Below are 55,706 nucleotides of genomic sequence, written 5' to 3'. Positions count from 1 at the left end.
TGGGCCAGTTTCGGCCTGGAGGCGATGATCAGCGTCTGCCTGATCATCATCATGATCGGCACCACCCGCGTCGCCGAGTGGGGCGTGATGGGCAACCGCACCCAGGTCCTGGTCGCCGAACTCTTCCTGCTCACCCTCACCATCGCGCTCAACACCTACCCGCACCTGAGCTCGGGCAACTGGTACGACGCCGCGGTCCACGCCGTGGCCCCGGTGATGATCGGCGTCGCCCTGATGATCCACAACGCCGCCAGCGCCCGCTACAGCACCGCCATCGCCCGCGCCTCCGCCGACATCCCCGCCGACGAGGAGGAAGACATGCTCGCCGCCGCCCCCTCCTTCCGCGAGAACTAGTCCGGCCACACGAAAAGGCCCGTCCGCTTCGGCACTGAGCCGAGAGGACGGGCCTTTCTCGCGTGCGGGTGCGCTACGCCGACTTCTCGCGGCGCTCGGTGCGCTGGGTCTTGCGGGGGACGATCGTCGGGAGGACGTTCTCGGTGACCGTGTCGGCGTTGACGACCACCTTGGCGACGTCGTCGCGGCCGGGGATGTCGTACATCACCGGGAGCAGGACTTCCTCCATGATGGCGCGCAGGCCGCGGGCGCCGGTGCCGCGCAGGATCGCCTGGTCCGCGACGGCCTCGAGGGCGTCGGTGGTGAACTCCAGGTCTACACCGTCCATCTCGAACAGCCGCACGTACTGCTTGACCAGGGCGTTCTTCGGCTCCGAGAGGATCTTGACCAGCGAGTCCTTGTCCAGGTTCGTCACCGAGGCGACGACGGGCAGGCGGCCGATGAACTCGGGGATCAGACCGAACTTGATCAGATCCTCGGGCATCACGTCGGCGAAGTGGTCGTCGGTGTCGACCTCGGCCTTGGAGCGGACCTCGGCGCCGAAACCGATCCCGCGGTGCCCGGTGCGGTCGGAGATGATCTTCTCCAGGCCCGCGAAGGCGCCCGCCACGATGAACAGCACGTTGGTGGTGTCGATCTGGATGAACTCCTGGTGCGGGTGCTTGCGACCACCCTGCGGCGGCACACTCGCCTGGGTGCCCTCCAGGATCTTCAGCAGCGCCTGCTGCACACCCTCGCCGGAGACGTCACGGGTGATCGAGGGGTTCTCGCTCTTGCGGGCGATCTTGTCGACCTCGTCGATGTAGATGATGCCGGTCTCGGCGCGCTTGACGTCGTAGTCGGCGGCCTGGATCAGCTTCAGCAGGATGTTCTCGACATCCTCACCGACGTAGCCCGCCTCGGTGAGCGCGGTGGCGTCGGCGATGGCGAACGGCACGTTCAGCATCTTCGCCAGCGTCTGCGCGAGGTAGGTCTTGCCGCAGCCGGTGGGGCCGAGCATCAGGATGTTCGACTTGGCCAGCTCGACGGTCTCGCCGCGCGCGTCGCGGCCCTTGTCGCCGGCCTGGATGCGCTTGTAGTGGTTGTACACCGCCACCGCGAGGGTGCGCTTGGCCGTGTCCTGGCCGATGACGTAGTTCTCCAGGAAGTCCCGGATCTCCGAGGGCTTGGGCAGCTCGTCGAGCTTCACCTCGCTCGACTCGGCCAGCTCTTCCTCGATGATCTCGTTGCAGAGGTCGATGCACTCGTCGCAGATATAGACCCCGGGGCCCGCAATGAGCTTCTTGACCTGCTTCTGGCTCTTTCCGCAGAACGAGCACTTGAGCAGATCGCCGCCGTCTCCGATGCGCGCCATCTCGTAGGTCCCTACTTCCTTGTCCGAGTGCGACCGTCGTCCCCGATTGGGCCGGAAAATACGTTTCGGTGCCGTCAATCAGAGCAATGGTCCCTGAGTCGACCGTACCTGCTGTGCGCGAGAGAGGTCGACAACTCGCGCATGTTTCTGTGAAGGGTTGTGCGGGTTCTCACCATTGTGAGGCCCACGGTGGAAAAAAGGTGGGCCCGCCGCCCAGATCAGGCGACGGGCCCGGGCGTGTCACTTCTGTCCGCTGAGCTTCCGGTAGTCGAAGACCTGATCGACGATGCCGTAGTCCTTGGCCTCCTCGGCCGTGAGGATCTTGTCGCGGTCGGTGTCCTTGCGGATCTGCTCCTCGGTCTTGCCGGTGTGGCGCGAGAGGGTGACCTCCATCAGGCGGCGCATCCGCTCGATCTCGGCGGCCGCGATCTCGAGGTCCGACACCTGGCCCTGCACACCGCCCGAGGACGGCTGGTGGATCAGCACGCGGGCGTTGGGCAGCGCGGCGCGCTTACCCGGCGCACCGGCGGCCAGCAGCACGGCCGCGGCCGAGGCGGCCTGGCCGAGGCAGACCGTCACCACGTCGGGGCGCACGTACTGCATGGTGTCGTAGATCGCCATCAGCGCGGTGAACGAGCCACCGGGCGAGTTGATGTACATGGTGATGTCGCGGTCGGGGTCCTGGGACTCCAGCACCAGCAGCTGCGCCATGATGTCGTTCGCCGAGACGTCGTCGACCTGGTTGCCCAGGAAGATGATCCGCTCCTCGAACAGCTTGTTGTACGGGTCCGAGGTCTTGACACCGAACGACGTCTGCTCGGTGAACTGCGGCAGGATGTAGCGCGACTGCGGATTCGCGGCGGCAGCGCCACCGAGGCCGCGCGGGTCGATCAGATTGGCCATCTTTGTCTCCAAGCTTGTCTCGAGTGGGTGGGGCGCGGTGGCGCTACTTCGCCTGGTTCGCGTGGGCGACCACGTGGTCGATGAAGCCGTACTCGAGGGCTTCCTTCGCCGTGAACCAGCGGTCGCGGTCCGCGTCCTCGGTGACCTGCTCGACGGACTTGCCGGTGTGCTGGGCCTGCAGCTCGTTGAGCTCACGCTTGGTGTGCGCGAACTGCTCGGCCATGATGGCGATGTCGGCCGCCGAACCACCGATGCCCGCCGACGGCTGGTGCATCATGATCCGGGTGTGCGGCAGCGCGAAACGCTTGCCCGGGGTGCCCGCGGTGAGCAGGAACTGCCCCATCGAGGCGGCCAGGCCCATGGCGACGGTCTTGATGTCGCACTCGGCGAACTGCATCGTGTCGTAGATCGCCATACCCGCGGTGACCGAGCCACCCGGGGAGTTGATGTAGAGCGAGATGTCCTTGGTGGGATCCTCGGCCGAGAGCAGCAGGATCTGCGCGCACAGCTTGTTGGCGATGTCATCGTCGACCTGGGTGCCGAGGAAGATGATGCGCTCGCGCAGCAGCCGCTCGTACACCGAATCACTGAGGTTGAGACCAGCAGTAGCGGCTGTCATGACCCCTGCCTGGTTGATTGTCACGGATACCTGCCTTCTCTTCTCACCGATTGCTTACGGCCTACGGTTCGTCGTCACAAACACTAACGAAGCAGGGCGGCACCGAACTCCCGGTACCGCCCTTCTTCGCTCACAGCGCAATCCAAGCACCCCATGCGGGGAACCGGTCACACCGGCATCTCAGAACTTATTCGGCGGCGGCCTCGACCTGTTCGGTCTCGGCGGAATCCGCGGGGTCACCGAACATTTCGGTGGTGTCGACCACGTTGCCGTCGGAGTCGGTGACCTTCACCTGACCGACGACACCGGCCAGCGCCTTGCCGCGGCGGACGTCGGCGAACACCGCGCCGAGCTGACCGGCCTGCTGCACCTGCTGGATGAACTGCTCCGGAGACATGCCGTAGCGCTGGGCCTGGAACAGGATCCGCTCGGTCAGCTCCTGCTGGCCGACCTGGGTGCCCTCGGCCTCCGCGATGGCGTCGAGCAGCAGCTGGGTCTTCACCGACTTCTCGGCGGCTTCCTGGGTGTCCTTGTCGAACTCCTCGCGGGAGGAGCCCTGCGCCTCGAGCGCCTCGGCCAGCTTGGCCTCGTCGTGGTCGAAGCCGTGCACGGCGTCGTGCAGCACCGCGTCGACCTCGGCCTTGACGACGGCCTCGGGCAGCGGGACCTCGACGGTCTCGAGCAGGGTGTCGAGCACCTTGTCGCGGATCTGGCCTGCCTGCTCGACCTTCTTGGAGCGCTCGACGCGGCCCTTCAGGTCTTCCTTCAGCTCGTCGATGGTGTCGAATTCACTGGCCAGCTGGGCGAACTCGTCGTCGGCCTCGGGCAGCTCGCGCTCCTTCACCGACTGCACGGTGACGGTGATGACAGCTTCCTTGCCCGCGTGCTCGCCCGCCACCAGGGTGGAGGTGAACTCGGCCGACTCGCCCGCCTTCAGGCCGGTGACGGCCTCGTCCAGGCCCTCGATCAGCTGACCCGAACCGACCTCGTGGGACAGGCCGGTGGTGGCCGCCTCGGGGACGTCCTCGCCGTCGACGGTGGCCGAGAGGTCGATCGACACGAAGTCGCCGTCCTGCACGGCGCGCTCGACACCGGTGAGGGTGCCGAAGCGCTGACGCAGCGAGGTGAGCTGCTGCTCGATGTCGGCGTCCTCGATGGTGAAGGAGTCGACGGTGACCTCGAGGCCCGAGTAGTCCGGCAGCGCGATCTCGGGGCGCACGTCGACCTCGGCGGTGAACGCCAGCTCGTCGCCGTCCTCGATCTTGGTGATCTCGATCTCGGGCTGGCCGATGACCTTCACCTCGGTGGCCTGCACGGCCTCGGCGTAGCGCGCGGGCAGCGCGTCGTTGACGACCTGCTCCAGCACGGCGCCGCGGCCGACGCGGGTCTCGATCAGCTTGGCCGGGGCCTTGCCGGGACGGAAGCCGGGGATGCGGACCTGCTGGGCCAGCGCCTTGTACGCCTTGTCGAAGTCGGGCTTCAGCTCCTCGAAGGGCACCTCGACGTTGATCCGGACCCGGGTCGGGCTCAGCTGCTCGACGGTGCTCTTCACGGACATGCTCCTTGGTTCGTAGTTCGTTGGTGTCCCCGCATGGGGCGACGCGCCCTTGGTCGGTGCGGCGCACGCATCCCGACCAGGGTAGTTGACCGGCTTTGCGGTCGTGTAATCGGCGGTTGTCCAGCCGGCGGGCTAGCCGCCGACCTGCACCGCGTCGGTGACGAAGACCAGCGTCTCGTTCGGCGCGACGCCGTTGCCCCCCGAGCCGTAGCCGAGCTCCGGCGGCACGATCAGCAGGCGCCGGGCGCCCTGCTGGACCCCGAGCAGGCCCTGGTCCCAGCCCTCGATGACCTGGCCGGCCCCGAGGGTGAGGCCGAACGGCTTGCCGCGCTTGAAGGAGCTGTCCAGGGTCTGCTTGTCCGACCAGGTCACCAGCGCGTAGTTCATGGTCAGCGGCTGGCCTGCCGCCGCGCCGGGACCGTTGCCCGGCACCAGGTCCTTGACGATCAGTGTCTTGGGCGGGTCGCACGAATCGGGGATGGTGATCTCCGGCGCGTCGCCGAAGCCGCCGTCGACCTTGATGTCGTCCGCGGTGCACTCGCGGCCCTTGCTCGCCGTCGGCGCGCCCGCGGCGGCACTGGTCGTCGACGACGACGTGCTCGCCGAGTCGGTGTCCGAGCCGCAGGCCGCTGTCGCGATCGCGGCGGCCGCGACGAGTCCGATGCCGAAAATCCTGCCGAGAGAATGCATGGCCCGCACAGTAATGGACTGCGCGCGGGGCGCGGAGTACCGGCACGGCGGTAGGCTCGGCGGTGCGTTTCCGCACCGGTGGCTCCGGATGTCGAACGGCGCCACGGGCATGTCCCGCGGCGCGCGGCGCCGCAGCTCACCGATGGCGAGGAGAGTTCCGCGATGACCAGCGATCTCGAACGCGATACCGCCGCCGACACCGTGGGCGGCGGTGAGGGCGAGACCATCGCGCCCGAGCCCTACGTCCTCACCGAGGCACCGGGCCCACTGACCCGTCCTGAGCTCGTCGCGGTCGACACGTGGTGGCGGGCGGCCAACTACCTGTCGGTCGGCCAGATCTATCTGCTGCGCAATCCGCTGCTGCGCGAACCGCTGCGCGCCGAGGACGTCAAGCCGCGGCTGCTCGGACATTTCGGCACCGTGCCCGGCCTGAATCTGGTGTGGGCGCACGCGAATCGGGTGATCCGGAACCGCGGCCTGCACGCCGTGTTCGTGGCGGGCCCCGGGCACGGTGGGCCGGGCCCGAACGCCTGCGCGTGGCTGGAGGGCGCCTACGCCGAGCTCTACCGCGACATCCCGCGCGACGAGGCGGGCATGCGCAGGCTGTTCCACCAGTTCTCCTTCCCCGGTGGCGTGCCAAGCCACTGCGCGCCGGAGACCCCCGGGTCCTTCCACGAGGGCGGCGAACTGGGCTACAGCCTGCTGCACGCCTACGGTGCCGCGCTCGACCATCCCGACCTGACCGTGTTCTGCGTGATCGGCGACGGCGAGGCCGAGACCGGGCCGCTGGCGGGCAGCTGGCACGCGAACATGTTCCTCAACGCGGGCCGCGACGGCGCCGTCGTGCCGATCCTGGCGCTCAACGAGTACAAGATCGCCAACCCGACCATCTTCGCCCGCATCCCCGAGGCCGAGCTCGTCGAGTTGCTGCGCGGATACGGATACCAGCCGATCGTGGTCTCCGGCTCCGATCCCGCGCAGGTGCATCAGGACATGGCCGCCGCGATGGACAGCTGTCTGGCGCAGATCGCCCGGTTCCAGCGCGCCGCCAGGGAAGACGGTGACACCTCCCGCCCCCGCTGGCCGATGATCGTCCTGCACACGCCCAAGGGCTGGACCTGTCCCCCGGTGGTGGACGGCGAACGGGTGGAGGGCACCTTCCGCGCGCACCAGGTGCCGCTGCCCGCGGCCCGCACCAACCCCGAACACCGGCGCGTGCTGGAACAGTGGCTGCGGTCGTATCGGCCCGACGAACTGTTCGACGAGACCGGCGCGCCGGTGCCCGAACTGCTCGCCCAGATCCCCGAGCGGCCGATGAGCCTCGATCCGGTGGCCAACGGCGGCCTGCTGGTCCGCGATCTCGACCTGCCCGACTGGCGCGAGTACGGCGTCGAGGTCGAACGGCCCGGCGCGGGAACGCACGAGGCGACCAGGGTGCTCGGCGGCTGGCTGCGTGATGTGACCGCGCGCAATCCCGGCAACTTCCTCACCTTCGCGCCCGACGAGCTGGTCAGCAATCGCCTGCAGGACATCCTCGAGGTGACCGGCCGCGACTGGCAGGCCGAGGTCGGGCGCTGGGATGTCGACCTGTCGACGAGTGGACGCGCGGTGGAGGTGCTCTCCGAGCACATGTGCCAGGGCCTGCTCGAGGGCTATCTGCTGACCGGCCGCCACGGCGTGTTCACCTGCTACGAGGCGTTCATCCACATCGTCGACGCCATGTTCAACCAGCACGCCAAGTGGCTCGACGCCAGCCTGGCGGTGCCGTGGCGACGCCGGATCCCCAGCCTGAACTACCTGCTCACCTCGCACGTATGGCGCCAGGACCACAACGGATTCACCCACCAGGACCCGGGTTTCCTCGACGTGGTGACGAACAAGAGCCCCGAGATCGTGCGCGTGTACCTGCCGCCGGACGCCAACACCCTGCTGTCCACCTACGACCACTGCCTGCGTTCGCTGCACTACGCGAATGTGGTGGTGGCGGGCAAACAGCCGGGGCCCGACTGGCTTTCGGTGTCCGAGGCCGCGCTGCACTGCGCTCGCGGCGTCGGGATCTGGGAATGGGCCTGTCATCACGACGAGCTCGGCAGCACGCCCGATGTGGTGCTGGCATGCGCGGGCGACATCCCCACCCTGGAGACGCTGGCCGCTGCGGCGATCCTGCGCGATCGGCTGCCCGAGCTGCGGGTGCGGGTGATCAATGTCGTGGATCTGATGCGGCTGCTGCCCGCCGAGGAACATCCGCACGGGCTCTCCGACGCGCATTTCGACACGCTGTTCACCACCGACGCCCCGGTGATCTTCGCCTTCCACGGCTATCCCTGGCTGGTCCATCGGCTCACCTACCGGCGCGCCAATCACGCCAACCTGCACGTGCGCGGATACAAGGAGAAGGGCACGACCACCACGCCCTTCGACATGGTCATGCTCAACGACCTGGACCGCTTCCACCTGGTGCTCGACGTGATCGACCGGGTGCCCGGCCTGCGCGCGCGGGCGGCGGGGCTGCGCCAGGAGATGGTCGACGCCCGGCTGACGGCGCGGCGCTGGACCAGGGAGCACGGCGAGGACATTCCCGTCGTCGCGGACTGGGTCTGGCCCGAGGCCGTGATCCCGGCGGTGACATAACGCGGTTGCGGCGCGGGCCGCGCCTGCACGACGATGGACCCGATGACCGAGCCCCGCCCCCTCGACGCGCTCCCCCGCGACCGCCGCGACCTCACCGGACCGTTCGACGTCATCGGCGATGTGCACGGCTGCGCCGGCGAGTTGATCACCCTGCTCGGCGAACTCGGCTATCACCTCGACCGGGACGAGCACGGCCGCGCCGTGGGCGCCACCCATCCGGCGGCCAGGACCGCGGTGTTCGTGGGCGATCTCGTCGACCGCGGGCCCGACACTCCCGGGGTGCTGCGCCTGGTGATGGGCATGGTCGCCGCGCGGACCGCCCTGTGCGTCACCGGGAATCACGACGACAAGCTGGTGCGCGCCCTCGACGGCCGCAACGTGCGGATCGCGCACGGTCTGGAACGCTCGCTGGCCCAGCTGGCCGAGGAGGACGCCGAATTCCGCGGCACCGTCCGGGCTTTCCTGCACGCGCTGCCGAGCCACTACCTGCTCGACGGCGGCAGGCTGGTGGTGGCGCACGCGGGGCTGCCGGAGAGCCTGCACGGCAGTACCTCCGGGCGGGCCAGATCGTTCGCGCTCTACGGCTCCCCCACCGGGGACTACGACGAGTACGGCTTCCCCATCCGCTACGACTGGGCCAGGGACTACCGCGGCGCCGCGACCGTCGCGTACGGGCACACCCCGGTCACCGAACTGACCTGGGTCAACAACACGCTGTGCCTGGACACCGGCGCGGTGTTCGGCGGCGCGCTCTCGGCGCTGCGCTATCCGGAGATGAGCACGCTGTCGGTCCCCGCCGAGCAGGTCTGGAGTGAGCGCGCCGGCATCACCCCGACCGGCTGACGGCGCCGGGATCGTCGCCGAATCGTCAACTCGACACTCCGCGCCCACCGGCCGCGACCTGCCCGAACGGGCTTACCATCGGCACCGGACGACCCGACTCGCCGTTGAGGAGAGGTTCATGCGCCGTACATTGCTCGCACTGTCCGTGCTCTGTCCCCTGGTCGGCGCCGGAGTGGCGGCCGCCGAACCGGTACCGCCCGGCTCCGGAACCCTGTCCATCCACACCTTCACCGGTCGCGAGCCGATGCCGGTCAACCGGGCCGATGTCGCGGTGACACCGTGCGGCGCGAATCAGGTGGTCGCCACCGTGGTCAGCGGCGCCGACGGCCGGGCCGACACGACGCTGCCCGCGGGCTGCTACGAGGCCGTGGTCGCCAAGGTGCCCGGTGGCTGCGCACTGGCCGACGAGGCGCCGGTGCGCGTGACGGTGGCGGTGGGCAAGGAGGCCGAGGCCGGATTCCGTTTCCGCTGCGCCTGATTCAGCGGCAACCGCGCAGCGCCGCGAGGTCGATCGCCTCGGCCATCGCGCGATAGCCCGCCGCGTTGGGGTGCAGGTTGTCCGGTCCCGCGTAGCGCGCGTCGAGCACCGAGGGGCGGGCGGGATCGCGCAGGGCCGCGTCGAAGTCGAGCACACTGTCGGACAGGCGCTGGCTCCGGATCCAGGCGTTGATCCGCTGCCGGACCGGTTCGGCGTAGGGCAGGGTGAGCATGCCGTCGGCCAGGGCGTTGTCGGCGGGCAGCAGTGTCCCCAGATGCACCGCCAGACCTTCCGCGTGCAGCCGATCGATGATGCGGACATACCCGGCGACGACCTCGTCGTAGCTCGCGCCGATCGGAATGCCGAGATCGTTGATGCCCTCGAGGACGAGCACATCGGTCACCCCCGCCTTGTCGATCACGTCCCGCTGCAGCCGGGCCTGCGCGGCGGGCCCGAACTGCGGGATGAATCCGTCCCGGGTGACCCGGTTTCCGGAGATGCCCGCGTTGAGCACGCTGAACGGCAGGCCCGCCGCGTCGATGCGGCGCTGCAGGAAGTCGGGGTAGCGCACATCGCGGTCGACCACTCCGGGGTCCTGGGGCGTGCCGAGCAGGTTGGCCGAGACGTAGCCGTCGGTGATCGAGTCGCCGAAGGCCACGACCGTCGCCACCTCGGGCCCGGCCTGCACGTCCAGTCCCGAGACCAGCGGCACGGCGGTGGTGCTCAGGCGCAACGCGGCGCCGCCGGGATCGGTGGTGCTGTCGCCGGCGAACGGGAGGCTGTAGTAACTGGTGGCGTTGCCGTTGAAGTGTTCGGTGGGCAGCACCGCCAGACCCGGCACGTGCACGCTCACCGCGAGCGGCGCGAACGCGTCGACCTCGAGTTCGATCGGGTCGCTGAGCACGTCACCGAATGCCGGGATGCTGACCGCGCGCGCACCGCCGAAGGTGACGGTGCGCAGCGCATCCGCCCGCACGGCCGCCCCCGCGGTCTGCGGCGCCACGGTGACATGTCCGATGTCCATCGAGACGGGCCTGGTCCGGTTGGTGAGATGGACCCGCGCGACGGAACCGCCCCGGTGCGGGGTGATCACAACGCGATAGGTCTGGTCCGACACCGACAGCTGCGGGATCAGCGCGGGGTCGGCGGCACTGAGCGAATCGGAGGGAGCGGCCATCCAGCTGCCCACCCAGGGCGAGGTGCCGCACTCCGCCGGTGCCCCCGCCGCGACCGGCGCGCCGCCGACGAGTGTTCCCGCCATGACCGCAGCCGCTCCGGCGATCGTCGTCCAGCTACCCACCGCGCACACTCCCTCACCCGACATCAGTACCGGCGGTAACAGTAAAAGTTGGCGGCACGAGGAGTGGCGAAACAACGAAATCGGCTCGCGCCAGAGGGTTTTCGGCGGACCGCCACCCCCGAACGGGCAGGCGCCGCCCAGCCCGCCGCGCGGGTGAACAGGTGATGATGGTCGGGGTGACAGGATTTGAACCTGCGACCCTCCGCTCCCAAAGCGGATGCGCTACCAAGCTGCGCTACACCCCGAGGCCTCGCAGGCTGCGACGCCGTCGAGGGAATTCGTGTTTGAGCGGGTGACGGGAATCGAACCCGCACCATCAGCTTGGAAGGCTGAGGTTCTACCATTGAACTACACCCGCAGGCATACGACATCGATGGGATCGCCACGATGTCGTGTGCGCCACGACTGTACCGAATCCCGCGCGCGAAACGCCAATCCGCCCCCGGGCGAGCCGGGCGACGCACCCCTCCCACGGTGACGACACCCGCGGGACGATGCCCGATTAGGGCCTAATGACTCTATGCACCGAATCCCGCCGGCGGACACGATGGTGGGCACGCGTCTCGGGGGAAACCGGCGCTCGCTCCACCGGGGGAATAAATAGGAGTTTTTTCCTTGAAAACCTGCCGCGGGGGCGGCGCGTAGGCCACCATGAGATGGCGCGTGACGGATCGAGCACCATCGTCACGATCAGCCCCCGTGCCAGGAGGAAACCGCATGGCGAACCAACGCCCCCCACCGCGAGACGGGCAACACGCTGCACGTTTCGGTGCTCCCAAAATTTTTTCGGGAAATGTGTAACGCCGGAGCTTCCGCAGCGATGTCATACCCGATCGCCATTCGCGAGAGGCCTGCAACGCGTTCTATATCGCGACTTTTAGGTCTCGGGTGGCTTGCTAGGATCCTTTTTGCCGGACGGGGGTATCTGGAAAGGGGGCGGTGAGCGTGTGCCGAACTCGGTGGACTCAACCGCGTAGCAGTGCGAACGATCGAGGTGGCAAGACCGTCGCCACCTTCCGCCGGTGATCTCGATGACTGTCCACATCGAGCCACCGGTCGCCGCGATGGCCCGCGCCTGGGCTCGCGCGGTGTGCGCCGAACCGGGTTCCTCCACGGCGCCGCACCAGCTGGAGCCGGTGCTCGTCGAGATCGTCGAGCGGCTGCTCCACCTGGCCAGGACCGAACCGTTCCCGGTGCCGCAGGCGCGCATGCTCGGCGCGCGGCTGGCCGAGGCGCCCTTCGAACGAACCAGGATGCTGGCGCACGCCACCCGCTGGCTGCTCGGCTTCCCCTCCGGCGTGCCGGGTTCGCTGGTCGCTACCCGCTGGCCGCTGGTGGCCAGCCAGGCCATCGACAGCTACGCGCAGGCGCTGCAGGAACGCGCGCTCGCGCAACAGGAACAGAACATCTCGGCGAAAGTGTCGCTGCGCGTTCAGGAGATCGCCGCGCTGCAGCACCGCTTGCGCCACGAGGCGACCCACGACGCGCTCACCGATCTGGCCAACCGCACGCTGCTGCAGGAACGAGTCAGGGCCTTCGCGGCCGACCCGACCCGCGGCGTCGGCGTCCTGGTGGTCGACCTGGATCGGTTCAAGCAGATCAACGATGGCTACGGACACGCGATCGGCGACGAGGTCCTGGTCGAACTGGCCAACCGGCTGCGCGAGGTGTGCCCGCCTGACACGGTGATCTGCCGGTACGGCGGCGACGAGTTCGTGGTCGCGGCCAATCCGCGCCGGGACACCCTCGGCGAGCTGGCCCACCGCGTGGTCGCCGCCCTGCGCGACCCGGTGTGGTCGAGCGCGGGGCCGGTCCCGGTGTCGGCCAGCGTGGGCACGGCGTTCTGCGCGCCGGGAAAGACGTGCGATTTCACCGACCTGCTGCGTCGCGCCGACCGCGCGATGTATTCGGCGAAATCCGCGGGCGGGCGGCGTTTCGCGCTCGCCGAATCGGGCGACCCGGAACTGGGAACCGCGGTCGCGGGCTGAGTCGGATCGCGAAGCCTGCACTTCGCGGTCCGGCTCAGTCCTCTGCGGTACTCGACGCCCCCGGCGCACCACCGGCCCGGCCGGTCAGTGCGGCTGACAGGTGGGGCACCAGAACAGATTTCGGGCGTCCATGACCTTGTGGACGATCGGGGTGGCGCACACGCGGCAGGGTTCGCCCTGGCGACGGTAGACATAGGTGCGGGGGCGGTCCTTGGCGTAGGACGGCGCACCGGTGTCGTGTTCGGGCCGGACGACGTGCATGCGGCCGGTGGCCACGCCGATCGGCATCAGGTCGACGAGATCGGCCCACAGCGCGTCCCATTCGGCGGCGGTGATCGCGGTACCTGGCCGGAACGGTGAGATGCCGTGGCGGAACAGCACTTCCGCGCGGTACACATTACCGACGCCGGCGATGATCGACTGGTCCATCAGCAGCGCGCCGATCGCCCTGCGGGACCGCCGGATTCGCGCACCGGCGCGTTCGTGATCGGCATCGGGCCGCAGCGGGTCCGCGCCCAGCCGCGCCACCAGGGCGTCGACCTCGCCGGGGTGGAGCACCTCGCACGCGGTCGGCCCGCGCAGATCGGTCCCGAACTCGGTGGCGGCGCCGATCATCCGCATGCGCACCTGCCCGACGGGCGGCCCCATCGGCAGCTCGGCCTCGCTGAACGTGCCGTACAACCCGAGGTGCACGTGCACGGTGAGCCCGGAGTCGTAGTGGTGCAGCAGATGCTTGCCGACGGCCTCGGCCCGGTCCAGCACCCGCCCGTCCACCAGCGCGGCGCCCTCGGCGAAGCGGCCCTGCGGACTCGAAATCCGCACAGCGCCACCGGAGAACCGCTCCTGGTGCAGGCGGGCGATGCGATGAAGGGTGTGCCCCTCAGGCAAGGAACACACCCTTCCCGACACTCATGGAGTGCTTACTCAGTACGCGGGGACCTCGGGGGCCTCGCCGGACTTCTCGTAGTCGGCGAGGATGTCGATGCGGCGCTGGTGGCGCGGCTCCTCCGACCACGGCTGGGCGAGGAAGGCGTCGACGATGGCGAGCGCCTCCGCGGTGGTGTGCATGCGGCCGCCGATGCCGATCAGCTGGGCGTTGTTGTGTTCGCGGGCCAGCTTGGCGGTCTCGACGCTCCAGGCCAGGGCACAGCGGGCGCCGGGGACCTTGTTGGCGGCGATCTGCTCGCCGTTGCCGCTGCCGCCGAAGACCAGGCCGAGCGAGCCCGGGTCGGCCACGGTGCGGCGGGCCGCCTCGATGCAGAACGCGGGGTAGTCGTCGAGAGCGTCGTATTCGAGGGCGCCGCAGTCGACGACCTCGTGTCCGGCCTCCTGCAGATGGGCCTTGACGTGATTCTTCAGTTCGAAACCGGCATGGTCGGCACCCAGGTAAACGCGCATGGCTGCGATTGTGTCAGGCGCCTTTAGAGTCGTTTCATGCACCCGCACGAACCGCATTCCCCGCATTCGGCAGGTCCACCGCCCGAGCATGCGGGCAGGCCCACCGACGCGGCGCCGTCGCTGGACAAGGGCACCGACGACACCCCTCCCCCGCCCGCGCAGCCGGGACCAGCGCCGTCACCCTGGGCCCAGCCCGGCCCGCCGACCGCGGGCTTCCCGGTCGCGCCGACCGGTTCGTACGCGCCGGTCCCGCAGTACCCCGGCCCCTATCCGCCGGTGGCGCCGGGACACTACCCGCCCGGCGGACCGCCGATCCCGCCACAGCGTCAGCCGCGTGGACTGTCGCCGTTCGGGATGCCCGCGCGGCATGCGTGGGAGGTCCCGCTGCTCGTGGTGGTGATCATGGTCACCGCGGTCGCGTACCTGCTCGTCACGCTGATCCTGCTGGTCGAGTTGTTCGCGGCACCGGTCCTCGACGAACAGGGTCAGCCGATCGACAACGGGTCGATCCTGACCAGCCCGTACGTGCTGCTGCTGATGTTCGCGCCGGTGCTGCTGTGGATCGGTCGTGGTCTCAACTACGCCACTCAGCGGATCAACGGCGTGAAGATGTCACCGACGCAGTTCCCCGAGGGGTACCGGATGGTGCAGGAGGCGGCGGCGCGGTTCGGGATGAGCAAGGTGCCCGACGCCTACGTCGTGCTCGGCAACGGGCAGATCAACGCGTTCGCGTCCGGGCACGGGTTCCGCCGCTTCGTCGTGGTCTACAGCGACCTGTTCGAGATCGGCGGCGCCGCGCGCGATCCCGACGCGCTGGCCTTCATCATCGGCCACGAGGTGGGGCACATCGCCGCGGGGCATGTGTCGTACTGGCGCCAGCTCGGCATGTTCGTGGCGCCGTGGTTGCCGATCCTCGGGTCGTCGCTGATCCGCGCCCAGGAGTACACCGCCGACAACCACGGCTTCTGCAATCGGCCCCAGGGTGCGCCCGGTGCGATGGGGACGCTGGCCGCGGGCAAATATCTCAACGCGCAGGTCGGCTTCGACGAGATGGCCGATCGCGCGGCCGTCGAGAAGGGCGGCTTCGTCTGGCTGGTCAACGCGATGGCCAGCCATCCCGTACTGACCTGGCGGATGTGGGCGCTGCGCGACCGCAGCAGGCACGGCCCGATGTTCTGGCGGCCGAGCGCGCCCCACCCGGGCATGATCCCGCCCCCGGCCGGCTACCCCGTCCAGACCGGTCCGCCTGCCCTGCCACCGCGCTGACACCCACCCGCCACGGTTTTCGGCCGCCGCGCGAGGTCACGAGGCCGAAAACCGCGGCGCCGGCCGCTAATCGAACACGGGCTCTTCGGTGCGCGTGCGCTTGAGTTCGAAGAAGTGCGGGTAGGAAGCGAGCGCGACCACGCCGTCGAAGACCCGGCCCGCTTCCTCGCCGCGCGGGATGCGCGAGAGCACGGGACCGAAGAACGCGACACCGTTGACGTGGATGGTCGGGGTGCCGACGTCGGGCCCCACCTTGTCCATGCCCGCGTGGTGGCTCTTGCGCAGCGCGGCATCGAATTCCGGGTCGGCCGCGGCCGCCGCGAGCTCGGCGGGCAGATCCAGTTCGGCCAGGGCGTCGTCGATGATCGCGGCGAAGGTCGCTTCGGCGCTGTCGCGCTCGTACTCGGCCCGCCGATTGTGGAAGCGGGTGCCCAGCGCGGTGTAGAGCGCGGGCAGGATCTCGTCGCCGTACTTCTCCGCGGCCGCGATGGCGACCCGGACCGGGCCCCAGCCCACCGACATCAGTTCGCGGTACTGCTCGGGCAGGTCACGGCCCTCGTTGAGCACCGAAAGGCTCATCACGTGGAAGTTGGCCTCGATGTCGCGTACCTGCTCGACCTCGAGGATCCAGCGTGAGGTGATCCAGCACCACGGGCACAGCGGATCGAACCAGAAATCGACGACGTCCTTCTTCGTGGCTTGATCGCTCACGAGCATGTTCCTCTCGGGTCACAGTGGGCAGGCCGCGATGCCCCGCCGGTTGGTGCAACCGCGGCACGCGCGGAATCGTTCCCGCGCGGGCCGTGGCGCACTAGGCTCGACGACGAGGAGTCCCGGTCGCCCGCGAGAAGGAGTCCGTTCATGAGCTCGAATCAGCATTTCGTCGTCATCGGCGGTGGGCTCGGTGCCGCCAAGCTCGCCGAAGCTCTGCGCGCCAACGACTTCGACGGCCTGGTGACGGTGCTCGCCGCCGAGGAGGAGCTGCCCTACGAGCGGCCCCCGCTGTCCAAACAGCATCTGGCCGGCACCCAGCAGCTGCCCGATTTCACCGTCGACCAGGCATCCTGGTACCGCGATCACCACATCGACCTCCAGTTGGGCACCACCGCGACGGCTTTCGATCCGCGTGCCCACACGGTGACGCTGCCCGACGGGTCCACCCTGGGCTACGACAAGCTGGCCCTGGCCACGGGTTCGCGCCCGCGCACCCTGCCGATCCCCGGCGCCGACGCGCCGAACGTGTACACGCTGCGCACCATCGGCGATTCCGACGTCCTGGCCGAGGTGCTGCGCGACGACCGGCAGCTGGTGATCATCGGCGCGGGCTGGATCGGGCTCGAGGTCGCCGCGCAGGCGCGGGCGAGGAATGTCGAGGTCACGGTGCTCGAGGCCGCGGAACTACCCCTGGTCGGCGTGCTCGGTCCGGAGATGGGCGCCTTCTACGCCGACGTGCACCGCGCGCACGGCGTCGACCTGCGCACGGGCACGAAGGTCGACGCGATCCTCACCGACGACGGCGTCGCGACCGGCGTCCAGCTCGGCGACGGCACGGTGATCCCCGCGCAGGCGGTGCTGGTCGCGGTCGGCGCGCAGCCCAATATCGAGGGCGCGGTGGCCGCCGGGCTGGCGGTGGACGGCGGCGTCCTGGTCGACGAGGCGCTGCGCACCAGCGATCCCGACGTGGTCGCGGTCGGTGACATCGCCGAGCAGCAACACCCGGTGCTGGGTCGGCGGGTGCGCGTCGAGCACTGGGCGACGGCGCTCAACCAGCCCGCGGTGGCCGCCCTGACCATGCTCGGCAAGCCCGCCACCTACGACCGGCTGCCGTACTTCTTCAGCGACCAGTACGACATCGGCATGGAGTACACCGGCTATGTCGGCCGGGGCGACGACGTGCGCGTGGTCGTGCGCGGTGACCAGAGCGAACGCGAGTTCGTGGCGTTCTGGCTCGACGCGGACAACCGGGTGCGGGCGGGCATGAACGTCAACGTCTGGGACGTGACCGACCGGATCAAGCAGCTGATCCTGTCCGGCGAGCCGGTCGACCCGGACCGGCTGGCCGACCCCGACATTCCACTGTGATCCAGTTCACTCGGCGGAGGTGTCGAGGCGAGCCCGGTGGCTCCGACCTGTCAGCGAGCGCGCCACCGGGCGCACCGACAACGAGGAGCCACTCATGAAGTACATGCTGGTGAAGACCTACGGCCCGACCGCCCACTGCGATGTCCCGATCCACGAGTGGGCGCCCGAGGACATCGCCGCCCACATCGATTTCCAGCGGGCGCTGGGTGAACAGCTAGCCGCCGCGGGCGAACTCGTCGACGCCCAGGGCCTGGCCGGACCCGAGCAGGCGCTGATCGTCTCCTCGGACGGTCGCTCGGCGCCGGTGGTGACCGACGGCCCGTTCCCGGAGACCAAGGAGTTCCTGGCCGGGTACTGGATCGTCGACGTCGACTCCCCCGAGCGCGCGATCGAGATCGCCGCGCAGGCGTCGGCGGCGCCGGGCCCCGGCGGCGCGCCCATCGGCGAATACATCGAGGTCCGCCCGGTCATGAGCGAGCGAAGCGAGCGCCAAGAACACAGCCGCCATCGCGGTCATGGTGGAGCCGAGCGCCAGCGAGGTGCAAGCATGAGCGCGCCCGCCGAGTGACCGGGACCCTGGCCCCCGGCGCCGAGGACCTGCTGCGCGCGCTGGCGCCACAGGTACTCGGTGTGCTGGTCCGCCGGTTCGGCGATTTCGATCTGGCCGAGGACGCGGTGCAGGACGCCCTGCTGGCGGCGGCGACCCAGTGGGGCACCGAGGGCGTGCCGGAGAACCCGCGCGGCTGGCTCGTCCAGGTGGCCCAGCGCCGGATGGCCGACGCGGTCCGCGCCGAGGTGGCGCGGCGGCGCAGGGAGACCACGGTGTTCGTCAGGGACGTGCCCGTCGAGGCGAGCGCCAACGACGACACCCTCGAGCTGTACTTCCTGTGCTGTCACCCCGACCTGCCCGCCGCGGGCGCGATCGCGCTGACCCTGCGCGCGGTCGGCGGCCTGAGCACGGCCGAGATCGCCGCCGCCTTCCTGGTGCCGGAAGCGACCATGGCGCAACGCATCTCGCGGGCGAAGAAGCGGCTGGCCGAGGCGGAGCGTCCGTTCGCCGACGGGGCGCACGACACCGCCCGTCTCGACGCCGTCCTGCGGGTGCTGTACGTGATCTTCACCGAGGGGCACACCAGCACCGCGGGCGCGGGGCTGCGCCGGGCGGACCTGTCGGCCGAGGCCATCCGGCTGACGCGCGCGCTGCACGCCCTGCTGCCCGACGACCCGGAGGTCAGCGGCCTGCTCGCGGTGATGCTGCTGTCCGACGCGCGCCGCGCCGCGCGCTCCGGTCCACACGGCGAGCTGATCCCGCTGCACGAGCAGGACCGCGCCCGCTGGGACCGCGCCCAGATCACCGAGGGCCTGCGCCTGCTCACCGCGACCCTGGCGGCCGGCTTGACCGGGCCGTACCAGATCCAGGGCGCCATCGCCGGGCTGCACGCCCAGGCCGCCCGCGTCGAGGACACCGACTGGCCGCGCATCCTCGTGCTCTACACCATGCTCGAACGTCTCACCCCGAATCCGATGGTCACCCTCAACCGCGCGGTGGCCACCGCGATGGTGCACGGCCCCGCCGCCGGACTCGCGGTGGCCGACACGGTCGCCGAGCCGCTGGCCCGCTCACACCGGCTCGCCGCCGTGCGCGGCCACCTGCGTGAGATGGCGGGCGAGGACGACGCCGCCGTCACCGAATACCAGCGGGCCGCGAGCCAGACGGCGAGCACGCCCGAGCGCGACTACCTGCTGCTGCGCGCGGCACGCCTGCGCGCGACCGCGTGAGTCCGCCGGTGAATCACGGTGCCGATTCGAGATTCGCGATCATGGTGTCGAGAGTGCCTGTCAGAACGGCGAATTCGCGCTCATCGATGCCGTGGACCATACGACGGCGGATGGCCCTCACCGCGTGCCGGGCGGTCTCGTGCGCCGCACGCCCCTCGGCGGTGACCGCGTAGCGGTGCCCTTCGCGGGTGAGCCAACCGTGTGCGATCAGCGCGTCGGTGACCGCTCCGACGGAATCGTCCGTGGTCTCCCAGAACGGGCGCAGGGCATCGACGAGGTCGGCGCCGGGGTCGCCGACGAGGGTGTTCAACGTCTGCCATTCGCGGCGGGACATCCCGGCGGTGTCGATCGCCCCGTCGAAGGTGGCCTCGATGAGCTGATCGAGGCGTTTGACCTGGTAACCGATCAATCTGCGCGCAGCCATGAGTATACATACCTTTCTACAACTACATGTTCTATGACATGTACATGCCTGACGGTAACATGTGGCCGTGGACGAGGTCGAGCGGATCGAACGGGCGATGATCGCCATCCGGCGGCGCCAGACCAGGCGCATCCTGGGGGCGGATCAGCCGAGTGGACAGGCTTTCGACGTACTCGATGTCGTCGAGGACGCGACCGCACCCACCGTGTCCACCGTGGCCGCCGCGCTGGCCGTCGACCAGCCCAGGGCGAGCAAGCTCGTCGCCGCCGCCGTCACCGCCGGCTTCCTGCGGCGCGAAGCCGACCAGACCGACGGCCGCCGCTCCCTGCTGGCACTCACCGACCGCGGGCGCGAGGTGCTCGCCCACGCGCACCAGCGCCGCCGTGCCGCTTTCGACCGGGCCATGACCGGTTGGTCCGGCGCCGACCGGGTGGCCTTCGCCCGGCTGCTCGACCGCTTCGTCGACGCGCTCGACTGACGGCCTTGCTGGCAGACTCTCTGCCGTGACGGAAGTTTTCAGCGCGGGGGTGCTGGTCTATCGCCGGGGGGCGGCCGGAACCGAGGTGCTGCTCGGGCACATGGGCGGCCCGCTGTGGGCCAAGAAGGACGCCTCGGCGTGGTCGATCCCCAAGGGCCAGTACGTGCTCGGCGAGGAACTGCCGCGGGTGGCGGCGCGACGCGAGTTCACCGAGGAACTCGGCCTGCCCGTGCCGGACGGCCCGTGGGTCGACCTGGGCGATGTGCGCTACGGCAGCGGCGGCAAGCGCAAGAACCTCACCGTGTGGGCGGTCGAGGGCGATCTGGATCCGGACGAGATCGTGCCCGGCACCTTCGAATTGGAGTGGCCGCCCCGCTCCGGCCGGCTGCGCGAGTTCCCGGAGATCGACCGGGCCTGCTGGTTCGACCTGACCACGGCCTCGGAGAAGCTCGGCAAGGGCCAGCGTCCGTTCCTCGGCCGCCTCGCCGAGTACCTCGACTGACCCGGGCGCGCGGCCCGCTGCGAGGGTAGATTGCGGACATGCCCACCGATTTCCAGCTCAAGGCCATGAACGGCGTCCACCGTGCCCTGCTCAAGATCACCGGTGGCCGGATCGGCAACCGGATCTTCGGGATGCCGTCCCTCGAACTCACCACCATCGGCCGCAAATCCGGCACCCCGCGTCCCGTCATGCTGACCACGCCGATCATCGACGGCGACACCATCGTCGTCGTGGCCTCGCGTGGCGGCGATCCGACCCATCCGGCCTGGTTCCTGAACCTGCGCGACAACCCCGAGGTCGAGGTGTCGCTGGCCCAGGGCCCGCGCAAGCCGATGCTGGCCCACGTCGCCACGGCAGAGGAGCGCGCCCAGCTGTGGCCGCGGGTGGTGGCCGCGTACAAAGGCTACGGCGACTACCAGACCAAGACCACCCGCGAGATCCCGCTCGTGCTGCTCACGCCCCGGAATTAGACCAGCGCGGAACGGAATTCGGTCGGGCTGGTGCCGCGCGAGCGTTTGAACGCCGCGCTGAACCCGAACGCGTCGGAATAGCCGACGGTCGTCGCCACCTGCGCGACGCTGCGCGCGGGATCGGCGAGCAGGTCCTCGGCCTCGGCCATCCGCCATTCGGTGAGGTAGGTCAGCGGCGGTTCGCCCATCACCTCGGTGAACCGCCGGGCGAACAGCGCGCGCGAGACCGCCGACTCGGCTGCCAGGCCGGCCACCGTCCAGCGCTGAAAAGGCCTGGCGTGGATGGCTTTCAGCGCCGGACCGACCACCGGGTCGGCCATCCCCCGATACCAGTTCGGGGCGCACTCGGCGTCCTGGGCGAGCCAATCGCGCAGGGTGCAGACCAGCGCCCAGTCCATCAGCCGGTCCATCAGGGCCTGCGATCCCGCGCTGAGCCGGACCGCGTCGGCGGCGGACTGCTCGAGCCACTCGCACACCTCGGTGCCGCCGCCGACCACCATCACCGGCGGCAGCGCGCGCAGCAGCCGCTCGTGCCGCCGGTCCGAGGCGCGGTAGGCGCCGACGACCAGCGAAGCCTGTTCCGCCGCAGGATCTTCGGTGACATCGTCGACCAGTTCCGGTGTGGCGCACTGGAGATCGGCCTCGCCGAAGCCGTCGGGCAGGAAGCAGGACAGCTCGTATTCGACGGCGGGCCTGCTCGAATCGCCGGTGACATCGGTGAGTTCGAAGGGCTGATCCGCCTGCACGAGCGCCGTGTCGCCCGCCCCGAGCCGGGTTCGCGAACCGTCGGCCAGCACCAGGGTGCCGCCACCACGGATGACGCTCATCATGATCAGGGGGGCGCGATCGGCGAAGCGGATGGTCCACGGCGCGCGCAGAACGGCGTGGGCCACGACCGAACCGTCGGCACGGACGCCGTTCAACAGGGAACTCAGCGGATCCATGGCACCATGGTAGACGATCTCCTATCAAGAGGAGATGATCGCCCATAGATTGTCCACCGTGCGCGCGGTTGACTGGATCGTGCGGGACGAACGATCCCGCGTCACCACCGATCAGGGAGCCCACCGTGCCGCACGAAACCGCCACCCGCACAGCGCTCGTCGTCCTCGCCCACCACCGCGCCGATTCCCTGTCCGCCCACATCGCGCGCCGGGCCGTCGCCCGGCTCACCGCCGCCGGCTACACCGTCGACCTGCTCGACCTGCACGCCGAGAACTTCGACCCCAGAATGACCGTGGCCGACCAGCCCGACTGGGGCAACCGCGACAAGCGCTACGCCGAGGAGACCGAGGCGCACATGCGCCGGATCCTCGACGCCGACGTCGTCGTCGCGGTGTTCCCGATCTACTGGATGAGCGTGCCCGCCATCATGAAGGGCTGGATCGATCGGGTCTGGAACTACGGTTTCGCCTACGGCCGCAGCAAGCCCCGACTGGCGGGCAAGCGCATCCTGTGGCTCGGCCTGGCCGGCGCGACCGCCGACGACGCGATCGTCCCCGGCATGGAGCAGGTGCTCGCGACCCAGCTCAGCGAGGGGCTGGCCTACTACTCCGGGTTCGCCGATTCCCGCGTCCGGGTGCTGCCCGATGCCGAGGAGCAGCCGCAGACCCTCGACGCGGCGGGCAACTTCCAGGTGGGCGAGGCCATCGCCGGCGCGGCGCGCGAGGCGCACTACGCCGCGTTCGTGGCGACCGCCGAGGGCCATGTCGACGAGTTCCTCGCCGCCGAACTGGTCGACGCCTGATCCGGCACGCGCGCGGTGACTCTCGCGAGTCACCGCGCGTCCGCGCGCCTCACAGTCCGGTGAGGGCCCGGCGCAACACCCCGAAAAGCTCGGTGGGGTGCCCGGATTCGCTCGCCGCCTTGTCGATCAGATCGATGGCGGCGGCGGTGAATTCGTCGCTCTGCACCTGAGTGAACTCCTCCGGCGTATCGATCCCGACGGCGTCAGCGGCCAACAGGGTCGCCATCGCCTGCAGGAAGGGCGTCATCAATTCGGCCAGCCGGGCCGCGGAACCGCCCGCGCTGCGGACCATCAGCCCGCCCTGCTGGAACGCCGCGAACATCGCGTACATGCCGCCGAGGATCGAGACGTCGTACATCGCGGCCGCGCCGAGATCGGTGCCGACGAACTCGGCCTTGCCGAACAGTTCGAGCACCTGCCGGTACCGTTCGAACTCCGCCGCCGCGCCGCTGTAGAGCACGAACGCGCCCGGCGTCCCGATCATCGCGGGGACGGCCATGATGCCGCCGTCGATCAGCGCGATGCCGTGCTCGGCCGCCCAGCGCCCCAGCCCACGCGCCTGCTCCGGCGTGGTGGTGGTCAGGTTCACCACGGTGCGGCCGCTCAGGCGCGCCGCCGCGGGCTCGACGTGTTCGCGCACCGAGGCGTCGTCGAGCACGCACAGGATCACCAGGTCGGCCGCGGTGAACGCCTCCTCGGCGGTCGCGGCGGCCACGGCGCCCGCGTCCACCAGCGCCTCGGCCTTGGCGGCGGTGCGGTTCCACACCGTCACCTGGTGGCCGCCCGCGAGCAGCGCCTTCGCCAGCGCGGTGCCCATCGCGCCGAGACCGAGCACCGAAACCCGCTGGGCCGTCGCAGAGTTGGTCATGTTTCCCCTTGGTTCGAACCTCTCGTCGCCGGTCGGCGACGCACTCCCAGATTCGCCCGTAGCGGTACACTGCACAAGAACCGACAATAAAGTCGGATACTCACCAAAAAGTAAGTAAGGCGAACATGAGACAGCGAGAGCGTCCGTACTCCTGCGGGATCGATGCCGCGCTCGACGTGGTCGGCGGCAAATGGAAGGCGTTGATCCTGTGGGCCCTGTCCACCGGCACGCAGCGCTTCGGCGACCTGAAACGACTGGTGCCGGGAGTCACCGAGAAGATGCTGATCCAGCAGCTGCGCGAGCTGGAGCACGACGGGATCATCCACCGCGAGGTCTACCCGCAGGTGCCACCGAAGGTGGAGTACTCACTCACCGAGCTGGGCGTCTCGCTCAACGCCGCGCTGAGCACGCTCGGCCGGTGGGGCAATCAGCACATGGACCACATCTGCGCGGTCAAGGATGTTCCCGCGCCCGTCCACTGAGGGGCGCGGGAACGCGCGTCACGCCGGGATGCTGGTCCAGGTGTTGCCGGTGATGCGCTCGTAGGCCTCTTCGTACTTGCGGCGGGTCGCCTCGACCACGTCGGCGGGGATCTCCGGGCCGGGGTATTCCTTGTTCCAGCCGGTGGAGGTCGACCAGTCGCGCACGAACTGCTTGTCGAAGGAGCGCTGGGCGCGGCCCGGCTCCCACTCGTCGGCGGGCCAGAAGCGGGAGGAGTCGGAGGTGAGCACCTCGTCACCGAGGGTGAGAACGTCTCCGTCCCAACCGAATTCGACCTTGGTGTCGGCGACGATGACGCCCGCCTTCGCCGCGTGCTCGGCGCCGCGCGAATAGATCTCGAGGGTCAGCTCGCGCAGCTTCTCGGCGACCTCGCGACCCTCCTGGTGCACCACGTCGGCGAAGCTGATCGCCTCGTCGTGCCCCTCGGCCGCCTTGGTGGACGGGGTGAAGATCGGCTCGGGCAACTTGTCGCCGTCGCGCAGACCGGGCGGCAGCGCGATGCCCGAGACGGTGCCGGACCGCTGGTACTCCTTGAGCCCGGAACCGGTCAGGTAGCCGCGCGCGATGCACTCGACCTGCACCATCTTCAGCGGCTTGACCCGGATGCCACGACCGGCGAACTCGGCGGGCACGTCGGTGGCCGAGACCACGTGATTCGGGATGCCGGTGAAGTACTCGAACCACCAGTTCGACAGCTGGGTGAGCAGGGCGCCCTTCTCCGGAATCGGCGTCGGCAGCACCACGTCGTAGACCGAGACGCGGTCCGACGCGACGAGCAGCAGGGTGTCGCCGTCCTCGTAGAGGTCACGAACTTTCCCGGCGTGCACATGCTTCAACGTCGAGCCTCCGATTCTGGGGTGCCGTACATACTCGGTATGCACGCACTGTACCGGCCGGGTCCGGCGCCGAATCCGGCCTGGTCACCGCGACGCGAGGCCGGTCACATTCCGGCGAGGTGCCGACGTCACGCCGTCGCACGGGTGTGCCGCGCACCCGGCCCGCGACCTCCGGCGACCGGGACGGCGGGTCCGCCGGATCGCGCCCGGCCGGCCGGGTCGAGCGGTCAGGCGCTCACGCGCTCGGCGTCGGCGACGCGGAAGGTGCGGCGGTAGGCCAGTGGGGCGACGCCGACGGCGGCCTGGAAGTGCTGGCGCAGCGAGGTTCCGGTGGCGAAACCGACCCGGCTCGCGATCTGCTCGACCGACAACTCACTGGCCTCGAGCAGATGCCTGGCCCTGGCCACCCGCTGCTGGGTGAGCCAGCGGCCGGGGCTCATACCCACTTCGTCACCGAATCGGCGGGCGAAGGTGCGCCGGCTCATCCGCGCGTGCGCCGCCAGCTCGGCCATGGTCAGTGGCAGCTCGAGGTGTTCCAGCGCCCAGTGCCGGGTCGCGGCGGTGCTCGCGGCCGCGGGATCGGGGACGGGCTGGTCGATGTACTGGGCCTGTCCGCCTTCGCGCCACGGCGGCACCACACAGCGGCGCGCCACCTGATTGGCCACGGCGCTGCCGTGATCGGCGCGCACGATGTGCAGGCACAGGTCGATCCCGGACGCGGCGCCCGCGGAGGTCAGCACGTCGCCGTCGTCGACGAACAGCACGCCGGGATCGAGATGGACCCGCGGAAAGTGCCGCCGGAAGGTGTCGGCGAGCCGCCAGTGCGTGGTGGCCGGGCGACCGTCGAGCAAGCCGGCGGCGGCCAGCACGAACGCGCCGGTGCAGATGGACACGATCCGGGTGCCGGGCCGGATCCACGCGAGCGCGGCGCTGGTCGCCGCGCCGAGTCCGGCCGTGGCCTCGGCGATGTCGCTGGCGGGCAGCACCACGGTGTCGGCGGTCGCCAGCAGTTGCGGCCCGTGCTCGACGGCGATCCGGAAGTCGGCGCACGTTCGCACCGGCTCGCCGTCGACGGAGCAGGTCATGACCTCGTAGCGATCCTCGAGCATGCCGAAGATGCGCTGCGGAGTGCCGAGTTCGAATGGATAGACGCCGTCGAGCGCGAGAACCACCACACGATGCATGGCACGATTCTATCGGATGATGACATTCATGCCATTTCCCGACGCCGCGCCGCTTGGCACCGTGAACGGCATGACCCACACCATGCGTGCCATCAGTCAGGACACTCTCGGCGGACCCGAGGTCCTGCGCGAAGTCGAACTCCCCCGCCCCGAACCCGGCCCGAGCCAGATCCTGGTCCGGGTGCACGCCGCAGGCCTCAACCCGACCGACTGGAAGCACCGCGCGCTTCCCGGATTGTTCCTGCCCGCACCGCCTTTCGTCCTGGGCTGGGACGTCTCCGGTGTGGTCGAGGCCGTCGGGTTCGGGGTGACGCTGTTCGCGCCCGGCGACGAGGTGTTCGGGATGCTCCCCTATCCGCACGGCCACGGTTCGCTGGCCGAGTACGTCACCGGGCCCGCACGCGCCTTCGCCCGCAAGCCGGACAACGTCGACCACATCGTGGCCGGGGCGACCCCACTGGCCGCCCTCACCGCCTACCAGGCGCTGGTCGACACCGCCGACATCCAGGCGGGACAGCGGGTGCTGATCCACGCGGCGGGCGGCGGCGTGGGACATCTGGCGGTGCAGATCGCGAAGTCGCGGGGCGCGTACGTGATCGGCACGGCGAGCGCGGGCAAGCACGAGCATCTGCGCGCGCTCGGCGCGGACGAGCTGATCGACTACCGGGAGGTCGACGTCGCGACCGTGGTGCGCGACGTCGACGTGGTCCTCGACACGCTCGGCGGCGAGAACCCGCGCCGGTCGCTGCCCACGCTGCGACCCGGCGGACTGCTGGTGACCCTCCTGCCGAGCGCCGCGGACGACCTGCGGGCCGCGGCGGCCGAGCACGGCGTCCGGTTCGCCGCCCTGCTGGTCGAGGCGAATCACGCGGGGATGACCGCGATCGCCGACCTGCTCGCCGCGGGCACGGTGCGTCCGACCATCGCCGGGGTGTTCCCCTTGGCCGAGGCGGCGAAGGCGCACGCGCTCGGGGAGACGGATCGCACGCTCGGGAAACTGGTGGTCACCGTGCGCTGAGAGGTGCCGCGGCGGCACCGGTGGAAACTCGTGAGCGGCGCACGACGGCAGGTGGCATTGTGGACGCTGACGCGCGCGCCGGTGCAGCACCTGCGCGCCGAAGTGTGCCGTGTTCGTCGACGACGAAGGAGATCTATGTCCGCCCCGAATCTCACCCGCGACCAGGCGGTCGAACGCGCGGCCACCGTGGCCGTGCAGAACTACCGGATCGAACTCGACCTCACCGACCAGCCGCGCGGCGCCGGTTCGGAGGTGTCGGACACCTTCGGTTCCACGACCACCGTCACCTTCACCGCCACTCCCGGCGCGAGCACGTTCATCGACCTGGTCGCCGCCCGCGTCCGCTCGGCCGTACTCAACGGCACCCCGCTGGACGTGAGCGGCTACGACGAGTCGACCGGCATCGCGCTGCCGGAGCTGGCCGCCACCAACGAGCTCGTCGTCGAGGCCGACTGCGAGTACTCGCACACCGGCGAGGGTCTGCACCGGTTCGTCGACCCGGCCGACGACAAGGTGTATCTGTACTCGCAGTTCGAGACCGCCGACGCCAAGCGGATGTTCGCCTGCTTCGACCAGCCCGACCTCAAGGCCACCTTCGATGTCGTGGCCACCGCGCCCGCCGACTGGCAGGTGGTGTCCAACGGCGCCACCGCCGAGGAGCACAAGCTCGGCGCCGTGGTCCGGCACACCTTCGCCACCACGCCGAAGATGAGCACCTACCTGGTCGCGATGATCGCCGGTCCGTACGCGAAATGGACCGACGTGTACCAGGATTCGCACGGCGAGATCCCGCTCGGCCTGTTCTGCCGCGCCTCGCTGGCCGAGCACATGGACGCCGAGCGGCTCTTCACCGAGACCAAGCAGGGCTTCGGCTTCTACCACGAGAACTTCGGCGTGCCCTACGCCTTCGGCAAGTACGACCAGCTGTTCGTGCCGGAATTCAACGCGGGCGCGATGGAGAACGCGGGCGCGGTCACCTTCCTCGAGGACTACGTCTTCCGGTCCAAGGTCACCCGCGCGTCCTACGAGCGCCGCGCCGAGACCGTGCTGCACGAGATGGCGCACATGTGGTTCGGCGACCTGGTCACCATGAAGTGGTGGGACGACCTGTGGCTCAACGAGTCGTTCGCGACCTTCGCCTCGGTGCTGTGCCAGGCCGAGGCCACCGAATACACCAGCGCCTGGACCACCTTCGCCAACGTGGAGAAGTCCTGGGCCTACCGCCAGGATCAGCTGCCCTCGACCCACCCGATCGCCGCCGACATCCCCGACCTGCACGCGGTGGAGGTGAACTTCGACGGCATCACCTATGCCAAGGGCGCCAGCGTGCTCAAGCAGCTCGTCGCCTACGTGGGGCTGCAGCCCTTCCTGGCCGGTCTGCGCGACTACTTCGCCGAACACGCCTACGGCAACGCCACCTTCGACGATCTGCTGGCCGCGCTGGAGAAGGCCTCGGGCCGCGACCTCTCCGATTGGGGCGCGCAGTGGCTCAAGACCACCGGCCTCAACATCCTGCGCCCCGATTTCCTCGTCGCCCCCGACGGCACGTTCTCGAGCTTCGCCGTGGTGCAGGAGGGCGCCGCGCCTGGCGCCGGTGAGCACCGCGTGCACCGGATCGCGGTCGGCGTGTACGACGACGTCGACGGCAAGCTGGTGCGCACCAAGCGCGTGGAGATCGACCTGGATGCCGCCGGGCGCACCGAGGTGCCCGAGCTGGTCGGGGTGGCGCGCGGTCAGCTGGTGCTGGTGAACGACGACGACCTCACCTACTGCTCCCTGCGCCTCGACCCCGATTCGCTCGAGGTCGCCATGCAGCGCATCGGCGACATCGCCGACTCGCTGCCGCGCACGCTGGCCTGGTCGGCGGCCTGGGAGATGACCCGCCAGGCCGAGCTCAAGGCCCGCGATTTCGTCGCGCTGGTGCAGCGCGGGATCGGCACCGAGTCCGAGATCGGCGTGGTGCAGCGGCTGCTCATGCAGGCGGCCACCGCCATCTCGAGCTACGCCGATCCGGTGTGGGCCGAGCAGGAGGGCTGGCCCGGATTCGCCGACCGCCTGCTGGAACTGGCTCGCGGCGCGGTGCCGGGCTCGGATCATCAGCTCGCGTTCGTGAACGCGCTCACCGGCGCCAAGCTCGAGCCGCGCCACACCGGCGCGCTGGCCCAGCTGCTCGACGGCGATCCGACCTCGGCGGGCCTGGCCGGGCTCACCGTGGACACGGATCTGCGCTGGCGCATCGTCACCGCGCTGGCGGCGGCCGGGCAGATCGACGCCGACGGTCTCGACTCCCCGACCATCGACGCCGAGCTGGCCGGTGACCCGACCGCCGCGGGCAAGCGGCAGGCGGCCGCCGCCTCCACCGCGCGCCCGATCGCCGAGGTGAAGGCCAGGGCGTGGCAGACCGTGATGGGCGACGACTCGGTTCCCAACATCACCGCCCGCGCCATCGTCGGCGGCTTCGCCCCGGTCGGTCAGGCAGAGCTGCTCGCGCCGTACGTGGAGAAGTACTTCGCCGAGATCCCCGCCGTGTGGGAGCGTCGCTCGAGCGAGGTGGCCCAGACCGTGGTCGTCGGCCTGTACCCGCACTGGGCGATCACCGAGGACGCCGTCGCCAAGGCCGACGAGTTCCTCGCCGGTGACCACCCGCCCGCGCTCTACCGCCTGGTCTCGGAGGGCCGCGCCGGCATCGAACGCTCGCTGCGCGCACGGGAATTCGACGCCAAGTAGCCACAGTCACCGATGGCCCCGATCCCCCCGGATCGGGGCCATCGGCCGTTCCGGCTGCTCGCAGGCGCCGCCGGTGCGGCGCCGCCTGCTGCTGTGAGCGGATCCGCTGACGGCAGCAAAGCGCGCGAAAGACGGTGCGGGCGCGGCACCGTGGAGACATGGCACACGACGACAAGACTCCGATGTTCAGCTGGCGGGCGCGCGAGCAGCTGTTCGGCCGCCGGATCCTGGTCCTGGACGGGGCGCTCGACGACGACAACGGCACCCTGCTCATCACCCAGATGCTCACCCTGGCCGCCCAGTCACCGGAGGCGGGGATCTCGCTGTGGATCCACTCCCCCGGCGGCTCGGTGCCCTCGATGCTCGCCATCCGCGACGTGATGCGGCTGGTCCCCTGCGAGGTGTCCACCCTGGCACTCGGTTTGGCGTGCAGCGCCGGGCAGTTCCTGCTGTCCTCGGGCACGCCGGGCCGCCGCTACGCGATGCCGCACGCCCGCATCCTCATGCACCAGGGCTCGGCCGGGATCGGCGGCAGCGCGGTCGAGGTCGAGGTGCAGGCCGACGACCTGCGCTACACCGTCGACACCGTGCTCGGCCTGATCGCCGCCGACACCGGTCAGCCGTTCGAGCGCGTCTACGAGGACTCCCTGCACGATCGCTGGTTCACCGCCGCCCAGGCCCGCGAGTACGGCTTCATCGACCACATCGTCGAGTCGTTCGACCAGGTGATCCCCAACCGCCACCGCATCGGCATCTCGGCGTGAAAGCCGTTGCCGCGCCCTTGATCCGGACGGAGCTCCGATGACCAGCTACACCATCCCGAACGTCGTCTCCCAGCATCGCGGCGGGGAACGCATCACCGACATCTACTCGCATCTGCTCAGCGAGCGCATCGTCTACCTGGGCACCCCCATCGACTCCGGCGTCGCCAACGCCCTCATCGCCCAGCTGCTGCACCTGGAGTCGGACAGCCCCGGCCAGCCGATCAGCCTCTACATCAACTGTGAGGGCGGCGACCTGTCGGCCATGCTCGCCGTCTACGACACCATGAGTTTCATCAAGGCGCCGGTGCACACGACCTGCGTCGGGCAGGCGATCGCGGTGGGCGCCGTGCTGCTGGCAGGCGGCGCGGCGGGGCACCGATCGATGCTGCCGCACACGCGCATCGTGTTGCACCAGCCCGCGACCCGCGGCCAGGGCACCATTCCCGACCTGATCCTGCAGGCGGACGAGATCGTGCGGATGCGCGCGGCCATCGAGGCGATCCTGTCCAAGCACACCGGCCAGACACCGGAGACCCTGCGCCGCGACACCGACCGCGACCGGGTGTTCACCGCCGAGACCGCGCTCGAGTACGGCCTGGTCGACCAGGTGCTGCACGAACGGGAGTGAGCGCGGGCGCGCCCGACGGTGGGCGCGCCCGACATCAGTTCGAGCTCACTGCTTCTCGATGCGGTCCAGGTAGACGCGGCGCACCCGGTCGTCGACCCGGGAGATCGCGGCGTCGTCGTTGGCGGCCTTGCGGACGACCTTCAGCAGCGACTCCGGGACCAGTCCGGCCGCGTTGGCCATGAGTCCGACGTACCCGGGGACCGCGGTCTCGGCCGCCCTGGTCCTGACGGTGCGGACCACCGCGTCGGCGATGTCCTCGGGATCGACGGCGGGCAGGATGCCGTAGTCGATGCCGGAGCTGAGTTCGGTGCGCACCGCCGAGGGCAGCACCGCGCTCACGCTCACGCCGGTCGCGTCCATCTCCAGGCGGGTCGCCGCGGTCAACCCGACCACGGCGTACTTGCTGGCGTTGTACACGGCCAGGCCCTTGAGCGGGAACTTGCCCGCCAGCGAGGCGACGTTCACCACGTGGCCGCGACCGCGCTCGACCATGCCGGGCAGGGCCAGCCGCATGCCGTGGATCACGCCGTAGACATTGACGTCCATGGTGAGCTGGTCGATCCGGTCGGACTGCTCGAGAAAGGCGCCGTTGGGCATCACGCCCGCGTTGTTCACCAGCACGTCGAGCGGGCGGCCGCGCCACGCCGCGGCGGCATCGAGGAACGCCGCGTACGAGGACTTGTCGGTGACGTCGAGGACGTGGCCCATCGCCCGGTCGCCGAGGTCGGCGGCGGCCTGCACGGCCAACGCCTCGTCGAGGTCGCCGAGCGCGACATGGGCGCCCTCGGCGACGAAGGCCCGCGCGGTGGCCAGTCCGATGCCGCGTGCGGCGCCGGTGATCGCGACCAATGCGCCGCTCAGGTCGATCCGTGGGTAGCTCATGCGGTGACCGCCATCTCGTCGTCGTGGGTGATCGTGAAATCGGCCGGATCGAAGGCACTGACCCGGCGGGTCAGCGTGCCGGTCGACCACGGCCAGCTGAAACTGTTGCGGCCGTTGGCGTCCAGGTAGTAGCTCTGGCAGCCGCCCGCGTTGTAGACGGTGCCCTGCAGCGCCGCCTGCACCTGCTCCACGTAGCGGGCCTGCACCTCGGGTCGCACGTCCAGGATCGCCCAGCCGTGGCGCCGGGCGCTCGCGATCGCCGAAACCAGCAGGTCGACCTGGGCCTCGAGAATCGCGAAGGCCGAGGAATGACCGGTGCCCAGACTCGGGCCCAGCACGCTGAACGCGTTCGGGAACCCGGTGGTGACGGTGCCCAGGTAGGCCTCGGGCGAGCCCTGCCAGTGCTCCGCCAGGGTCCGGCCGTCGGCGCCACGCACGATGTCGGCGAGCGGGGTGTCCAGGATGTGGAATCCGGTCCCGAGAATGACGGCGTCCACCTCGGCGGCCGTCCCGTCGGCGCCGACCACGGTGCTGCCGCGGAATTCGGTGACGGCGGTCGCGTGGACGTCGACGTTGTCCTTCGTCAGCGACTGGAGGTAGCTGTTGGAGAACAGGATCCGCTTGCAGCCGAGCAGATAGTCGGGGGTCAGCTTGGCCCGCAACGCCGGATCACGCACCACCGCGCGCAGATACGCCGAGCCCACCGTCTGCACCGTCTGCATCAGCGGGCGCGGGTGGCGGAACGCTACGCCGAGGCCCTCCATCAGGGCGTACTCCACCGAACGCAAGGCCTTGTGCGCGAACGGCAGTCGCCGCATCACGCGCTTCTCGAAGCGGGGGACGGGATGGTCGAGTTTCGGCAGCACCCACTGCGCCGTGCGCTGGAACAGATGCAGCTGGGCGACCTCGGGCTGGATGGCGGGCACGAACTGCACCGCCGACGCGCCGGTCCCGACCACGGCGACGCGCTTGCCGCGCAGGTCGTAGTCGTGGTTCCAGCGCGCCGAATGGAACACCTCGCCGGGGAATTCGGCCAGGCCGGGGATGTCGGGGACGCGCGGCTCGTTCCACGGACCGGCCGCGGAGACGACGAAACGGGCCGTCAGCGCGCCGTCACTGGTGTCGAGGTGCCAGCGTCGGTCGGCGTCGTCCCAGCGCGAGCCGAACACCTCCACACCGAACCGGGTGCGGGCGGCGAGCCCGTGCGCGCGGGCCACCCCGTCGACGTAGGCCAGGATCTCGGGCTGGGTCGCGAACAGCCGCGACCACTCGCTGTTGGGCGCGAACGAGAACGAGTACAGACCCGACGGGACGTCGCAGGCACAGCCGGGATAGGTGTTGGCGCGCCAGGTACCGCCGAAGGTCTCGGCCTTCTCCACGATCACGACGTCCTCGACGCCTGCCTCGGCGAGCTTGATCGCGGCGCAGATGCCCGAGATCCCCGCCCCGATCACGACCACTTCGTGGTAGGTGCTCATACGTTCTCTCCTTCGCGGACGGACGCCCGGATCGCCTCGGCGACGCGGGCGGGCACGGTCCTGCGGGCCGCGGCCAACGTGGCCGGGCGCCGGGTGGAATCCATGAAATTGGGGCCCATCGCCGCGAGTTCGGCGGGGCCGGGTTCGACCCGGATCACGCGCGTACCCGCCGCGCGCAGCGCGGCCACTTCGGCGTCGAGCCCCTTGGTCATCTGGGCGCGCAGCAGCCGCTCGACGCGGCTCAGCCCGGTGGCGGGGGCGCCGCCCGCCGAGGTCATCGGGGCCACGACCACCACCTCGTCGAGTTCGAGCGGCACCAGCAGGTCCGCCGACACCGACGAGACCGCGCCGCCGTCGACGAATTTCCGGCCGCCGATCGGCACCGGCGGGAACCAGCCGGGAATGCCCCACGACGCGGCGATGGCCGAGCCGAGGTCGACATGTGGCGCCGACGCCGATCCGAACGCGACCCGCTCGCCGGTCCGCGCGTCGGCGGCCACCAGCCAGGTCGCCGGATGCTCGACCCAGCCGCCACGCGGGGTCAGCGCGCGGCCGAAGGCGCGCAACCAGTTCGCGTCACCGCGCCCCTCCGGCAGCATCCCCGCCAGCGCGGTGTAAGCCGAGCCGCGCCGCACTCCGGCGCCGATCAGCCCGAGGCCGGGCAGGCCGAGCCGCGGCAGGGGCGGGATCGCGCCGGGGTCGACCGCTACGTGCGCGGCGAGGACAGGATCGGCGGCGGGCGCGCCGTCGAGCGCGGCGAGCAGATCGCCCGGCGTGCGGCCCGCACCGAGCGCGGCCACGATCTCGGCACCCGCGGAGGTTCCGATCAGCACGTCGGCGGAGCGGGCGTCCCAGTGCAGCGCCTGCTCGACGGCGTCGAGCGCCACCGCCGTCCAGGCGAAGCCGAGGACACCACCGCATCCGATGGCGAGTCCACGTCGTCGTGTAGTCATGATTCGGATACTATCGGTATTTGAATTCCAGCGGTACCCCGAATTTGCTAGACTTCGGCGGTGGCCCGAATGACACGTAAGGAGTCGCACGCACTCACCCGCGAGCGTTTGGTCGAGACCGCCAAGCGGCTCTTCCTCGCCGACGGCTACAACGTCACCTCACTCGAGAAGGTGGCCACCGAGGCGGGCTTCTCCAAGGGCGCCGTCTACTCGAATTTCGCGACCAAACACGAACTCGGCCTGGCCGTGATCGATGTCGTGCACGGCGAGCGGGCGGAATCGCTGGCCGAGGCGATCATGGCGAAGGACACCATGGCCGCGCGGATCGACAGCTTCGCCCGGTGGGCCGACGAGAACATCGGCGATGTCGGCTGGACCGCGCTCGAAGTCGAGTTCGCGACCAGCACCCGGCACCTGCCCGAGGTTCGCGCCGAACTGGCCATCCGCAGGCGATCACTGACCGCCATGCTCGGCTCGCTGGTGCAGGTGCAGGCCGACGAGATGGGCTTCGAGCTGCCGATCCCCGCCGAAGAGGCGGCGCTGCAACTGCTTTCGCTCGGCATCGGCCTCGGTGTGCAGCGCGCGATCGATCCGGAGATGCCGGTGAGCGCCCTGGTCGACCTGCTGCGCAATCTCGTCGACGCCGTCCGCACCAGCTGAGCCAGCCGAACGGCCCCGAGGCGCCGATCGCGGCGACGACCGGCTTCGCGGGAATTGCCGGTCGCACGATCCACCGACGACGGACTGCCCCTTCGCGGGAAATCGCCCGGGCGCGCGGACCCACCCGGGCGGTTCGTCAGGCTGCCAGCAGGACCGCGTTCGGGGCGGTGAAGTTCTGGACCGGGGCGGGCCGCATGTGCGGGCTCACACGGCGATCGCCGCCGAGGACGACCGTGCGGGCGGCGACCGGTCGCATCGACTCGGCCACCTGTGCGACCAGCTCGCTCAGCGAGGTCCCGAGGGCGCCGGCGAGCGCCGCGATCATCTCACTCGACGGTTCCTTGCGGCCACGTTCGACCTCGGACAGGTACTGCGGGGATATCCCCGCCCGCCCTGCGGTGTCGACCAGGGTCGAGCGCTGCTCGAGCCGCAGCGCGCGCAGCCGGTCACCGAGCGCCTCCCGCCAGAGCGGTTCGGGGCGCGTCCGCCCGTCGCCGCGTCCGCCCGGAATCACCCGCAACCCGTTGTGCTCGCCCATACTGCGAGGGTAGGGACTCGCGCGCCGACACACCCGGTTCTTCTGCTGTCGGCGTAATCGCCTCAGCGGGTGATGCCGAACCTGCTGTCGACCCAGCCGAGGGCGTCGGCGAAGGAAGCGGCGATGATCTCGCTGTGATCGGTGCCGTCGTACTTCCGGTAGTCCACGGTCTGGCCGCGCATCTGCTGTTCGGCGACCATGGCGTCGGTCGACTTCAGCGGCACCGTCATGTCGTCGCGACCTTGCAGTACCAGCACCGGGGCGGTGAACCGCACGCCGCTGGGATCGTTGTCGTCGAGCACCCGCAGCAAGCCGGACAGGTCACCGTCCTTGCTGAACACCTCGCGCGTCGAGAGCCCGCCCCACCTGCTCTGATCACGCAGCCCCGCGACGCATTCGGTGTCGGCGCTGGGCAGCAGGGCGACGGCGCGGTCGGTGAGGAAGCGGCTCGGGTCGATGTCGGTGACGGTCTGCGCGCCGCGCACCAGCAGCGGCACGAACAGCGCGATATCGCCGGTGCCGAGCTTGCCCAGCGGATTCGACACGGTCCATTTCGCCATCCGCACCTGCTCGGCGATGTGCGAGACGGGAGCCAGCGCGACCGCGCCGAGCAGCGGGGTGTGCGGCGCCCACGCCGTCGCCGCGCCGGCCGCGAACAGGGCCGCGTGGCCGCCCTGCGAGTGCCCCATCGCCACCCAGCGCGCGCCGACGGACTCGTCGACTTCCCGTGCGGCCGTGGCCAGGTCGGCCATCGCGCGCTGCTCGGTCTCGCCGATCAGATAGCCGTGGTTCCCCGGCGTGCCGAGGCCTTGGTAGTCGGTCCTGGCCACCGCGTACCCCTTGGCGACCCAGCGGGCCTGCTCGTCGATGCTCGGCGAGGACCCGCTCGAGCGCGAGGGCGCGCAGACGTCGGCGACCCCGCTGGTGCCGGGCGCCCAGGTGATCAGCGGCCAGCCACCGGCGGGCGGCGTGCCCTCCGGCACCGCGAGCGTTCCCGAGACCGCGACGGGTTTTCCCTGCGCGTCGACCGAGCGGTACAGCGTCAGGTGATTGCGCGCCCCGGGGATCACCCGCGCGCCGGTCAGCGGCTGGCTGCGGATCACCGAACCGTGCTGTCCCGGAATCGATTCCGCCGGTGGGTCGTAGAAATCCGCCCGCGGTGTGCCGACCGCGACACCGGCCGTGTCGGTCAGATCCTCGGCGCAGGCCGAACTGGTGAGCGCCAGGCACGCCGCCGCGGCCGCCGTGATCACCCGAGCGATTCCTGTCCGCATGTTCCCCCCGTTACGCCGATAGACCGCCGATCAGGGTACTCGATGCCGTGACGGCCGGGCGTCGCGCGGACACCCGGCCGTCCGCCGGTCAGCGCAGCACCCGGCCGAGGAAGTCGCGGATGAGCGCGGCGATCTCCGGTCCGTGGGTCTCCAGGGCGAAGTGGCCCGCGTCGAGCAGGTGCAGTTCGGCGTCCGGCAGGTCACGCAGGTACGCGCGGGCGCCGTCGGCGCCGAAGATCTCGTCGTGCTCACCCCAGGCGATCAGCGTCGGCGGGCGGTGCTCGGCGAAGTACTTCTGGAACGCCGGGTAGCCGTCGAGGTTGTTCTTGTAGTCGGCGAACAGCTGGAGCTGGATCTCCTTGTTGCCCGGACGGTCCAGGTACGCCTGATCCAGCGTCCAGGTGTCCGGGCTGACCAGCGCCAGCCGGTCGGCCGGAACACCGTGCGTGTACTGCCATTTCGTCGCGTCGAGGGTGAGCAGCTTGCGCACCTCGGGCTCGTGCGTGGCCCGGTCGTTCGCGTGCGCGAACAGCACCTCCCAGAACGGGGTGAAGCCCTCCAGATAGGCATTGCCGCTCTGGGTGACCAGGGCGGTGACCCGCTCGGGATGCGCCGAGGCGATGCGCAGTCCGATGGGGGCGCCGTAGTCCTGGATGTAGAGCGCGAACCGGTCGACGCCGAGGGTGTCGAGCAGGCCGAGGGTGAGTTCGGTGAGATGGTCGAAGGTGTAGTCGAATTCGTCGACCGACGGCATCGCCGACTGGCCGAAGCCGAGGTGGTCGGGGGCGATCACGTGATAGTCGGCGGCGAGTTCGGGGATCAGTGTGCGGAACATGGCCGAGCTGGTCGGGAACCCGTGCAGCAGCACGATCGTCGGCGCGTTCGGGTCGCCTGCCTCCCGATAGAAGAGGGACTGCCCCTGGATCTGGACGGTGTTGTGGCGGATCTGGTTCATGATGGATCTCTCTTTCTGGTTGGGTGTTTCGTCAGGCGGTGACCGGCACGCGGGGGCGGACCGGCGAGATCAGCGCGGCGGCGGCGACGGTGAACAGCAGCGCGAGCGCGAAGTAGCCGCGGTAGCCGTCGGTGACGGCGTGGACGAGGGTGGCCACGCCGAGTCCGGCGGCGGCGGAGAGCTGGTGGATCACCCAGGCCGGAGCCAGGGTGCGACCCATGCGCGCGGGATCGAGACCGCGCGACAGGATCGCCATGGTGAGCGGGATGACCGGGAACGAGGCGATGCCGAACAGCACGGCGACGAGCACGAGGACCTCGGGTCCCGGCAGGAACACCGCGGGCGCCAGCGCGACCAGCCGCACCACGAAGAGCACCCGCAGCAGGCTCTCCGGCGGATGACTGCGCAGCAGGCGCACCATGGCCGCTGAGGTCAGACCGGCCGTCAGAGCGGCCAGCGCGACGAGCCTGCCCGCACCCGCCACCGACCACCCCTGTTCCACAGCGTGTTTCGGCAGCATCAGCACGACGACGTACAGGGTGGCGGCGTGGAAGCCGAACGACACCAGCACCTTCCACCGATCCGCCAGCGACTCCCCCGCGCCCGCAGGCGAATTCGCGCGCCGATCGGCCGGCAGCAATCGCCACAACACCGCCGTCGCGGTCAATCCGATCGCGCCGAGCAGCGCGAAGGTGCCGCGCACGCCGATCGGGTCGAACAGCGCCGTCGCGGCCCACGGTGTGATCAGCTGCCCCAGGTTGATCCCGATCGCGGCCCTGGCCATGGCCGGTCCGGCCTGCGCGCCGTGCGCCCGGCCGAGCAGGGTGGTGACGGTCAGCGTGGAGGAGGCGGCGAAGCCGAGTCCGCCGAGCACCATGTAAGCGGCGACGAACTGCCAGGTCTCGGTGACCGTGGCCAGCACCAGATAGCTGCCCGAGATCAGCGAGAGTCCGCCGATCAGAACGAGTTTCGGGCCGAGCAGGTCGAGGAGCCTGCCGATGCCCTGCTGGGCGAGGCCCGTCACCGCGGTGCCGAGCGCGGCGGCCACGGCCAGCGCGGTCGCCGAGACGCCGTAGGCGGCGGCGGTGGGCGCGAAGAACACGCCCATGGTGAAGTTCAAGCCGAAGGAGACGGTCATCGCGGCCAGACCGGCCCAGGCAAGATGCTCGCGTCGCATCCCATCACGTCCTAACTATCTAAATTGGTTTTAACGGTTACAGATGGGCATGCCTCGGCCACGACCGATCCGGGACAGCGGTCAGCCCCTGGCGAGATCCGTTCGGAGGCGCGCGTTCTCGGCTTCCAGCTCCGCGATCCGATCGCGCAGGACGCCCATCGCCTCCGCGACAGCGGCCCGCGGGTACAGCGCGGGAATGTGCTGGCGGCAGTTCCAGTCGAAGGCCTCGACCTCGATCACCACCGCCCGCTCGACGTGCGCGCGATAGCCGTCGACCGCGAGCGAGGCGACCAGTTCCGGGTCGTCGGCGCCCTCTACCACGCGCGCCCGCCCGAAGATCTTCATCCGCGCCTGCGCGGCGTAATCCATGAGGAACAGTGAGACCCGATCGTCGTGATCGAGATTGCCGCGGCTGATGTACTGCTTGTTGCCACGAAAATCGGCGAAGGCGAGGGTCCGGGGATCGAGCACCCGCAGGAAACCCGGTGCGCCGCCGCGATGCTGGATATAGGGCCACCCGGTCTCGCCGACCGTCGCCAGGTAGAAGCTGTCCCGCGCGCCGATGAACGCGGCCTCGTCGGGCCCGATCCGATCGGCCTCGGCGGGGACCTGGGCCATCCGCTCGTAGCCGCGCAGGCTGCCGTGCGCGCGCTGATGTTCCCGCACCAGCGGCGTGAACGCGACCTGCGCGTAGTGGCCCGTCATGCCGCACCGCCCGCACCGAACATCCTCATATAACTGTTCATACCAGCTTTAACGGTTAGGCGCGAGCAGAACATTCCCGATGTCCGAGAATTCGTGCAGGGAAAGACGAACGGCGCGTTCACCTTCGAGGTGAACGCGCCGTTCGGCGGAAGAACGAACTAGCGGCCGATGGAGGCGGCCATGACGCGGACGGCCGAGATCAGACCGTCGATCAGGTTGCCCTGCCGGAACGAGGCCAGGGCGGCGGTGACGCCCAGCTGGCAGATCCGGTCGTTGGCGCGCTCGGCGACATTCGCACCCGAACGCACCTCGATCGCACCCTGGTTCGGGGAGACCGCGATGAGCACCGAGTCGGCGGCCTCCGGCGTGTTCGGCAGCAGCGCGTCGGCGCCGGTCGCCGGGTCGGACCCGAGATCGCCGAGGTAGATGTTGAAGCGGACCTTGGTCGCGCGGGTCGCGTCGGTGAGCGCGTTGTCGAGGGCGACGCGCTCCCGATCGGTGAAGGGCACCTCGTCGAAGACGGCGCCCGGCTCGTGCACACCCGAGACGCGGCCGCTGCTGGTCAGCGCGAATCCGTGCGGCAGGTCGGCCTCGACCACCGCGGGCCACTTAGAACTTGCCACTTGCCCGGCCTCCGATCAGCTCCGCGTTGGCGGCTTCGAGAGCCACATGACTGCCATGCGACTCGGCGGTGTGGTGACCCGCGGAGGTCACCTCGTCGGTAGCGCTCCACAGCACCGGCCGGTGGGTCCACTTCTGCCCGAGCGCGAAGTGGGCCGGCTTATCACCGGGAAATGGCTTACCGAGATAGGACAAACCCGCGATCGCGAAGTAGATCGCGGCCGGGATGCCGACGAAGATCAGCACTGTCTCGAGAATGCTCACGGTCCAACGGTAGACGATGCTGTGTAGTAGTTCATCCTCCGGTCATGTCGAAGGCCCGCGTGTCCGCCCGATTCAGACCAGCCAGGCCGCTGCGTTCGCCGGCAGCCGGTCGTCGGAGACGGGCGCGCTGGCCAGCAGCACCTCCCCCGGCGGCAGCTGGATCGGCCCGTCGGAGGCGTTGAGCACGCACACCAGCCCGCCCGGCCTGCGGAAGGCCAGGCACCCGTCGGGGCTGCCGTACCACTCGATCCGCGCACCGGCGAATTCCGGCCGGGTCCCGCGCAGGTCGATCGCCAGACGGTACAGCGACAGCGTCGAGTGCAGGGTCTCCAGCTGGGCTTCCACCGTGCGGTCGGCCCATTCGGCGGGGATGGGCAGCCACGACCGCGCTCCGTCGGTGAAACCGAACGGCGCCTGCGTGCCCTCCCACGGCAACGGCACCCGGCACCCGTCGCGGCCGCGTTCGGTGTGGCCGGAGCGCTCCCACACCGGGTCGCGCAGGGCGTCCTCGGGCAGGTCGTCGACATTGGGCAGACCGAGCTCGGCGCCGTTGTAGAGGAAGACCGCGCCGGGCAGCGCCAGCTCCACCATCATCATCGCCCGCGCCCGCTCCACCCCGATCCGGCCGCCGCCGTAGCGGGTGACCTCCCGCTCGATGTCGTGATTGGACAGGGTCCAGGTCGGCGGCGCGCCGACGCCGCTCACGGCCTCGAGCGAATGCGTGATCGCCGCGCGCACGCCGTCGGCGGTGAACGGCGTCTCGGCCAGCCGGAAGTTGAACGCCAGATGCAGTTCGTCGGGGCGCACGTACTCACCGAAGCGGACGTTGTCGTCGACCCACACCTCGCCGATCGACACCGCGTGCGGATAGTCGTCGAGCACGGTGCGGATGCGGCGGTGGATGGCGTGCACACCGGGATTGTTGAAACGGGGATCGTCGTCGTCGTGCACCAGCATCTTGGTCTCGACCCTGGCCATGTCGGGCAGGCCCTCCGGCTTGGCCATGCCGTGCGCGACGTCGATCCGGAAGCCGTCGACGCCGCGATCGAGCCAGAACCGCAGCGTCTTCTCGAAGTCGGCGGCGACCTCGGGATTGTCCCAGTTCAGGTCGGGCTGCTCGGGCGCGAAGATGTGCAGGTACCACTGACCTGGCGTGCCGTCGGGTTCGGTCACCCTGGTCCAGGCCGGGCCGCCGAAGATGCTCGGCCAGTTGTTGGGCGGCTCGGCGCCGTCGGCGCCCTTGCCGTCCCGGAAGATGTAGCGCTGCCGCTCGGGGCTGCCCGGCGCGGCCTCCAGCGCCGCGGTGAACCACGGGTGCTCGACGCTGGTGTGGTTGGGCACCAGATCCATCGTCACCTTGATCTCGCGGTCGTGCGCCTCGGCGATCAGCTCGTCCAGCGCGGCCAGGCCGCCGAACAACGGGTCGATGTCGCGCGGATCCGACACGTCGTAACCGCCGTCGGCCTGCGGCGAGCGCATCACCGGACAGATCCACAGCGCGTCCACGCCGAGTAGCTCCAGGTACCCCATCTTCTCGCGCACCCCACCCAGGTCGCCGATTCCGTCACCGTCGGAATCCGCGAACGAGCGTGGATAGACCTGATAGAACACGGCGGTTGTCCACCACGGAGCGGTGCTTGCTTCCCCCGGCACCGGCGAGGCAGGTGTCTGTGTCACACCCGCAATATTGCCAAAGATTGCCCGGGATATTCCTCCGGCACGAGACTTTCTCGGAATCCGGCAAATCGTCAGCGTTTCGCCACGCCGGACCGAAACGTCACGGTAACTCCGGTGATGGTCGCGGCAGGGCCGCCACCTGCGCGTCAGCAGCGAACGCGGGGCACCCGCACCCTCAGCCCGGCGTGTTCTGGAGGGAGGCAGCCGGAATGCGGTGCACTGCCTCGGATCAGCCCGGCGTGTTCTGGAGGGACGCAGCGGCCATTTGGAAATAGTCGAGCAGGGCCTTGCGGTGTTCGTCGTCGAGGACCGAGGGCTCGATCTCACCGATCGCGATGGTCATGCACCGCAACCAGGCGTCACGCTCGAGCGGCCCGATGGCGAACGGATGGTGGCGCATGCGCAACCGCGGATGCCCGCGCTCGTCGGAGTAGGTGCGCGGCCCGCCCCAGTACTGCTCGAGGAACATCCGCATCCGGCGCTCGGCCGGGCCGAGGTCTTCCTCCGGATACAGCGGGCGCAGGATCTCGTCGGCGGCCACCTCGCGGTAGAACACCGAGACGAGACGACGGAACGTCTCGGCTCCGCCCACCGCTTCGTAGAACGAGGTCGCTGTCTGCTCACCGGAAGTCACAGGCTCCATTGTGCCTCGATGACGAGCGGGGTCGCCCTTCAGCCACAGTTCACCCGATAGTTTGAAAAATAGCCGTGCAATACGGGGCGAACCATGGTCAACTGGGGGCAGTATCGGCCCCAGATACCACATGATCCTGCCAATCATGAAATTGAGGTCAAGATGAAGCAGCGACCCAGCGCCCGGTCACACGAGGCGCGAGCGCATCGACAACTCCAGCCCGCCGACGTCCACAATCGTGGCTCGGGGGCCATTCCGCTGCACATCGTGTCCGACCATCAGCCGCATCACCCCGCGCCTCTGCACCTCGCCGGAGACCGCGACGCCGCCGCTTGGCGCAAACGCCGGGTCCTCCTCCTCAATGCCACCTACGAACCGCTCACCGCGCTGTCCGCGCGCCGCGCTGTCGTCCTGCTGATCTGCGCCAAAGCCGACGCGGTACACGACAATCCCGAAGGCCCGGTCCTGCATTCCGCGGGCGCCGAAGTGGCCATTCCCTCCGTCATCCGGCTGCGCACCTACGTCCGTGTGCCCTACCGCGCCCGGGTCCCGATGACCCGCGCCGCGCTGATGCACCGCGACCGGTACCGCTGCGGCTACTGCGGCGGCAAAGCCGAGACCATCGACCACGTGATCCCCCGCAGTCGCGGCGGCGAGCACTCGTGGGAGAACTGCGTCGCCAGCTGCGCGCCGTGCAACCACCGCAAGGCAGACAAGATGCTCACCGAGCTGGGCTGGACCCTGCGCCACCCGCTGGTCTCGCCGAAGGGCCCGCACTGGCGGCTGCTGTCGACCTCGGCCGATCTGGATCCGGTCTGGTTGCAGTATCTCGGCGAGGGAGCCGCCTGAATCAGGGGCTCTCGATCACCATCGAGGCCCAGGTGCCCGGTTCGAGCGCTTCGAAGATGTGCGGCAGATCGCCGAGGTAGCGCACGTAGTCGCCGGGGCCCACCTCGATGGGTTCCTCGGCGGGCCCCACCAGTGCGCGCCCGGCCGCGAGCACCACGTGTTCGACGACGCCGATCTGGTGCGGGTCCGAGCGCCGGGTGTGCCCGGGTTCGGCCGCGACCCGGTAGACATCGCAGCGGGTGTGCGATTGACCCGCTGCGAGCAACGTCACTCGGTAGTCCGCCTCGGGTGAGGGCACCGGCGCGCCCTCGTCGGCGCGGATCACCTGGACGTTGGGCCGCGGCGGGTCGAGCAGCCGCGAGAACGGCATCTCCAGCGCGACACACAGGGCCCACAGGGTTTCCAGGCTGGGGTTCCCGGTGCCCGATTCCAGTTGGGACAGTGTCGATTTCGCGACGCCGGCGCGATTCGCGACCTCGGTCAGCGACAAACCTGCGCGGGCGCGCTCGCGCCGCAGCGACGCCGCGATCACCGCTTGCGGTGGTCCGGCGACCGGGTCCTGCCGGTCCATCTACGCCTCCTGGGGAGCTGGCGATGTCGGGTTGACTTTACCCAGCACTGCCGTTCACCATGTAAAACATGCGTTCGATGTACCGAACACTCGACCGGGGCACGCTGGCTGCCGTGGCCGCGGCCTGCCTGGCCGTCGGCCTCTTCGGGGTGTCCTACGGCGCGTCCACGATCGCCGCCGGTTTCCCCGTCTGGATGCCGATCGTGATGGCGGTGACGGTGCTCGCGGGCGGCTCGGAGCTGCTGTTCTTCGGCATCGTCGCGGCCGGTGGGAGTCCGCTGGCCGCGGTGGTCGCCGGGCTGCTGCTCAACGCCAGGCACCTGCCGTACGGTCTGTCGGCGCCGGAGGTGTTCGGCCGGGGCTGGCGCCGCGTGCTCGGCGTCCACGTACTCAACGACGAATCGGTCGCCTTCGCATCGGCGCCCGGCGATCAGGAACGCAAACGAGCCGCGTACTGGGCCTGCGGCATCGGTGTCGCCCTGTGCTGGCCGCTCGGCGCGACCCTCGGCGCCGCCCTCGGCTCCCTCGTCCCCGACACCTCGGCCCTCGGCCTGGACGCGGTGTTCCCGGTGATCCTGCTCGCCCTGATCCTGCCCGCCCTGCGCGATCGAGCCACCCTGCGCCCCGTCCTCGTCGGCGCCGCGCTGGCCGTCGCGGTCGCGCCGTTCGTCCCCGCCGGCCTGCCCGTGCTGATCGCGCTGCTCGCCCTGGTGTTCGCGCTGCGCGCACCGGAGGCGCCCGCGGACGCCGACACGGTGGTGACGAGTTGACGGCCACTTCGCCGACCGGCGGCCGGCGAGCCGGACACCTGTCGCGCGCGACCCGCAGCGAGCCACTGACCGGGCGCCCGGCGATCACCCGCTCACCGAGTCGACAGGACACTCCGCGCGCCCGCATCGGTCGCCGGCGGCTACGGCCGTCTCCGACCGGCGGCGATGTCGTCGTGCACGGGGCTGCGGCGATCGGCGGGATGTCGTGAACCCGCCGTATCTGCTGCCCGCGATGCTCGCTCTGGCTGTCGGCACCTATGCCCTGCGCTGGACCGGCCCCGCGCTGCGGCATCGACTCCGGCTGTCGGCCAGGACCATCCATCTGCTCGACACGGGCGCGCTGATCTTGCTGGCCGCGCTGGTGGCGACCGCTACTCTGCCCACCGGTTCCGGCGAACTCGGCGTCGCCCTGCCCGCGGGCGTGGGCGTGGGCGGCGTGCTGGCCTGGCGCCGCGTGCCGCTGCTCGTCACGGTGATCGCTGCCGCCGCGACCACGGCCGCGCTCCGACTCGCCGGGGTGCACTGACCCGAGCGTCGGAGACGACGCACTGGGCGGGCACTGGCTGGCCTACCGCAACGATGCGGACCGGAGAGACACGCCGCGGACGGCCTGGACCGTCCGGTCACGGCGACCGGACAGTCCTGGGCCCGCACCGGCGCGGCGAGCGCGCGGCTCTGAGAAGGGCGCTCAGCGAGACCGGTAGGTCAGGCAGCGCGCGGAATGTTCGGCCGAGCCCGCGCCGACGCGGATCTCGGTGGCCGCGCATTCGAGGTCCCGGTTGTGCACGCAGTCGGCGCGCTGGCAGGCGCCGACCATGCTGGTGACGGTGTCGAGCCCGCCCTTCACCGACAGGGGGACGAACGTCTCGCAATCGGCGCTGCCGTTGTGCCCGGCGACGTTGATCGCGAAGGCGTGGCAGCCGTCGTGGTTGTAGGAACAATCGCCGACCGTGCACTCGGTGACGTGCGGCATTTCGATCGAAGTCATATCCAGCCCTCTCACCTGCTCGATGGTCACGCTGTGTCGGATATCACTCTAGGCCGCCGCAAGCGCTAATCAAGGCAGGTCAGGCTAGCCTTATCAGCACAGCCGGGCCGTGTGGCACCGCCGTCCACTGTCGGCTTCAGCTGGGCGACAACGGGATTGCACCGCCGAGGCGGCGCGCGACCGAGCCGTAGCGCGCGTCCAGCCGCAACCATGTGCGTGTCGCGCGGACGCGCACGAGCTCCGAGGGCTGGATCCGGCGCGACTCGGTCTTCTCCCCCGCATGCGGAATGAAGTCCATCGCGGTGAGCGCGAAGACCACCCGCATCGGCACATCGACGGTGAGATCGTCCGAACCGGTCACCGTGAGCACCGACTGATCGAGCAGGGACGCGGGCGGGCCGTGCGCGCCGCCGTGTTCCCGCGCCAGATCAGCGCCGCGCTCGGCCAATTCGACCAGGGCGCGGGCGGGCACGTCGTCGACATGGCTGAAGCCCTCGGTGGGCGGCAGGGCACCGCGCCAGGCCGAGTCCATCGAGTAGCCGAGATCGATCGGATGGCCGGTGCGCAGGCCGGCGAGCACGGTGTCGGCGCCGACGGTGACATCGTCGACGCCGAGTTCGGCGGTCACCGTCCGCACCGCGAGCGTCTCGAAACCCGTTGCCACCCAGGCCGAGACCAGGCTAGAGCCGCGCCGCCGCAGGCGCACGACGGCGGCGGGGTCGAGCCGGATCGCCCGGGTGAGGAAGGTCGCGAGGTTCTCGCGTTCGGCCGGATCGGGGGCATGCAGCACCCGCTGTTCGGAACTCACGTCGTCAGATCCGCCACAGGGCCAGGTAGTCGCGTTCGGCGTCGGTGAGCCTGCGCAGCCGCTGGGTCTCGATGTCGAACGCGGCCAGCTGGGTCGTCGCGGTGACCGCGGGCGGCGAATCCGGTGCCGTGCCGTTGGCCCGCACCTCGTAGCCGATCGTGAAATCGACCGCCCGCAACTGCTTGATCCACATGGTGATGTCGAGCGGGGTGTCCTCGTGCCGCAGCTGGCCGCGGTACTTCACGTGCAGATCGACCAGCACACAACCCTGCCGACCCATCGACGCCGTCGGCTTGTCCCCGTCGAACAACCACGGGATCCGCGCCTCTTCGAGCAGGGTCACCATCCGCGCGTGGTTGACGTGCTGATACACGTCCATGTCCGACCAGCGGATCTCGACCTTGGCATGAAAAGGCGAACTCGTCACCGTGGTACCTCCGATTGGGCGCCCACCCCGCTCACCATGCTCCGCACCTGTCGCGCGGCGACCGACAGTGTGGCGAGGTCGTGGGTCCCGGACTCGAACAGCTCCGACAGTGCCGCGCGCGCACGGCCCAGCCGGGACTGGTTTTTCGACTCCCAGTATGCAATTTTCTCGTCGGCCGTCTCCTCCGGGTCACCCGCGGACAGCACGTCCAGGGTGAGCGAGCGCAGCGAGCCGTACATGTCGTCGCGCAGCGCGAGCCTGGCCAGCGCGTGCCAGCGGTCGCCGCGTTCGAGGTGGCTCACCGCCTCGAGCAGCCAGTCGATCTTCAGGTGCTCGTTGAGCGCGTAGTACAGCGCGCCCACCTCGGCGCCGTCGCGGTCGGCGATGTCGGCGATGTCGACCACGTCCAGCAGCGGGTAGAGGCCGAGCAGACCGAACACCTCGGTGGCCAGATCGGTCGGCGCGCCCCGCGCGATCAGTTCGGCCGCGCCCTGCGTGAGCGAGGTGACGTGGTGGCCGCGCAGCCAGCCCGGCACCTGGGGCGCCAGCTCCTGCACCCGGCTGTGGTAGCGGTTGATCTCCGCGCCGACGGCGATCGGCTGCGGGCGGTTGCTCAGCAACCAGCGCGAGGCGCGGTCGAGCGTGCGCTTGGATTCCAGCTCCAGCAGATCGCACACCCCGGCGGGAGCATCGGCGGTGCGGATGCGCGCCCACACGTCGTGCAGTTCGAAGATCTCGGTGGCCGCGGCGAAGGCACGCACGGTGTCGGAGGTGCTTGCCCCGACCTCCTCGTTGAGCCGATGCGCGTAGGTGATGCCGCCGTAGTCCACGACCTCGTTGACCAGCATCGTGGTCACGATCTCCCGGCGCAGCCGGTGCTTCTTGATCTCGGTGCCGAAGCGCTCCCGCAGTGGCGTCGGGAAGTAGAGCGGCAGCCGCCGCGCGAAGTACACGCTGTCGGGCAGATCGGTGTCGAGCAGATCGGCCTTGAGCCCGAGCTTCACGTGTGCGAGCAGATTGGCCAGCTCGGGCGAGGTGAGGCCGCGCCCGTCCTCGGCGCGCCGCTTCAGTTCGGCATCGGTCGGCAGCGCCTCGAGGTCGCGGTCGAGGCCGCGCCGCTGTTCGAGATCGTCGATCACGCGCGCGTGCACGCTGACCATCTGCGGCGCGTCGGTGCGGGCGATGCCGATCAGCACGTTCTGATCGACGTTGTCCTGCAACACCATTTGCGCGACCTCGTCGGTCATCGAGGCCAGCAGCGGGTTGCGGTCGGCGGGCGCCAGCGCGCCGGCGCTCACCACACCGTCGAGCAGCACCTTGATGTTGACCTCGTGGTCGGAGCAGTCGACGCCCGCCGAATTGTCCAGCGCGTCGGTGTTCATCTTGCCGCCCGCGCGGCAGAACTCGATGCGGCCGAGCGCGGTGGCGCCGAGGTTGCCGCCCTCGCCGATCACCTTGACCCGCAACTGGTTTCCGTCGACGCGCACGGCATCGTTGGACTTGTCCCCCACCTCGGCGTTGGACTCGGTGCTCGCCTTCACGTACGTGCCGATGCCGCCGTTCCACAGCAGCTGCACCGGGGCGAGCAGGATCGCGCGCACCAGTTCCGGCGGCGAGAGCGCCTGCACCGAGTCGGGCAGGCCGAGCGCCGCCCTTGCCTGCGCCGAGATCGGCACCGATTTCACGGTCCGCTCGAAGACGCCGCCGCCCGCGCTGATCAGGCTGCGGTCATAGTCGGCCCACGAGGAGCGCGGCAGCGCGAACAGCCGGGCGCGCTCGGCGTAGGAGGTGGCGGCGTCGGGATTCGGGTCGAGGAAGATGTGGCGGTGGTCGAACGCGGCGACCAAGCGGATGTGCTCGGAGAGCAGCATGCCGTTGCCGAACACGTCACCGCTCATGTCACCGACGCCGACGACGGTGAAGTCCTGGCTCTGCGTGTCGATGCCCATCTCGCGGAAGTGGCGCTTGACCGCTTCCCACGCGCCCCTGGCGGTGATGCCCATCGCCTTGTGGTCGTAGCCTGCCGAGCCGCCGGAGGCGAACGCGTCACCGAGCCAGAAGCCGTAGCGGGTGGCCACGTCGTTGGCGATGTCGGAGAAGCTGGCGGTGCCCTTGTCGGCGGCGACCACGAGGTAGGTGTCGTCACCGTCGCGGCGCACCACCCTGGCGGGCGGCAGCACCGCGCCCGTGGCCAGGTCGACATTGTCGGTGACGTCGAGCAACCCGGAGATGAAGGTGCGGTAGCAGGCGATGCCCTCGGCCACGCTCGCCTGACGGTCGGCGGCCGGATCGCCGGTGGCGGCGGGCGGCCGCTTCACCACGAAGCCGCCCTTCGCGCCGACCGGCACGATCACGGCGTTCTTCACCGCCTGCGCCTTGACCAGACCCAGGATCTCGGTGCGGAAGTCCTCGAGCCGGTCCGACCAGCGCAGGCCACCGCGCGCGACCGAGCCGAACCGCAGGTGCACGCCCTCCACGCGCGGCGAGTAGACGAAGATCTCGAATTGCGGTCGCGGCTTGGGCAATTCGGCGATCTCGCGCGGCTCCACCTTGAACGAGAGGTATTCGCGCGAGCGTTCCTCCGCGTCGAGGACGTAGTAGTTGGTGCGCAGCGTCGCCTTGATCAGTCCGAGGATGGCGCGCAGGATGCGGTCGGCGTCCATGCTCACCACGTCGTCGATGCCGGCGCGCACCGTCGTCTCGATCGCGTCGGCGTTCTCGGCGGAGACAGTGTCCGGATCGAAGCGGGCGGCGAACAGGTCGACGAACGCGCGCGAGACCTCGGGATGTGCCAGCAGCACGCGGGCGATGTTCACCTGGCTGTACGGAAAACCGGCCTGCTGCAGGTACTTCGCGTAGGCGCGCAGAATCGACACCGAGCGCCACGGCAGCCCGGCCCGCAGCACCAGTTCGTTCAGCCCGTCGGCCTCGGCCCGGTCGTACCAGACCGCCTCGAAGGCGTCGGTGAACCGGGAGTGCAGCTCGTCCTCGCGGCCTGCCTGCTCGAGCAGTTCGGCGTCGAGGTCGCCGCCGAGGGCGTTGCGCAGCAGCTCGGGCCTGGCCTGCAGACCGAAATCGTAGATCCAGCGCTCCACGCCGCCGTCGAGTTCCAGCTGGTAGGGCCGCTCGTCGACGACCTCGACGCCCAGGCTCTGCAGCACCGGCAGTACCTGGCTCAGCGAGACACCGGACCCGGCGATGTAGAGGCTGAACCGCCACGAACCGGGCGCCGCCTCCGGCCTGCGGTAGAGGTACTGGTCGATGCCGCCCTCGGTGAGCCGTTCCAGCCTGCCGATATCAGCGATGGCGCGGTCGGCCCCGAAGTCTTCCTTGTAGCTTTCCGGGAAGGCCTCCGAATACCGTTTCACCACAGCGGGATCCAGCACGGCGGAGGTGGCGACCTGCTCCCCGATCCGGTCGTCCCAGGTGTGGCTCGCGGCGTTGAGCAGGGCCTGCAGGCGCAGCCGGTTGTCCTCGGAGGTGTCGGGCGCCACCGCGCCCTCCCCCGACAGCATCACGGTGAAATACACACTGGCGAGCTCACTTTCGCTCACCCGCGCCGAGTAGTCGATGTCCGACCCGCCCAGCTCGCTGACCAGGATCTCCTGCATGTGCAGGCGCACCGCGGTGGTGTAGCGATCGCGCGGCAGATACACCATGCACGCCACGAAGCGGCCATAGCTGTCGCTGCGCAGGAACAGCCGCACCTGCCTGCGCAGGCCGACGCCGAGCACGGCGACGGCGGTGCGGCGCATGGTCTCGGTGTCCGCGGAGAACAGCTCGGTGCGCGGGAACGACTCGATCACCTCGAGCATCGCCTGCCCCGAGAACGAGTCCTTGTCGAACCCGGCCGCCTCGATCGCGTTGCTCACCCTGGTGTTGATGACGGGGATGTCGAGGACGTTCTCGTGCACGGCGCTGACGGTGAAGACGCCGATGAACAGGTGCACGCCTGCGATGGCACCCGCGTCGTCCACGTCGGCCACGCCGACGAAATACGGGTACACCGAGCGGTGCACGGTCGCGCGGACCAGACCCTGGGTGAGCATGAGCAGCGGCCGGTCACCGCCGTTGATCGGCACCTTGAAATCGGTGCCGATGTCGGCGCGCAGGACACCGAGGCTGGCCCCCGGCACCGGGGTCGAGACGGTGTGGCCGTGGTCGGTCTCGCGCCGGTAGCGGGCATAGCCGAGCAGGGTGAAGTTGCCGCCCGCGAGCCAGCGCAGCAGTTGCGCGCATTCGGCCAGGTCGGCGGCCGGGAACGGCGCCGCGCCCTTGGCCGCGGCACGGTCGAGCTGGTCGGCCAGCGAGCTCTGCACCGCGGTCATCGCCTCGGTGTCGTCGATGACCTGGCGGACGTCGGCGATCACTTCCGGCAGGGTGCGCTCGATCTCGTCGAGCTGGCCCCGGCTCGTCGACGGATGCAGCTGCAGATGCATCCACGACTCCGGTTCGCCCGGCGCGTTGTTGCCGTCGACCTCGTGCGGCGCGGCGCTCACCAGCACGCCGTCGGCATCGCGGGTGACCTCGAAGATCGGATGGATCACCTCGGAGACGTTCACCTGCATGCGGCCGAGGGCCGCGGTGATGGACTCGACCAGCAGTCCCATGTCGTCGGTGACCACCTGGACCGCCGCGCCCATCCCCGATCCGTCGTCGGGATGGTAGACCCGCACCAGCGCGGTGTGTGCCGGACGGCGAGCGGCCAATTCCATGTGGCGGCGGAAGATCTGGTTGATGCCGGTGACCGGGAAGTCCGCGTCGCCGGCGTCCACGTGTCGGAAATACGCTCCCTCGAGTGTCGCGAGATCACCGCGCAAGCTCGGCGGCATTCCCGCGGCCCACGCCGCGCTCGACATTTCCGACGAGACCGTCATCGTTTTCGCCCACTCCCATGGATTCGGTTCGCTTCGATTCCGCAACTCTGGTGACGCATTTTCGAGACTAGCCGGGGGTACATGGACACGCGGAGGGATTTCCGCCTTGTCGCGCCGGTAACTTGACCAACGTTCGGTGAACGACGAGGACGGCCCGGCGGGGCCGATCGTTCACCGATCAACTCCGCCGGGCCGTGGCGCTTTTCGCGAGGTCAGTCGCGGGTCAGCTTGCGGTGGGTCACCCGGTGCGGGCGTGCCGCCTCCGCGCCGAGGCGGTCGATCTTGTTCGCCTCGTAGGCCTCGAAGTTGCCCTCGAACCAGAACCACTTGGCCTCGTTGTCGCTGTCGCCCTCCCACGCGAGGATGTGGGTGCAGGTGCGGTCGAGGAACCAGCGGTCGTGGGAGATCACGACGGCGCAGCCGGGGAACTGCTCGAGCGCGTTCTCCAGCGAGCTCAGGGTCTCGACGTCGAGGTCGTTGGTCGGCTCGTCGAGCAGGATCAGGTTGCCGCCCTGCTTGAGGGTGAGCGCCAGGTTCAGCCGGTTGCGCTCACCACCGGAGAGCACGCCCGCCGGCTTCTGCTGGTCCGGACCCTTGAAGCCGAACGCGCTGACGTAGGCGCGCGAGGGCATCTCCTGGTTGCCGACCTCGATGAAGTCGAGCCCGTCGGAGACGACCTGCCAGACGTTCTTGTTCGGGTCGATGCCCGCGCGGTTCTGGTCGACGTAGCTGAGCTTGACCGTCTCGCCGACCTTCACCTCACCGCTGTCGGGCGCCTCCAGGCCGACGATCGTCTTGAACAGCGTGGTCTTACCGACACCGTTGGGGCCGATGACGCCGACAATCCCGTTGCGCGGCAGCGTGAACGACAGGTCCTTGATCAGCTGACGATCGCCGAAGCCCTTGTCCAGGTTCGACACGTTGACCACGATGTCACCCAGGCGCGGGCCCGCCGGGATCTGGATCTCCTCGAAGTCCAACTTGCGGTGCTTCTCGGCCTCCGCGGCCATCTCCTCGTAGCGGCCGAGGCGGGCCTTGTTCTTGGCCTGCCGGGCCTTGGCGCCCGAGCGCACCCAGGCCAGCTCCTCCTTGAGGCGCTTCTGCAGCTTCTGATCCTTCTTGCCCTGGACCTCGAGACGCTGGGCCTTCTTCTCCAGGTAGGTGGAGTAGTTGCCCTCGTACGGGTAGGCGCGGCCGCGGTCGAGCTCGAGAATCCACTCGGCGACGTTGTCGAGGAAGTACCGGTCGTGGGTGACGGCCAGCACGGCGCCCGGGTACGAGGCCAGGTGCTGCTCGAGCCACAGCACGCTCTCGGCGTCGAGGTGGTTGGTCGGCTCGTCGAGCAGCAGCAGGTCGGGCTTGCTCAGCAGCAGCTTGCACAGCGCGACGCGGCGACGCTCACCACCGGAGAGGTTGGTGACCGGCTCGTCCGGCGGCGGGCAGCGCAGCGCGTCCATGGCCTGTTCGAGCTGGGAGTCGACATCCCACGCGTCGGCGTGGTCGAGGAACTCCTGCAGCTTGCCCATCTCGTCCATGAGCTCGTCGGAGTACTCGGTGGCCATGAGTTCGGCGATCTCGTTGAAGCGGTCCAGCTTCACCTTGACCTCGCCGAGGCCCTCCTCCACGTTGCCGCGGACGGTCTTCTCCTCGTTCAGCGGCGGCTCCTGCTGCAGGATGCCGACCGTGGCGCCGGGCGCGAGGAACGCCTCACCGTTGTTCGGCCGGTCCAGTCCCGCCATGATCTTCAGCACGCTGGACTTACCGGCGCCGTTCGGGCCGACAACACCGATCTTGGCGCCGGGCAGGAAGTTCAGCGTCACGTCGTCGAGGATGACCTTGTCGCCGTGCGCCTTGCGAACCTTGATCATCTGATAAATGAACTCAGCCATATGAGAAAGCCTATCGGTGCGTGGTAACTGGGTGCGATGCGGAGCGGGCCGGATGCCGCGGACCGCCCCTCAGGCGTCGACCTGCGCGGGCGTGCCCGGGTTCGGCACCGCAACCGGCGATCGCGCCGGGAGGGAATCCGCCGCGGTCGTAGAGGCTACGGCAGTGTCTTCGGTCGGCGCATATCCGGCCGGGTCCTCGGCGCTCGGTACCGCGGCGTCGCGGCGGCCGGAAATATTCCGCACCGCGTGCGGCATGGGCCGCCCGGCATCGGAGCGCCGCACCACCGAGGCGGTGCAGCGGGCCAAGTCGGGCCCGACGGCCATCGCGCGCATCTCCAGGTCCCGCCGCTCGGCGCCGTCCTTGCCTCGGTATTCGTGCGAGCGCAGCTGACCGTAGGCGATCACCGGATCGCCGCGATGCAGCGACCGGTCGACGCCGGTCACCAACCGGCGCCAGCAGGAGACCGTGAGATACAGCGTGCCGTTGTCGATCCATTCGCCCGCGTTCGCGTCGAACCGGCGGGAGTTGCTCGCCATCCGGAAGGTGAGCACCTGCTCGCCGTTGGCGAGATCGCGCCGGATCGGATGGGTGACCACTGTGCCGATCACCGTCGCGTTTGCCTCGTACATCGAACCCGCCCCCGCTCGCTCGTCGTTGTCCTGACCATCCAAGAATGGCCCGGCCGCGCGCCCGAGGGGCGGCCGCGACGGCAACTGGGGACAACTCAGCGGGTTGTGGATATCCCTCGTGTCAGACGACGGGGAGTTCGGTGTTCGCCCCGCACAGGACGACGATCGGCCGGACGCCCTGGTCCGGGCGGTAGACACCGCTCTGCACGGCGGCCAGCGCGGCCGCGCCCTCCAGCTCGACGACCACGCGGAACTCCCGCCACAGGTACTCGCGGGCGGCGGCCACCGCGTCGTCGGCGACCGCGAGCACCGGCATCCGATGCCTGCGGGCGATGTCGAACGCGATGTCGCCGACCCTGGTCTCGCACTGCGGCTCGCTGACGCCGGAACCCTCGTGCACGTCGACGGGCCTGCCCGCCGCGAGCGCGGCCGACAGCGCAGGCAGGTGTTCGGATTCGACGCCGACGATCTGCCTGCGCCTGCCGAGCGCGGCGCCGAGCCCGGCGACCAAGCCACCGCCGCCGACGGCCGCCAGCACCGGTGGCCTGCCACGCACCTGTTCTTCCAGTTCCAGGCCGATCACTCCCGCGCCTGCCACGACGTCGGGCATGTCGTAGGCGTGCAGGTGCGCGGCGCCGCGTTCCTCCGCCAAGGTGACCGCCCGCACCTGGGCCTGCGCGTAGTTCGTC

55 protein-coding genes, 2 tRNA genes and 1 pseudogene (2 of these 58 only partly in view) are annotated in these 55,706 nt (G+C 69.9%); 22 read left to right on the top strand and 36 right to left on the bottom strand.

Annotated elements, in window-relative coordinates:
• Positions 1-354: the 3' portion of a hypothetical protein gene (locus AB0H56_RS07370; protein ID WP_357158617.1), read on the top strand. Its footprint begins 456 nt before the window's first position; 354 of the gene's 810 nt are visible here — the last part of the coding sequence; the start codon falls outside the window, past its left edge; the stop codon is at positions 352-354.
• Between the two features lie 73 nt (positions 355-427).
• Here the strand turns inward: AB0H56_RS07370 and clpX are convergent, their stop codons facing one another.
• The 5 genes from clpX to AB0H56_RS07345 all read right to left on the bottom strand — a co-directional run bounded on the left by clpX (position 428) and on the right by AB0H56_RS07345 (position 5,478).
• Positions 428-1,708, bottom strand: a complete 1,281-nt coding sequence (clpX, locus tag AB0H56_RS07365; protein WP_357158615.1) for an ATP-dependent Clp protease ATP-binding subunit ClpX — start codon at positions 1,706-1,708, stop codon at positions 428-430.
• Between the two features lie 240 nt (positions 1,709-1,948).
• Entirely contained in the window at positions 1,949-2,611 is a 663-nt protein-coding gene (locus AB0H56_RS07360; RefSeq protein ID WP_110039493.1) for an ATP-dependent Clp protease proteolytic subunit, read from the bottom strand.
• Positions 2,612-2,654: 43 nt separating this feature from the next.
• Positions 2,655-3,230, bottom strand: coding sequence for an ATP-dependent Clp protease proteolytic subunit (locus tag AB0H56_RS07355; protein WP_110039492.1), 576 nt, complete (start codon positions 3,228-3,230; stop codon positions 2,655-2,657).
• Positions 3,231-3,417: 187 nt separating this feature from the next.
• A complete protein-coding gene (tig, locus tag AB0H56_RS07350) occupies positions 3,418-4,782 on the bottom strand; it encodes a trigger factor (RefSeq protein ID WP_110039618.1) in 1,365 nt (454 codons plus the stop codon).
• Between the two features lie 138 nt (positions 4,783-4,920).
• Positions 4,921-5,478, bottom strand: a complete 558-nt coding sequence (locus AB0H56_RS07345) for an FKBP-type peptidyl-prolyl cis-trans isomerase (RefSeq protein WP_357158610.1) — start codon at positions 5,476-5,478, stop codon at positions 4,921-4,923.
• Positions 5,479-5,640: 162 nt separating this feature from the next.
• On the opposite strand from AB0H56_RS07345, the gene AB0H56_RS07340 reads away from it, so the two are divergent.
• The 3 genes from AB0H56_RS07340 (at position 5,641) to AB0H56_RS07330 (ending at position 9,430) form a co-directional block, all read left to right on the top strand.
• On the top strand, positions 5,641-8,109 hold the full coding sequence (locus AB0H56_RS07340) for a phosphoketolase family protein (RefSeq protein ID WP_357158608.1): 2,469 nt from the start codon (positions 5,641-5,643) through the stop codon (positions 8,107-8,109).
• Positions 8,110-8,151: 42 nt separating this feature from the next.
• Positions 8,152-8,952, top strand: a complete 801-nt coding sequence (locus AB0H56_RS07335) for a metallophosphoesterase (protein WP_357158605.1) — start codon at positions 8,152-8,154, stop codon at positions 8,950-8,952.
• 118 nt (positions 8,953-9,070) lie between these two features.
• On the top strand, positions 9,071-9,430 hold the full coding sequence (locus tag AB0H56_RS07330) for a hypothetical protein (protein WP_357158602.1): 360 nt from the start codon (positions 9,071-9,073) through the stop codon (positions 9,428-9,430).
• Position 9,431: 1 nt separating this feature from the next.
• Here the strand turns inward: AB0H56_RS07330 and AB0H56_RS07325 are convergent, their stop codons facing one another.
• From AB0H56_RS07325 to AB0H56_RS07315, 3 genes are all read right to left on the bottom strand, one after another.
• Positions 9,432-10,730, bottom strand: coding sequence for a GDSL-type esterase/lipase family protein (locus AB0H56_RS07325; RefSeq protein ID WP_357158599.1), 1,299 nt, complete (start codon positions 10,728-10,730; stop codon positions 9,432-9,434).
• A gap of 168 nt (positions 10,731-10,898) precedes the next feature.
• Positions 10,899-10,975: transfer RNA gene (locus AB0H56_RS07320), tRNA-Pro, on the bottom strand.
• A gap of 42 nt (positions 10,976-11,017) precedes the next feature.
• Positions 11,018-11,088, bottom strand: a tRNA-Gly gene (locus AB0H56_RS07315).
• 673 nt (positions 11,089-11,761) lie between these two features.
• Between AB0H56_RS07315 and AB0H56_RS07310 the strand changes: the two genes are divergently transcribed.
• A complete protein-coding gene (locus AB0H56_RS07310) occupies positions 11,762-12,718 on the top strand; it encodes a GGDEF domain-containing protein (RefSeq protein WP_110039617.1) in 957 nt (318 codons plus the stop codon).
• 84 nt (positions 12,719-12,802) lie between these two features.
• Here AB0H56_RS07310 and AB0H56_RS07305 read toward each other — a convergent pair whose 3' ends face one another.
• Entirely contained in the window at positions 12,803-13,606 is an 804-nt protein-coding gene (locus AB0H56_RS07305) for a DNA-formamidopyrimidine glycosylase family protein (RefSeq protein ID WP_357158596.1), read from the bottom strand.
• A 36-nt stretch (positions 13,607-13,642) separates the two neighbouring features.
• Positions 13,643-14,116, bottom strand: a complete 474-nt coding sequence (locus AB0H56_RS07300; protein ID WP_232997335.1) for a ribose-5-phosphate isomerase — start codon at positions 14,114-14,116, stop codon at positions 13,643-13,645.
• Between the two features lie 36 nt (positions 14,117-14,152).
• Between AB0H56_RS07300 and AB0H56_RS07295 the strand changes: the two genes are divergently transcribed.
• Positions 14,153-15,382 (top strand): M48 family metallopeptidase, encoded by a 1,230-nt coding sequence (locus AB0H56_RS07295; protein ID WP_357158593.1) that lies wholly within the window; start codon positions 14,153-14,155, stop codon positions 15,380-15,382.
• Positions 15,383-15,448: 66 nt separating this feature from the next.
• Here the strand turns inward: AB0H56_RS07295 and AB0H56_RS07290 are convergent, their stop codons facing one another.
• Entirely contained in the window at positions 15,449-16,099 is a 651-nt protein-coding gene (locus AB0H56_RS07290) for a disulfide bond formation protein DsbA (RefSeq protein ID WP_357158590.1), read from the bottom strand.
• A 144-nt stretch (positions 16,100-16,243) separates the two neighbouring features.
• On the opposite strand from AB0H56_RS07290, the gene AB0H56_RS07285 reads away from it, so the two are divergent.
• From AB0H56_RS07285 to AB0H56_RS07275, 3 genes and pseudogenes are all read left to right on the top strand, one after another.
• Positions 16,244-17,464, top strand: a complete 1,221-nt coding sequence (locus AB0H56_RS07285; protein ID WP_357158587.1) for an FAD-dependent oxidoreductase — start codon at positions 16,244-16,246, stop codon at positions 17,462-17,464.
• A 94-nt stretch (positions 17,465-17,558) separates the two neighbouring features.
• Positions 17,559-17,939: pseudogene (locus tag AB0H56_RS07280) on the top strand (YciI family protein); the annotation flags it as partial.
• An 89-nt stretch (positions 17,940-18,028) separates the two neighbouring features.
• Positions 18,029-19,243, top strand: coding sequence for a DUF6596 domain-containing protein (locus AB0H56_RS07275; RefSeq protein ID WP_357158585.1), 1,215 nt, complete (start codon positions 18,029-18,031; stop codon positions 19,241-19,243).
• Between the two features lie 13 nt (positions 19,244-19,256).
• Here the strand turns inward: AB0H56_RS07275 and AB0H56_RS07270 are convergent, their stop codons facing one another.
• Entirely contained in the window at positions 19,257-19,667 is a 411-nt protein-coding gene (locus AB0H56_RS07270) for a MarR family transcriptional regulator (RefSeq protein ID WP_357158582.1), read from the bottom strand.
• A 67-nt stretch (positions 19,668-19,734) separates the two neighbouring features.
• Here AB0H56_RS07270 and AB0H56_RS07265 point away from each other — a divergent pair, with 67 nt between their 5' ends.
• From AB0H56_RS07265 to AB0H56_RS07255, 3 genes are read left to right on the top strand one after another with little or no spacing between them, the layout of a single operon-like run.
• Positions 19,735-20,145, top strand: a complete 411-nt coding sequence (locus AB0H56_RS07265; protein WP_357158579.1) for a MarR family transcriptional regulator — start codon at positions 19,735-19,737, stop codon at positions 20,143-20,145.
• A gap of 25 nt (positions 20,146-20,170) precedes the next feature.
• Positions 20,171-20,647 carry an NUDIX domain-containing protein gene (locus AB0H56_RS07260; protein WP_357158576.1) on the top strand — a complete coding sequence of 159 codons (477 nt, stop codon included), beginning with the start codon at positions 20,171-20,173 and terminating at the stop codon, positions 20,645-20,647.
• A gap of 38 nt (positions 20,648-20,685) precedes the next feature.
• Entirely contained in the window at positions 20,686-21,117 is a 432-nt protein-coding gene (locus AB0H56_RS07255) for a nitroreductase family deazaflavin-dependent oxidoreductase (protein WP_357158573.1), read from the top strand.
• Here the strand turns inward: AB0H56_RS07255 and AB0H56_RS07250 are convergent.
• The gene (locus tag AB0H56_RS07250) at positions 21,114-22,061 is read right to left on the bottom strand and encodes an AraC family transcriptional regulator (protein ID WP_357158570.1); all 948 of its coding nucleotides are present in this window, start codon (positions 22,059-22,061) and stop codon (positions 21,114-21,116) included. The genes AB0H56_RS07255 and AB0H56_RS07250 overlap by 4 nt on opposite strands.
• 125 nt (positions 22,062-22,186) lie before the next feature.
• Here AB0H56_RS07250 and AB0H56_RS07245 point away from each other — a divergent pair, with 125 nt between their 5' ends.
• The gene (locus AB0H56_RS07245) at positions 22,187-22,864 is read left to right on the top strand and encodes an NAD(P)H oxidoreductase (protein ID WP_357158567.1); all 678 of its coding nucleotides are present in this window, start codon (positions 22,187-22,189) and stop codon (positions 22,862-22,864) included.
• A 49-nt stretch (positions 22,865-22,913) separates the two neighbouring features.
• Here the strand turns inward: AB0H56_RS07245 and AB0H56_RS07240 are convergent, their stop codons facing one another.
• Entirely contained in the window at positions 22,914-23,807 is an 894-nt protein-coding gene (locus tag AB0H56_RS07240) for an NAD(P)-binding domain-containing protein (RefSeq protein ID WP_357158564.1), read from the bottom strand.
• A gap of 50 nt (positions 23,808-23,857) precedes the next feature.
• Here AB0H56_RS07240 and AB0H56_RS07235 point away from each other — a divergent pair, with 50 nt between their 5' ends.
• Complete coding sequence (locus AB0H56_RS07235) at positions 23,858-24,214, top strand: helix-turn-helix domain-containing protein (protein WP_357158561.1); 357 nt, start codon at positions 23,858-23,860, stop codon at positions 24,212-24,214.
• 18 nt (positions 24,215-24,232) lie between these two features.
• Here the strand turns inward: AB0H56_RS07235 and AB0H56_RS07230 are convergent, their stop codons facing one another.
• Both AB0H56_RS07230 and AB0H56_RS07225 read right to left on the bottom strand, forming a co-directional pair.
• A complete protein-coding gene (locus AB0H56_RS07230) occupies positions 24,233-25,069 on the bottom strand; it encodes a phosphoribosylaminoimidazolesuccinocarboxamide synthase (protein ID WP_357158558.1) in 837 nt (278 codons plus the stop codon).
• Positions 25,070-25,296: 227 nt separating this feature from the next.
• Entirely contained in the window at positions 25,297-26,253 is a 957-nt protein-coding gene (locus AB0H56_RS07225) for a helix-turn-helix domain-containing protein (RefSeq protein WP_357158555.1), read from the bottom strand.
• A 28-nt stretch (positions 26,254-26,281) separates the two neighbouring features.
• Between AB0H56_RS07225 and AB0H56_RS07220 the strand changes: the two genes are divergently transcribed.
• The 4 genes from AB0H56_RS07220 to AB0H56_RS07205 all read left to right on the top strand — a co-directional run bounded on the left by AB0H56_RS07220 (position 26,282) and on the right by AB0H56_RS07205 (position 31,390).
• Positions 26,282-27,271, top strand: coding sequence for an NADP-dependent oxidoreductase (locus tag AB0H56_RS07220; protein ID WP_357158552.1), 990 nt, complete (start codon positions 26,282-26,284; stop codon positions 27,269-27,271).
• A gap of 135 nt (positions 27,272-27,406) precedes the next feature.
• Complete coding sequence (gene pepN / locus AB0H56_RS07215) at positions 27,407-29,998, top strand: aminopeptidase N (RefSeq protein ID WP_357158549.1); 2,592 nt, start codon at positions 27,407-27,409, stop codon at positions 29,996-29,998.
• Between the two features lie 158 nt (positions 29,999-30,156).
• Positions 30,157-30,762 (top strand): ATP-dependent Clp protease proteolytic subunit, encoded by a 606-nt coding sequence (locus AB0H56_RS07210; protein WP_357158546.1) that lies wholly within the window; start codon positions 30,157-30,159, stop codon positions 30,760-30,762.
• A gap of 37 nt (positions 30,763-30,799) precedes the next feature.
• Positions 30,800-31,390, top strand: a complete 591-nt coding sequence (locus tag AB0H56_RS07205) for an ATP-dependent Clp protease proteolytic subunit (protein WP_110039472.1) — start codon at positions 30,800-30,802, stop codon at positions 31,388-31,390.
• Positions 31,391-31,435: 45 nt separating this feature from the next.
• Here the strand turns inward: AB0H56_RS07205 and AB0H56_RS07200 are convergent, their stop codons facing one another.
• Genes AB0H56_RS07200 through AB0H56_RS07190 form a run of 3 tightly spaced genes read right to left on the bottom strand, consistent with a single transcriptional unit; the run spans position 31,436 to position 34,703 of the window.
• A complete protein-coding gene (locus tag AB0H56_RS07200; protein ID WP_357158543.1) occupies positions 31,436-32,272 on the bottom strand; it encodes an SDR family oxidoreductase in 837 nt (278 codons plus the stop codon).
• Positions 32,269-33,750: an NAD(P)/FAD-dependent oxidoreductase gene (locus tag AB0H56_RS07195; RefSeq protein ID WP_357158540.1), complete on the bottom strand. Its 1,482-nt coding sequence runs from the start codon at positions 33,748-33,750 to the stop codon at positions 32,269-32,271. Before AB0H56_RS07195 ends, AB0H56_RS07200 begins: the two co-directional genes overlap by 4 nt.
• A complete protein-coding gene (locus AB0H56_RS07190) occupies positions 33,747-34,703 on the bottom strand; it encodes a patatin-like phospholipase family protein (protein ID WP_357158537.1) in 957 nt (318 codons plus the stop codon). Before AB0H56_RS07190 ends, AB0H56_RS07195 begins: the two co-directional genes overlap by 4 nt.
• A gap of 69 nt (positions 34,704-34,772) precedes the next feature.
• Here AB0H56_RS07190 and AB0H56_RS07185 point away from each other — a divergent pair, with 69 nt between their 5' ends.
• The gene (locus tag AB0H56_RS07185) at positions 34,773-35,363 is read left to right on the top strand and encodes a TetR/AcrR family transcriptional regulator (protein ID WP_357158535.1); all 591 of its coding nucleotides are present in this window, start codon (positions 34,773-34,775) and stop codon (positions 35,361-35,363) included.
• 136 nt (positions 35,364-35,499) lie between these two features.
• On the opposite strand, the gene AB0H56_RS07180 is transcribed toward AB0H56_RS07185, so the two are convergent.
• The 9 genes from AB0H56_RS07180 to AB0H56_RS07140 form a co-directional block, all read right to left on the bottom strand.
• Positions 35,500-35,901, bottom strand: coding sequence for a helix-turn-helix transcriptional regulator (locus AB0H56_RS07180; RefSeq protein ID WP_357158532.1), 402 nt, complete (start codon positions 35,899-35,901; stop codon positions 35,500-35,502).
• A gap of 62 nt (positions 35,902-35,963) precedes the next feature.
• Positions 35,964-37,175: a lipase family protein gene (locus AB0H56_RS07175; protein ID WP_357158529.1), complete on the bottom strand. Its 1,212-nt coding sequence runs from the start codon at positions 37,173-37,175 to the stop codon at positions 35,964-35,966.
• Between the two features lie 88 nt (positions 37,176-37,263).
• A complete protein-coding gene (locus AB0H56_RS07170) occupies positions 37,264-38,130 on the bottom strand; it encodes an alpha/beta hydrolase (RefSeq protein WP_357158526.1) in 867 nt (288 codons plus the stop codon).
• A gap of 31 nt (positions 38,131-38,161) precedes the next feature.
• Positions 38,162-39,307, bottom strand: coding sequence for an MFS transporter (locus AB0H56_RS07165; protein ID WP_357158523.1), 1,146 nt, complete (start codon positions 39,305-39,307; stop codon positions 38,162-38,164).
• An 81-nt stretch (positions 39,308-39,388) separates the two neighbouring features.
• Complete coding sequence (locus AB0H56_RS07160) at positions 39,389-40,012, bottom strand: pyridoxamine 5'-phosphate oxidase family protein (RefSeq protein WP_357158521.1); 624 nt, start codon at positions 40,010-40,012, stop codon at positions 39,389-39,391.
• 158 nt (positions 40,013-40,170) lie between these two features.
• The gene (locus tag AB0H56_RS07155) at positions 40,171-40,635 is read right to left on the bottom strand and encodes a DUF5130 domain-containing protein (protein ID WP_167456368.1); all 465 of its coding nucleotides are present in this window, start codon (positions 40,633-40,635) and stop codon (positions 40,171-40,173) included.
• On the bottom strand, positions 40,622-40,897 hold the full coding sequence (locus AB0H56_RS07150) for a hypothetical protein (protein ID WP_110039461.1): 276 nt from the start codon (positions 40,895-40,897) through the stop codon (positions 40,622-40,624). Before AB0H56_RS07150 ends, AB0H56_RS07155 begins: the two co-directional genes overlap by 14 nt.
• Positions 40,898-40,969: 72 nt before the next feature.
• Positions 40,970-42,574, bottom strand: a complete 1,605-nt coding sequence (locus AB0H56_RS07145; protein WP_357158517.1) for an alpha-amylase family glycosyl hydrolase — start codon at positions 42,572-42,574, stop codon at positions 40,970-40,972.
• Positions 42,575-42,803: 229 nt separating this feature from the next.
• Positions 42,804-43,217: a globin gene (locus AB0H56_RS07140; RefSeq protein ID WP_232997298.1), complete on the bottom strand. Its 414-nt coding sequence runs from the start codon at positions 43,215-43,217 to the stop codon at positions 42,804-42,806.
• A 153-nt stretch (positions 43,218-43,370) separates the two neighbouring features.
• Between AB0H56_RS07140 and AB0H56_RS07135 the strand changes: the two genes are divergently transcribed.
• A complete protein-coding gene (locus AB0H56_RS07135; RefSeq protein ID WP_280347017.1) occupies positions 43,371-44,057 on the top strand; it encodes an HNH endonuclease in 687 nt (228 codons plus the stop codon).
• 1 nt (position 44,058) lies between these two features.
• On the opposite strand, the gene AB0H56_RS07130 is transcribed toward AB0H56_RS07135, so the two are convergent.
• Complete coding sequence (locus AB0H56_RS07130; protein ID WP_232997296.1) at positions 44,059-44,628, bottom strand: helix-turn-helix domain-containing protein; 570 nt, start codon at positions 44,626-44,628, stop codon at positions 44,059-44,061.
• Positions 44,629-44,696: 68 nt separating this feature from the next.
• On the opposite strand from AB0H56_RS07130, the gene AB0H56_RS07125 reads away from it, so the two are divergent.
• Positions 44,697-45,398 (top strand): AzlC family ABC transporter permease, encoded by a 702-nt coding sequence (locus tag AB0H56_RS07125; protein ID WP_357158513.1) that lies wholly within the window; start codon positions 44,697-44,699, stop codon positions 45,396-45,398.
• A 205-nt stretch (positions 45,399-45,603) separates the two neighbouring features.
• Entirely contained in the window at positions 45,604-45,924 is a 321-nt protein-coding gene (locus tag AB0H56_RS07120; protein WP_357158510.1) for an AzlD domain-containing protein, read from the top strand.
• Positions 45,925-46,086: 162 nt separating this feature from the next.
• Here the strand turns inward: AB0H56_RS07120 and AB0H56_RS07115 are convergent, their stop codons facing one another.
• The 7 genes from AB0H56_RS07115 to AB0H56_RS07085 form a co-directional block, all read right to left on the bottom strand.
• Complete coding sequence (locus tag AB0H56_RS07115; protein ID WP_110039456.1) at positions 46,087-46,386, bottom strand: DUF1540 domain-containing protein; 300 nt, start codon at positions 46,384-46,386, stop codon at positions 46,087-46,089.
• Between the two features lie 136 nt (positions 46,387-46,522).
• Positions 46,523-47,194, bottom strand: a complete 672-nt coding sequence (locus AB0H56_RS07110) for a hypothetical protein (protein ID WP_357158507.1) — start codon at positions 47,192-47,194, stop codon at positions 46,523-46,525.
• Positions 47,195-47,198: 4 nt separating this feature from the next.
• Positions 47,199-47,621: a thioesterase family protein gene (locus AB0H56_RS07105; RefSeq protein WP_332909955.1), complete on the bottom strand. Its 423-nt coding sequence runs from the start codon at positions 47,619-47,621 to the stop codon at positions 47,199-47,201.
• The gene (locus tag AB0H56_RS07100; protein ID WP_357158504.1) at positions 47,618-52,498 is read right to left on the bottom strand and encodes an NAD-glutamate dehydrogenase; all 4,881 of its coding nucleotides are present in this window, start codon (positions 52,496-52,498) and stop codon (positions 47,618-47,620) included. The genes AB0H56_RS07105 and AB0H56_RS07100 overlap by 4 nt, the downstream gene beginning before the upstream one ends.
• 212 nt (positions 52,499-52,710) lie before the next feature.
• Positions 52,711-54,387: an energy-dependent translational throttle protein EttA gene (gene ettA / locus AB0H56_RS07095; RefSeq protein WP_280347022.1), complete on the bottom strand. Its 1,677-nt coding sequence runs from the start codon at positions 54,385-54,387 to the stop codon at positions 52,711-52,713.
• 69 nt (positions 54,388-54,456) lie between these two features.
• Complete coding sequence (locus AB0H56_RS07090) at positions 54,457-55,017, bottom strand: single-stranded DNA-binding protein (protein ID WP_357158501.1); 561 nt, start codon at positions 55,015-55,017, stop codon at positions 54,457-54,459.
• Between the two features lie 121 nt (positions 55,018-55,138).
• On the bottom strand, positions 55,139-55,706 hold the 3' portion of the coding sequence (locus AB0H56_RS07085; protein WP_357158498.1) for a serine/threonine dehydratase. It continues 353 nt past the right edge of the window; the window shows 568 of its 921 coding nt (coding positions 354-921); its start codon lies beyond the right edge, outside the window; its stop codon occupies positions 55,139-55,141.

This window comes from Nocardia sp. NPDC050717, assembly GCF_040654275.1.
Lineage (GTDB): Bacteria > Actinomycetota > Actinomycetes > Mycobacteriales > Mycobacteriaceae > Nocardia.
Note: the sequence above shows the minus strand (reverse complement) of the source record. Positions and strands in the feature narration are given on the sequence as shown.

What these genes read in the sequence shown, in the direction of transcription:
- AB0H56_RS07185 (WP_357158535.1), top strand. Translation starts at nt 34,773, where the DNA reads ATGACACGTAAGGAGTCGCACGCACTCACCCGCGAGCGTTTGGTCGAG.
- AB0H56_RS07220 (WP_357158552.1), top strand. Translation starts at nt 26,282, where the DNA reads ATGCCATTTCCCGACGCCGCGCCGCTTGGCACCGTGAACGGCATGACC.
- AB0H56_RS07140 (WP_232997298.1), bottom strand. Translation starts at nt 43,217, where the DNA reads ATGGAGCCTGTGACTTCCGGTGAGCAGACAGCGACCTCGTTCTACGAA.
- AB0H56_RS07200 (WP_357158543.1), bottom strand. Translation starts at nt 32,272, where the DNA reads ATGAGCTACCCACGGATCGACCTGAGCGGCGCATTGGTCGCGATCACC.
- AB0H56_RS07285 (WP_357158587.1), top strand. Translation starts at nt 16,244, where the DNA reads ATGAGCTCGAATCAGCATTTCGTCGTCATCGGCGGTGGGCTCGGTGCC.
- AB0H56_RS07335 (WP_357158605.1), top strand. Translation starts at nt 8,152, where the DNA reads ATGACCGAGCCCCGCCCCCTCGACGCGCTCCCCCGCGACCGCCGCGAC.
- AB0H56_RS07180 (WP_357158532.1), bottom strand. Translation starts at nt 35,901, where the DNA reads ATGGGCGAGCACAACGGGTTGCGGGTGATTCCGGGCGGACGCGGCGAC.
- AB0H56_RS07310 (WP_110039617.1), top strand. Translation starts at nt 11,762, where the DNA reads ATGACTGTCCACATCGAGCCACCGGTCGCCGCGATGGCCCGCGCCTGG.
- AB0H56_RS07355 (WP_110039492.1), bottom strand. Translation starts at nt 3,230, where the DNA reads ATGACAGCCGCTACTGCTGGTCTCAACCTCAGTGATTCGGTGTACGAG.
- AB0H56_RS07115 (WP_110039456.1), bottom strand. Translation starts at nt 46,386, where the DNA reads ATGACTTCGATCGAAATGCCGCACGTCACCGAGTGCACGGTCGGCGAT.
- AB0H56_RS07225 (WP_357158555.1), bottom strand. Translation starts at nt 26,253, where the DNA reads ATGCATCGTGTGGTGGTTCTCGCGCTCGACGGCGTCTATCCATTCGAA.
- AB0H56_RS07360 (WP_110039493.1), bottom strand. Translation starts at nt 2,611, where the DNA reads ATGGCCAATCTGATCGACCCGCGCGGCCTCGGTGGCGCTGCCGCCGCG.
- AB0H56_RS07250 (WP_357158570.1), bottom strand. Translation starts at nt 22,061, where the DNA reads ATGGATCCGCTGAGTTCCCTGTTGAACGGCGTCCGTGCCGACGGTTCG.
- AB0H56_RS07235 (WP_357158561.1), top strand. Translation starts at nt 23,858, where the DNA reads ATGAGACAGCGAGAGCGTCCGTACTCCTGCGGGATCGATGCCGCGCTC.
- AB0H56_RS07170 (WP_357158526.1), bottom strand. Translation starts at nt 38,130, where the DNA reads ATGAACCAGATCCGCCACAACACCGTCCAGATCCAGGGGCAGTCCCTC.
- AB0H56_RS07330 (WP_357158602.1), top strand. Translation starts at nt 9,071, where the DNA reads ATGCGCCGTACATTGCTCGCACTGTCCGTGCTCTGTCCCCTGGTCGGC.
- ettA (WP_280347022.1), bottom strand. Translation starts at nt 54,387, where the DNA reads ATGGCTGAGTTCATTTATCAGATGATCAAGGTTCGCAAGGCGCACGGC.
- pepN (WP_357158549.1), top strand. Translation starts at nt 27,407, where the DNA reads ATGTCCGCCCCGAATCTCACCCGCGACCAGGCGGTCGAACGCGCGGCC.
- AB0H56_RS07130 (WP_232997296.1), bottom strand. Translation starts at nt 44,628, where the DNA reads ATGGACCGGCAGGACCCGGTCGCCGGACCACCGCAAGCGGTGATCGCG.
- AB0H56_RS07210 (WP_357158546.1), top strand. Translation starts at nt 30,157, where the DNA reads ATGGCACACGACGACAAGACTCCGATGTTCAGCTGGCGGGCGCGCGAG.
- AB0H56_RS07100 (WP_357158504.1), bottom strand. Translation starts at nt 52,498, where the DNA reads ATGACGGTCTCGTCGGAAATGTCGAGCGCGGCGTGGGCCGCGGGAATG.
- AB0H56_RS07135 (WP_280347017.1), top strand. Translation starts at nt 43,371, where the DNA reads ATGAAGCAGCGACCCAGCGCCCGGTCACACGAGGCGCGAGCGCATCGA.
- AB0H56_RS07160 (WP_357158521.1), bottom strand. Translation starts at nt 40,012, where the DNA reads ATGACGGGCCACTACGCGCAGGTCGCGTTCACGCCGCTGGTGCGGGAA.
- clpX (WP_357158615.1), bottom strand. Translation starts at nt 1,708, where the DNA reads ATGGCGCGCATCGGAGACGGCGGCGATCTGCTCAAGTGCTCGTTCTGC.
- AB0H56_RS07090 (WP_357158501.1), bottom strand. Translation starts at nt 55,017, where the DNA reads ATGTACGAGGCAAACGCGACGGTGATCGGCACAGTGGTCACCCATCCG.
- AB0H56_RS07270 (WP_357158582.1), bottom strand. Translation starts at nt 19,667, where the DNA reads ATGGCTGCGCGCAGATTGATCGGTTACCAGGTCAAACGCCTCGATCAG.
- AB0H56_RS07340 (WP_357158608.1), top strand. Translation starts at nt 5,641, where the DNA reads ATGACCAGCGATCTCGAACGCGATACCGCCGCCGACACCGTGGGCGGC.
- AB0H56_RS07295 (WP_357158593.1), top strand. Translation starts at nt 14,153, where the DNA reads ATGCACCCGCACGAACCGCATTCCCCGCATTCGGCAGGTCCACCGCCC.
- AB0H56_RS07175 (WP_357158529.1), bottom strand. Translation starts at nt 37,175, where the DNA reads ATGCGGACAGGAATCGCTCGGGTGATCACGGCGGCCGCGGCGGCGTGC.
- AB0H56_RS07165 (WP_357158523.1), bottom strand. Translation starts at nt 39,307, where the DNA reads ATGCGACGCGAGCATCTTGCCTGGGCCGGTCTGGCCGCGATGACCGTC.
- AB0H56_RS07195 (WP_357158540.1), bottom strand. Translation starts at nt 33,750, where the DNA reads ATGAGCACCTACCACGAAGTGGTCGTGATCGGGGCGGGGATCTCGGGC.
- AB0H56_RS07290 (WP_357158590.1), bottom strand. Translation starts at nt 16,099, where the DNA reads ATGCTCGTGAGCGATCAAGCCACGAAGAAGGACGTCGTCGATTTCTGG.
- AB0H56_RS07205 (WP_110039472.1), top strand. Translation starts at nt 30,800, where the DNA reads ATGACCAGCTACACCATCCCGAACGTCGTCTCCCAGCATCGCGGCGGG.
- AB0H56_RS07345 (WP_357158610.1), bottom strand. Translation starts at nt 5,478, where the DNA reads ATGCATTCTCTCGGCAGGATTTTCGGCATCGGACTCGTCGCGGCCGCC.
- AB0H56_RS07125 (WP_357158513.1), top strand. Translation starts at nt 44,697, where the DNA reads ATGCGTTCGATGTACCGAACACTCGACCGGGGCACGCTGGCTGCCGTG.
- AB0H56_RS07300 (WP_232997335.1), bottom strand. Translation starts at nt 14,116, where the DNA reads ATGCGCGTTTACCTGGGTGCCGACCATGCCGGTTTCGAACTGAAGAAT.
- AB0H56_RS07255 (WP_357158573.1), top strand. Translation starts at nt 20,686, where the DNA reads ATGCCCACCGATTTCCAGCTCAAGGCCATGAACGGCGTCCACCGTGCC.
- AB0H56_RS07190 (WP_357158537.1), bottom strand. Translation starts at nt 34,703, where the DNA reads ATGACTACACGACGACGTGGACTCGCCATCGGATGCGGTGGTGTCCTC.